The organism is Streptomyces sp. NPDC000345, from assembly GCF_042898825.1.
Lineage (GTDB): Bacteria > Actinomycetota > Actinomycetes > Streptomycetales > Streptomycetaceae > Streptomyces.
This window is the reverse complement of record NZ_JBIAZE010000001.1, coordinates 1-56,157: the sequence shown is the minus strand read 5'-3', so window position 1 is coordinate 56,157 and position 56,157 is coordinate 1. Positions and strand designations below refer to the sequence as shown.

Sequence of the window (56,157 nt, the reverse complement as noted above, 5' to 3'; positions counted from 1 at the left end):
CCTCGGCGACGAGGACACGGATGGCACGGCTCATGAGCGGTGGTCTCCTTCGATGAGGGGCAGCGCGGCGCGTACGGTCCACAGGGCGCCCTCCGGCCCGGCCTCGAACGTGCCGCCCAGCAGCGCCGCCCGCTCCCGCATCCCGACGAGACCGGCCCCGGAACCGGGGGCGCGCGGACCGTCCACGGGACCGTACGGGCTGCTCACCCGGACGTCGAGCACACCGTCGCGCCGGGCGAGGCACACCGTGACCCGGCCGGGGCGGGCGTGCTTGAGGGCGTTGGTCAGCGACTCCTGGACGATGCGGTAGGCGGCGAGTTCCACGGGGGAGGGGACCTCGCCGGGCCGGTTGTCGAGCGTGACGTCCAGGCCGTTGGCGCGGGCGCCGTCGACCAGGGCCGCCACGCCGTCGAGCGTGGGCGCCGCGGCCGGCTCGCGGTCCCCGCTGCCGTCGCGCAGGATCCCGATCAGCCGCCGCATCTCCGCGAGCCCGTCGACGCTGTTCTCCCGGATGACGGTCAGCGCCTGCCGGGAGGTCTCCGGTTCGTCGAGGGACAGCGCGGCCGTGGAGTGGATGGCGATCGCGGAGAGGTGGTTGGCGACCATGTCGTGCAACTCCCGCGCCATGCGCGCACGCTCGGCCGTGACTGCCTGGACGCGGTCCGTCTCGGCCAGCAGCGCGGTCTGTTCGGCCCGCAGCCGGGCGGCCTCGGCGGCGTCGCGGTGGTTGCGCACGATCCAGCCGGTGGAGGCGGGGGCGTAGGCCACGACGCCGACGACCACGCCGATCAGCAGCGCCTCCGGCACCCGCCACACCGCGAACGGCACGACCGTCCCGGCCACCGTGAGCAGCCCGGTGATCCACTGGATGCGGCGGGCCGAGGCGAGCGGGCCGTACAGGACGGCCGCGTACATGACGTCGGTGAACATCAGCACGGTGGACAGGTTGCCCTGGGTCACCAGGTCCGCGGTCACGGCGACGCTGCCGACGATCAGAGCCGTGCGCGGGGCGGTCCGGCGCAGCAGTTCGCAGCCGGCCATCACGGTCAGCGGCAGCAGGAGCGGCCAGGGGCCGTCGAAGAGGGTGAGGGGATCGTCGGCCGGCCGGGTGCCCAGCCCGATGATCGCCAGCAGCAGCCCGCCGAGGAGCCCCCCGACCGCGATCCACACGTCGAAACGGTGCGGGCGGGGCAGTCGTCGTACGGCCATGCCCTCCATCCAACACGCCCCGCGCTCTGCCCGCCTGCTCCCGGGGAACGGTCCCGTACTGCATCTTTCGATGTACTCCGGGTTCGTCGCCGGCGACGACGAAGCCGGCCGCGCGCGGCGGGAGCCTGGAAAGGCGACCGAGAGGAGCGAACCGTGATCGTCGCACTGGTCATCGCCTGCGAGGTGGCCTTCTGGGTGCTGCTGGCCGCCGGACTGGCCTGCCGGTACGTGTTCCGGATGCCGAGGCTGGGACTGGTCCTGCTGTGGTGCGAACCGCTGCTGGAGGCCGTGCTGTTCGCCGTGAGCGCCGTCGACCTCAGGAACGGAGCCGAGCCCGACTGGCGGCACGGCCTCGCCGCCGTCTACATCGGCTTCACCGTGGGCCTCGGCCACTCCACGATCCGGTGGGCCGACGCCCGGGTCGCCCACCGCTTCGCCGGCGGCCCGCCGCCCGCGCGGCCGCCGAAGTACGGAACGGCCCGCGCCGTCCACGAATGGAAGGTCGCGGGCCGCTGGATCCTCGCCGCGCTGGTCGCCGTGGCCCTGCTGCAGGCGGCCGTCTGGTACGTCGGCGGCGACGGCGAGACCGGCTCGCTGAGGGTGTGGCAGCAGCGGATGCTGTTCGTCGTCGGCGTCAACCTGGTCATCGCCGCGAGTTACACCGTCTTCCCGAAGCGGCGTCCGCAGGGCGAAGCGGACCGTGAGCCGGCCGGCCTGCGCTAGGCGCTCAGGCAGATCCCGCCGGGCGGTCCCCGTGGACCGTCTCCACAGGATCCCGTTGACCGCCCGACGACGGTCCCGCACCGGCCGGCCCGTCCGCGGCGGAGCCGGCAACGGCTCGGTCACCGCCCACGGCTCATCGGTCAGCTCGTGACGACGCACCACGAACAGGCCGACGCCCGCCCCACGGTGCAGACGCGGCCTAGCGCTCCCCGCCCGGCACCCACAGCACGTCCCCGACGGCCTTGTTGGCCGTGCGGGCCAGGATGAACAGGAGGTCCGACAGGCGGTTGAGGTAGGTCGCGGCGAGCGGGTTCATCGCCTCGCCGTGGACCTCCAGGGCGGCCCAGGTGGAGCGTTCGGCGCGGCGTACGACCGTGCAGGCCTGGTGGAGCAGGGCCGCGCCCGGGGTGCCGCCGGGGAGGATGAACGAGCGGAGCTTCTCCAGCCGCTCGTTGAAGCGGTCGCAGTCCGCCTCCAGCTTGTCGACGTAGTACTGCTCGACCCGCAGCGGCGGGAACTCCGGGTTCTCCACCACCGGCGTCGACAGGTCCGCGCCCACGTCGAACAGGTCGTTCTGGACCCGGGTGAGGACCTCGACGACGTCCTCGGCGAGGCCGCCCAGCGCGATCGCCGTACCGATGACCGCGTTCGCCTCGTTGGCGTCGGCGTACGCGGCGATCCTGAGATCGGTCTTGGCGACCCGGCTCATGTCGCCGAGGTTGGTGGTGCCCTTGTCACCGGTCTTCGTGTAGATGCGCGTCAGGTTGACCATGCGGCCAATCTAGACCGTTCCCGCCGATCCGCTCCGCTCGATGCGTCACGGCAGGTCAGTACGGGTTCAATCGGCGGGAATGGCCCTGTATCGGACAGGAATTGACGACGTGACCGGCGTCTCACGCCGTGAGACGTGAGACGCGTTACTAACCGGTCACGCAGCGCCTCACGACCGCTAGTCTCCGGCCGAGAGCCATACGGCCGATGCGCCGGATGGTTGACGCCGGTGACATCGGACGCGAGAGCGGGCAGGGCTAACTACAAGCACTGAAACCGCACAGGCCTCAGGGGTCTCACCCCTGCGGGTGAATTCGGTATCGGATCGCTCACAGACGGCAACCTCTGACCGCTTCGCGCAGTCAGAGCATGCAACACCGGACATCACACCGCGGAGCACGAGACGCACGCTTAGGGGAGCGCTATGCACATCAGGGGCGACCACGTCGAGCTGGTCGTCGGGGGCCGCCTCGACGTGCGCAGCGCGGCGGACGCCCGCACGGCCCTGCACACGGCCGTGGACGACGGCGTCGGCGACCTGGTGCTCGACCTGTCCGAACTGGATTCCTGGGACGCCACCGGACTCGGCGTCATCATGGGCGTCCACCGGCGGGCCGGCCGCTGCGGCCGGCGTCTGGTGCTGCGCGGCGTACCGCCGCAGATGCAGCGCCTGCTGGTGGCCACCCGGCTGCACAGGATCCTGGCGATCGAGGGCGGTATCGGAGTGGAGTCCCTGCCCCGGGTGTGACAAACCGGAAGAGGCGGGTCCGTCGTGCACAGGCCGGGTGGCCTGCGGCGGAATCACCCGGCGGCGCAATCCTCACCGGACTGTGACGTCTCGGACGGCCCGGCACCCCGGACTGTCGTAGATACTGGGCCAAGGTTTACGGTTCGTCTGCCCGCCGCCCGCAGCCCTCGAGCGGGCACCGGACCAGAAGCGACAGCGCAGTGTGCAGCAAGGCCGGGAGGGGCTACCGCCACACGACGCTTTTTGGGGGGCTTGGACCCATGGACCCGAACACCCGGGGACCCGAGGAGTACGGCCAGGACGACGGCGCCGCCTCCCGGTCGAACGCATTCGAGACCGGGAGCGGCCAGACGCCGCGCCCCCGCCCGTCCAGGGACCCCCTCACACCCGACTTCGGCCAGCACACCCCGGGCCGCGCCCGCACGGTGCGCGTGGTCGCCGGCGAACACCTGCTCACCGTCAACCCCGTGGACGGCAGCGAGATCGAACTCTGCCCGCCCACCGAGCGGCCCGAGCGCCCCGCGAAGCGCACCCCCGAGCAGCGCGCCGAGTTCGAGCAGACCGCCCGGCCGCCCGCCCCCGCCGGCCCCACCGCGCCCACGCAGCCGCTGCTCGGCCGCCAGGACGAGCGCGAACAACTGGTCCGCCTCCTCGCCCGCGGCCGCTCCGTCCGCCTCGTCGGACCGGCCGGCTCCGGCCGCACCAGCCTCCTCGACCTCGTCGCCGAGGACTGCGAGGACCTCGCCCCCGACGGCGTCGTCCGCCTCTCCGGCTTCGGCCGCACCCCGGCCGCACTGCTCCACGACCTCTTCCACACCGTCTACGACGCCGACCGCCACCGTCCCGACGACGAGGAACTGCGCGCCCTCGTCGGGGAGATCGGCGCGGTCGTCGTCGTGGACGACCTGGACTTCGGCGGCGCGCTCCTCGACGAACTCCTGGACGCCACGCCCGAGTGCGCCTTCCTGTTCGGCGCCACCCCCGACACCCCGCCGCCCTCCGCCGGCTCCGCCGTCGAGGAGGTCGTCCTCAGCGGCCTGGACCGCGCGGGCGGCGTCGACGTCATCGAACGCGCCGTCGGCCGCACCCTCACCGAGGAGGAGGCCAACTGGGCGGGCGACCTCTGGTTCGAGTCCGAGGGCCTGCCGCTGCGCTTCGTCCAGGCCGGCGCCCTGCTGCGGCAGCGCGACCAACTGCGCGCCAACGTCGACGCGGTGGACGCGTTCGGTGTCTTCGAGGACGCCCGCCCGCTCACCGCGTCCGTCGACACCGGGGCCGGCGAGGCCGAGGAGATACCTCTGCCCTCCCTCGGCGAGGCCGCGGCGCCCGCCCCGCTGCTCGCCGCCCGCCTCAGCGCCTCCGCCCGCGCCGCCCTGCGCTTCGCCGTCGCCCTCGGCGGCGAGGTCCCGCACCAGGCCCATCTGCCCGCCCTGGTCGGCGACACCCACGCCGACGCGGCCCTCGGCGAACTGGTCGCCTGCGGACTCGTCTCCCCGGTCGGCACCCGCTACCGGCTCGCCGCCGGCGTCCAGACCCAGCTGGAGGCCGCCGGATACGACGACGACACCGAGACCCGCGCCGGGACCGCCGCCCAGCACTACGCCTGGTGGGCCGCCCACCCGTCCGTCACCCCCGAGCGGGTCTGCGCCGAGGCGGACGCCGTCCTCGCCGCCCTCGCCCTCGTGGTGCCCACGACGAACCCGCCCGCCGAGGACGAGGAGGCCACCGCCGTCCGGCTCGCCCGCGCCGCGGCGCCCGCGTTCGCCGCGGGACTGCACTGGAACGCCTGGGAGAGCGCCCTGCACGAGGGCGCCGAGGCGGCCCGGCTCGCCGGGGAGTCCGCCGACCGTGCCTACTTCCACCACGAACTCGGCGTCCTCGCGCTGTGCGCCGGGGACCTCGACCGGGCCCGCTCCGAGCTGGAGGCCTCGCTCGGCCTGCGCGGCGCCCTCACCGACAAGCGCGGTACCGTCGCCGGCCGCCGCGCCCTCGCCCTCGTCGCCGACCGCTCGGGGGACATCCCCGGCCTGGCCCTGGCGACGGCCGGCGAGGAGATGCCCGACGCCCGCCACGAGGAGCAGGCGTCACCGCCGCGCGGCATCCAGGCGGCACTGCCCACCTACCCGCCCGAGGCCGAGACCGTCGTCCACCGGCCGGTGACCTCGCCGGCCCCGGCGCACCACAACCGGGGCGGCCTCAGGGGCCTGGCCAGGCGCAACCTGGTCGCGGCCGGCGCGGGCGCGCTGCTCGTCGCCGTGCTCGGCACCGTCGTCACGCTCGGCGCGACCTCCGACAACGACGCCCACGACCCCACCGACCGTGGCGGGGTGAATCCCTCCGCCAGCACCGGCCTCGGCGACGGCGGCATCGACCAGGACGCTCCGGGCGCCGGCACCGGCACCGGCGACACCGGATCGGCCACCAGCAGGCCGACGGATCCGGGGCCGGACGGGACGATGGGGACCTCGGACGATCCGACGCCGACCGAGGCGGCCACCACACCGGGGGCGGGCAGCACGCAGGGGTCGGGCAGCGGCGGGTCCTCGCCGTCTCCCACCAGGTCCTCGTCGTCGGGGTCCCCGAGGCCCTCGCACTCCTCGTCGCCGAGTCCGTCGTCGTCGGGTTCCGGCGGCAGTTCGTCCTCGCCCTCGCCGTCCCAGTCCCCGTCGGCGTCCTCCACCCCGAGCACCCCGCCGTCCACCGGCACCACGGCCGGCGGTACGACCTCCAGCGCGCCGGTCTCACCCAGCAGCGCGTCCTCGTCGTCGTCCTCGCTCGCGTCGGACCCGGTGATCTGAGACACCCCCGGGCAGCACGAAGGGCCGGTTTCCTCTCCCGGGAACCCGGCCCTTCGCCGTCGTACGGGGAACGAGACCGCCGTTCAGAACAGCCGCAGCTTGTCGTCCTCGATCCCCCGCAGGGCGTCGTAGTCCAGGACCTGGCAGCCGATGCCGCGGTCGGCGGCGAGGACGCGGGCCTGCGGCTTGATCTCCTGGGCGGCGAAGACGCCGCGGACCGGGGCGAGATGGGGGTCGCGGTTCAGCAGCTCCAGATAGCGGGTGAGTTGCTCGACGCCGTCGATCTCGCCGCGCCGCTTGATCTCGACCGCGACCGTCCGCCCCTCCGCGTCCCGGCACAGGATGTCGACCGGGCCGATGGCCGTCATGTACTCGCGGCGGATGAGGGTGTAGCCCTCGCCGAGGGTCTCGATGCGGTCGGCGAGCAGTTCCTGGAGGTGCGCCTCCACGCCGTCCTTGATCAGGCCGGGGTCGACGCCCAGTTCGTGCGAGGAGTCGTGGAGGATTTCCTCCATGGTGATGATGAGCTTCTCGCCCGCCTTGTTGACGACGGTCCAGACGCCTTCCTCGTCGCCCGTCCCCTCCTTCAGCGTGCAGGGCGGCGACATCCAGTTCAGGGGCTTGTAGGCCCGGTCGTCCGCGTGGATCGAGACGCTGCCGTCCGCCTTGACCAGGATGAGACGGGGGGCTGAGGGGAGATGGGCGGTGAGCCGGCCGGCGTAGTCGACGGAGCACCGGGCGATGACGAGACGCATGGTCGGCAACGCTATCCGACACCTCGCGCCCCACGCGATTCGCCCGCCCGTCTCCCGCCCCCGCCGTCCTCGTGGCCCCTTGGGGCACGCCCCTTTTCATCTGGAAAACGATCATTCGGGCCGCGGCGGACTCTGGCCGATTGTGTGCCCCGTGGGAACCGCCTATGTGCCCATTCTCCTGGTGCCGTCACGGTCAGTTGCCTACCGTATAAACGGGAGGTCGCGATGCGTGTACTCAGCGTTGCCGTGTTTCGGCATGGCGAACTCCCGTGCCCTGTCCGGCAACCCCTGCGCTCTCGGGGGTGCGAGAGGAGAACCCATGTCGCTCGACGTCTCACCGGCCCTACTCGAACAGGCCGAGCGAGGCGAGGTCGACGAAGCTGAATTCGTCGACTGCGTCCGGACCTCCCTGCCCTACGCATGGGAGATGATCAGCTCCCTGGTGGCCCAGCTGAAGGTGGACGGCGGAGACTTCGCCGACAACCAGACGCCCCCGCCGGACGAGCAGGCGCGCGGGCAATTGCTGCGCGCGCTCGCGAGTGACGCCATACGCGGCGCCCTGCAGCGGCACTTCGGTGTACGGCTGGCCTTCCAGAACTGCCACCGGGTGGCGGTGTTCCCGTTGGACCAGGCAGTCGACGAGAAGCTCGCCCGCTTCACCTCGGTGCGCAGCCAGGTGCTGAACCAGTCGCCGGAATTCCGGGACTGCTGAGGCATCAGTGTGAGCCTGTCGCTTGCCGCTCCTCACGTGGGAGGTGCCATCAGTACCGGAGCGGCAAGCTCCCGGCCCGACGGGCCGTTCGGCATGGGTGTCAGCGGAGGTGGGGGAGTACCTCCGCGCCCAGCCGCCGTACGTTCTCCTCCGTGGCCGCCAGGTCGCCCGAGCCCTCCACCAGCAGGGCGAAGCGCGAGATGCCGGTCCGCTCGCTGGTCGCCGCGAGGCGGTCGACGCACAGCCGCGGCGTGCCCACCGGGTGCAGTCCGCAGAGCAGTTCGGTGTACGCCACCGGGTCCCGCATGGAGCGGGCGCGGCCGTCCACCGTCACATGGGCGTCGAGCCCCTCCCGCAGCCAGCCCGGCATCGCCTTCACCAGGGTCTCCACCGCGTCCGTACGCCGGTCCGCGAGCTGGCAGACGCCGGCCGAGACATGGGCCGCGGCCCGGATCTCGTCCCCGGACCGGCCCGCCGCGCGCGCGAGCTGCCGCCACAGGGCGACCATCTCGGCCTTCTCCTCGTCCCCGACGTGCATCCCGAGCAGCATCGGCAGTCCGCGCTCGGCGGCCAGCCGCACGCTCGCCGGCGAGGTGCACGCGACGACGACCTCAGGCCCCTCGGTGTCCGTCAGGGCCTCCGACGGGCGTGGTACGACGGGGACTTCACGGAACCGGAAGCGCTCCCCGTCGGCCCCCACGGACGGTTCGCGCAGCCAGCGCACCAGCAGATCGAGTGATTCGGGGAACCCTTTCTCGTACGCCTCCAGGCCCGACCCGAACACCTCCAGGTCCACCCACGGCCCGCCGCGGCCCACGCCCAGCGAGAACCGGCCGCCGCTCGTCAGATGCAGCAGCGCGGCCTGTTCGCCGAGGGCGACGGGGTGGGCGGTGGGCAGCACGCTCACCGCCGTACCGACCCGGATGCGCCGGGTGCGGCCCAGCAGCAGAGCGGCCAGGGTGACCGCCGACGGGCATGTGCCGTACGGCACGAAGTGGTGCTCGGCCAGCCAGACCGAGTCAAGCCCCGACTCCTCGGCGACCTCGGCGGAGCGGACCGCGCGGTGCAGCGCCTCCCCCTGGCCCTGCCCGGGGAACTGGGCACCCAACACGAAACTACCAACGCGCATGGACTTTCCTGCTTCCTTGGCTCCGACACGGAGCTCCCCCACCCGGCATAACCGTCTGACACGTGCCGAGGACACGGCCTGGCGGGGAGATTTGCCGATTGTCTGCAGAATGGGGCGTCAGGGAGGGGGACTTGTGGGGATCGGTCCGCTACGGGTACCCCTGCCGGTGCCGCGTAGGCTGGACAGGAACACTGCTTCCTGTATAGCCCCGTGAGGTGTCCCGTGTCCCCGCGTCGCAACCGCCCCAAGGGTGAGGGCTCGTCCGGCCGGAGCGCCGAGGACGACCGCGCGAGCCGTTACGGCGGCTGGCAGTCCTCGGTGAGCTGGCTGGGCGAGGAGTGGAGCGTGCGGCATGTGGCAGGGGCGAGCGCGCAGGGCAAGACGTACCGCTGCCCCGGCTGCGACCAGATGATCCCGGGCGGCGTCCCGCACGTCGTCGCCTGGCCCGAGCACTCGGGCGTCGACGAACGCCGGCACTGGCACAAGGCCTGCTGGAACGCGCGGGACCGCCGCACCCCGGGGGTGCAGCGGTCCCGTAACGCGCCTCGCTTCTGAGGAAGCCGTCCCGTCCTACACGTCCCGCTTCTCCAGCAGGGCGAAGGCGGCGGCGAACGCGGCGGCCGTGACGCCGAGCGCGATCCACAGCGGGTCCCAGCCGGACGGGCCGCTGTCACTGAGCGAGGCCGAGTACCAGACGCCCAGCTGGCTGGGGATCGAGTACTCGAACAGCGCCTGGCGGACCTTCTCCAGGGACTCCGAGAACATGAAGATCGCGATGACCAGCGGGGCCAGCAGCAGGCCGATCATGATGGTGATGGCGCCCGCCGAGTGCCGGATGACCGAGCCGACGGCGAGCGAGAGCAGGCCGAGCAGCGCGATGTAGAAGGACACGCCCACGGTCGCCTTCAGCCACTCGCTGCCGGACGGCTCCGGCGCGCCGGTGAACAGGGACGCGTCCACCATGGCGACGAAGCCGGTCGACACCAGGGTCACGACGAACGCGATCGTGAAGAACACGATGCCCTTCGCGGCGAGGACCCGGCCGCGCGAGGGGCACGCGACCATCGTGGTGCGGATCATGCCGGTGCCGTATTCGGAGGCGGTGGTGAGCACGCCGAGCGTGATGATCGGCATGCTGCCCAGGAGCACGCCGAAGAAGCCGAACGACAGCGGGTTCTCGCCGGAGAGGTCGCCCTCCGAGGCGTTCGCGTCGACGATCAGCGCGACCATCATCCCGATGCCGACGACCAGCAGGACGAAGACCCCCAGCGTCCACATGGTGGAGCGCACCGACCGGATCTTGGTCCATTCGGAGGCGATGGCGTGCCCGAGGTGCGTCCGCACGACCGGGATCGGCGAGGTGTAGCCGGACAGACCGCCGGGCCCGGCGGCGTACGAGGGACCGGCCGCTCCCTGCCAGACGGGCGCGGCGGCCTGCGGGGAGGGGTGCTGCGGGGTACTCATCGGGCGTCCTCGGGCTGGGTCGTCGGGGCGGCGTCGGAGGCGGGGGCAGGGGCGGGGGCCGCCTTGGTGAGCGAGGCGGGCGCGGCCGGCGCCTGGTCCTGCGGGGCGGCGGCCACGGGGGCGGCCGTGGGCGGAGCGGGGGCGGGAGCCGGGCTTGCCGCCGGGGCGGGCGGCTGCGCCGGGGCCGCGGGGGCGGCCGGGGCCGGGGCGGCGGGCTGCACGGGCGCGGCGCCCGCCGGGGCGCCGGCGGGCTGCGCGTACGGGTTGGCGCCGTGGGGAGCGGGCGCGGCGTACGGGGCGGGGGCGCCGTAGCTCACCTGGGCCGGCTGCGGCGGGGCGTACCCGTGCTGCGGCGGGGGCGGGGCGTACCAGCCGGGCTGGCCCTGGCCGGGGACCGGCACGGGGGGTGTGGCGCCGGGGGGCAGGGGCTGCTGGAGGCCGGCCTTCTGGTCGGTGGTCGAGCGGTAGTCGACGGCCCCCTGCGTCATCCGCATGTACGCCTCCTCCAGGGAGGCCTGGTGCGGCGACAGCTCCCACAGACGTACGTCGGTGTCGTGCGCGATGTCACTGATCCGCGGCAGCGCCAGTCCCATCACCCGCAGGGCGCCGTCCTGCTCGGGGAGGACGTGGCCGCCCGCCTCCGTCAGCGCCGCGGCGAGCTTCTCGCGGAGCTGCGGCTCGGTGTGCGGGGTGCGCACCCGCGCGAAGTCGGCGGAGTTCGCCGAGATGAAGTCCCGCACGCTCATGTCGGAGAGCAGCTGGCCCCGCCCGATGACGATCAGGTGGTCGGCCGTGAGCGCCATCTCGCTCATCAGGTGGGAGGAGACGAAGACCGTACGGCCCTCCGCGGCCAGTGACTTCATGAGGTTGCGGACCCAGAGGATGCCCTCGGGGTCGAGGCCGTTGACCGGCTCGTCGAACAGCAGCACCTGCGGGTCGCCGAGCAGCGCCGCCGCGATGCCGAGCCGCTGGCCCATGCCCAGGGAGAAGCCCTTGGACCGCCGCTTCGCCACGTCCTGGAGGCCGACCACCCCGAGCACCTCGTCCACCCGGCGGGCCGGGATGCCGGACAGCTGCGCCAGGCACAGCAGGTGGTTGCGGGCGTGCCGGCCGCCGTGCACGGCCTTGGCGTCGAGCAGGGCCCCGACCTGGCGTGGCGCGTTCGGCAGCTTGCGGTACGGGTAGCCGCCGATCGTCACCGTCCCCGACGTGGGATTGTCCAGGCCGAGGATCATCCTCATGGTCGTCGACTTGCCGGAGCCGTTGGGCCCGAGGAAGCCGGTGACGGCACCCGGCCGCACCTGGAAGGAAAGGTTGTACACAGCGGTCTTGTCGCCGTAGCGCTTGGTCAGGCCGACTGCCTCGATCATGCTCCGCACCCATCGACAGGTTCAGGACAGCGGGGCACACGCCCCCGTAAGGGTTAGGAGCTTATCGAGGCGCTGACGGTTCCGCCCAAATCAAAGCAAAGCCCAAAGCTTCACGCGTCGCGCTTCTTCAGCACCACGTACCCGCCGGCGAGCGCCGCGGCCACCCACCCCACCATGATCGCGAGCCCGCCCCAGGGCCCGTACGGAGGGCTGTCGTCGACCGGGGTGACCACCTGCATGATCCGGCTGCCCGCCTGGTCGGGCAGATAGCGGCCGACCTTCTTCGTGGCCGGCACATTGCCCAGGATGTTGGAGATCAGGAAGAAGAACGGCATCAGGATGCCCAGCGAGAGCATCGGGGAGCGCAGCATCGCGGCCACCCCCATCGAGAACACCGCGATGAGCGTCATGTAGAGCCCGCCGCCGATCACCGCCCGCAGCACGCCGGGGTCCCCGAGCTCCGCGCGGTGCGAGCCGAGCACCGCCTGGCCCAGGGCGAAGGTGACGAAGCTCGTCGCCAGCCCCACGACCAGGGCCAGCCCGGCCGCCACCGCGATCTTGCTGAAGAGGAAGCTGCCGCGCCGGGGCACCGCGGACAGCGAGGTGCGGATCATGCCGGTGCTGTACTCGTTGGAGACCACCAGCACGCCGAACACGATCATCGCGAGCTGACCCAGACTCATCCCGGCGAAACTGATGTAGGTCGGGTCGAAGGAGAGCCGGCGACCGGCGCCCATGTTGTCGTACTCGTGCCGGGACAGTGCCGAGATCAGCATGCCGAGGGCGATGGTGACGACCACGGCGAGGGAGAGTGTCCAGACGGTGGACGCCACCGACCGGATCTTGGTCCATTCCGACCGCACGACCTGGATCGCCGCCATGCTCAGCCCCTCCTCGTCCAGTCGTCGCCCCACTGCGGACCAGAGGGTTCGCCGGTGTGCGCGTGGTACTCCACGGTCTCCGCGGTGAGCTGCATGAACGCCTCCTCCAAGGACGCCTGCTGAGGGCTCAGCTCATGCAGCACGACGCCGTGCCGGGCGGCCAGCTCCCCGATCCGCTCGGCCTTGCCGCCGTCCGCCTCCAGCACCCCCTCGCCGCTCTCGACCACCGTCACCCCGGCGTCGTGCAGCACGTCCAGCAGCCGCTCGCGCTGCGGGGTGCGGACGCGGACGTACGCCCTGGAGTTGCGGGCGATGAAGTCCGCCATCGAGGTGTCCGCGAGCAGCCTGCCCTGCCCGATGACGACGAGGTGATCGGCGGTCAGCGCCATCTCGCTCATCAGGTGGGACGACACGAACACCGTCCGGCCCTGCGCGGCCAGCGATTTCATCAGGGTGCGGATCCAGTGGATGCCCTCGGGGTCCAGGCCGTTCACCGGCTCGTCGAACATCAGGATCCGGGGATCGCCGAGCAGCGCGCCCGCGATGCCGAGCCGCTGCCCCATGCCCAGCGAGAACCCCTTGGCCTTCTTCTTCGCCACGGCCGTCAGACCCACCGTGTCCAGCACCTCGTGCACCCGGCTCCTGGGGATGCCGTTGCTCTGCGCCAGACACAGCAGATGGCAAAAGGCACTGCGCCCGCCGTGCACGGCCTTCGCGTCCAGCAGGGCGCCGATGTACGTGAGGGGGTCCTCGAGCCGGTCGTAGTGCCTGCCGTCGATCCGGACGTCCCCGGCGGTCGGCCGGTCCAGGCCCAGGATCATCCGCATGGTGGTGGACTTGCCGGCGCCGTTGGGGCCGAGGAAGCCCGTGACGACACCCGGTCTCACGGTGAAGGTCAGGTTGTTCACCGCGACCTTCTCGCCGTACCGCTTCGTCAGGCCCACCAGCTCGATCATGCGGCCACGCTAGGTCCGGTGCCGGGCGGCTGCCACCGGGGCGGGGCCATGGGGGGACACGGCGAGGGCCCGCACCCCCGAGGAGGATGCGGGCCCCGAACCGCGGGAAACCTACCGGGACTGCTGCGCCGGCACCCCACGGGAGATCGGCTCGTCGTCCGTGGACGGCGTGCCGGCGGCGGCCACCGCGGCGCCGGTCAGCGTGGCGAGCATCTCGCGGACGTTCGTCAGCTGGGCGTTGATGCTGTCGCGGCGGTTGGTGAGGGCCGCCAGCTCGCGCTCGGATTCCGAACGGATCCGGTCCGCCTTGGCGTTCGCGTCGGCCACGATGTCCTCGGCCTGGCGCTGCGCCGTCTCGACGGTCTGGCGGGCGCGGCGCTCGGCGTCCGTGCGCAGCTTCTCCGCCTCCAGGCGCAGCTGCTCCGCGCGGTGCTCGATCTCCGCGAGACGCTTCTCCGCCTTCTGCTGACGGGACGCCAGGTCGCGCTCGGACTGCTCCCGGCGCTTGGCCAGGTTGGTCTCGAAGTCGGCGGCGGCCTGCGCGGCCTTGGCGCGGGTCTCCTCGAAGAGGGCGTCGGCCTCCTCACGCTTCGACTGCGCGTCCTTCTGGGCCTCCTGGCGCAGCTGCGACGCGTCGCTCTTGGCCTTCTCGACGATCCGGACGCCCTCGTCCTCGGCCTTGGCCTTGCGCTCCGCGGCGAACGACTCCGCGTCGTTGCGGACCTGCTGGGCCGCCGACTCGGCGAGCTCGCGGTGCTGCTCGGCCGCGCGACGGGCCTCCTCGCGCAGATCCTTGGCCTCTTCCTCGGCGAGGCGGAGGATCTTCTCGACACGCGCGCCGAGACCGGCGTACGACGGCTCGGCGTCGCTTACCTGGGCCTGGGCGTTCTGCGTCTCGAGGTGGAGCTCCTCGATGCGCTTTTCCAGAGCGGTGATGCGGGCGAGAGCGCTGTCACGGTCGGAGACGAGCTTGGAGATCCGTTCGTCCACCTGAGCGCGGTCGTACCCACGCCGCACAAGCTCGAAGCCGTAGGGGGAAGTGTCGCTCATGGGGTTCCTGTCGAATGAGACCGGTGAGGTGATAGGTGGAATCCTAGGGGCCGGAGCGCTGTGTCATCGAGCGTATGCGTGTTTGATCTGAGGAATGACACCCCTTTTGGGTGGCTGCACGGCGCACCGCTTGCCAAAAACTCAGTCAAAGGGCCCAGACTTTAACGCAATCCACACATTCCGCTAGCTGTCCGAGGCTTTCCCACCCGATCGGGGCGCTCCGATGCTGGCGCCGGCCTTGACGCCGCCGTCCTTGTTCACGGACGGGACCTCGAAGGACTCCAGTGCCTCCAGGACGTCCTGGACCCGGGAGATCTCGGCGTTGATGTCCTCACGCCGGCGCACCAGGACCTCCAGCTCGCGCTTGCCCTCCTCGACCGTGCGCCGCGCCTCGCGGATCGCCTCGCCCTTGAGCTCCTCGGCTTCCTTGATCAGCGCCGACTTCTTCTGCTCGGCCTCCTTCAGCAGGCCCTCCGCCTTCTTCACGGCGGCGATGCGGACCTTTCCGGCCTCGGAGTTCGCCTCCGACACCAGCTCCTTCGCCTTGGCCTGCGCCTTGGCGAGCTGCTCCTCGGCGGCCTTGATGAGCGCGTCGCAGCGGTCGCCGGTCGACTTCATCGTCTCGGCGGCCTCGCGGCGGGCCCGCTCGTGCAGCGCCTCGATCTCGGAGGTGATCCGGTCGCGCAGCTCCTCCGCCCGCTCCCTGATCGCGGTGGCGTCCCGGCGGGCGCCGACGAGCAGCTCGTCCGCGTCCGTACGGGCCTTCTCGACCCGGGCGTTGCCCTCGCGTGTCGCCTCGGAGACCAGCCGCTCGGCCTCGCTGCGGGCCGCGCCGACCATCGTGTCGGCCTGCGACTCGGCGTCCGCGGTGGTCTGCAGCGCCTGCTCCTGCGCCTCCGTGAGCAGCTTGTCGACCTCGGCCGTGGTCTCGGTGATGAGCGTGTCGACCTGCTCGGCCGCCTCGGAGCGCCGCTTGTTGGCCTCCTTGCGGGCCGCGTCCAGCGTCTCGTCCGCCTCGTCGCGGGCCACGCTCAGCATGCGGTCGGCCTCCGCCGCCGCCTGCGCCTTGACCCGCTCCGACTCGGCGCGGATCCGCTCCGCGGCCTGCTGCGCGGAAGCCACCGTCTCGGCGGCCTCGGCACGCAGGCGCTCCGCGTCCCCGGCGGCGTCCTGGATCAGCTTCTCCGCCTTGGCGACGGACTCGGCGCGCACCCGCTCGGCCTCCGCGGCCGTCTCGGTCTGGAGCCGTTCCGCCTCGGCGATGGTCTCCGTCTGGAGGCGTTCGGCCTCGTTGCGCGCCTCGGTGATGAGCGTGTCGGCCTGCGTGGCCGCGTCGGAGCGGATGCGGTTGGCGTCCTCGCGGGCGTCGGCCCGGGTGCGGGCCGCGGCCTGGTCGGCCTCGGCGAGCGCGTCCGACGCCTCCGTACGCACCCGCTGGGCGTACGCGGACGACTCGGTCCGCAGCCGCTCGGCCTCCGCGATCGCCTCGCCGACGGTCCGCTCGGCGAGTTCCTTCGCGGCCTCGGCCGCGTCGTTCGCCTCGCGGCGGACACGGCCGGCGTCCTCGCTGGCCCGCTCGCGTTCGGCGTAGGCGTCGGCGCGGACCCGGTCCGCCTCCTCCTCGGCCTCCCGCCGGGTGCGGTCCGCCGCGTGCTCGGCGGCCGAGCGCAGCCCGGTGATCTCCTCCTGGGCCTGCTCGTGCAGCCCGGCCACGGAGTCCCGGACCTGCTGGGCGTGCTGTTCGGCCGCGGCGACCATCTCGGTGGCGCGCCGGTCGGCCTCCTCGACCAGCCGGAGCGCCTCGGCCTCGGCGTCCTCCACGCGCCTGCGCGCCGACGCCAGCAGTTCCTCGGACTGCTCGCGGGCACGCTCGCGCTCCTGGTCGGCCTCCTGGCGGGCGGAGCCGAGGAGTTCCTCGGCCTCGCGGCGCCGGCGGGCGGCCTCCTCCTGGGCGGCGGCCAGCGTCTCGGACGCCTCGGCGGCCAGGCGCTCGGCGGCGGCCTGCGCCTCCGCGCGCACCCGGTCCGCGGTCTCCTGCGCCTCGGTCTTGAGCCGCTCGGCCTCGGCGGCGGCCTCCGACCGCAGCCGTACGGCGACGGCCTCGCCCTCGGCCCGCGAGGCGGACGCGTCGGCGGCGGCCTCGGTGCGCAGCCGCTCGGCCTCGTCGGCGGCCTGCTGCTGGAGCGTACGGATCCGGTCGGCGGCCTCGGCACGCAGCCGGTCGGTGTCCTCGGCGGCCTCGCGGCGGATCCGCGCGGCCTCCTCCCGGGCGTCCGTGAGGGCCTGCTCGGCGGAGGCGAGCCGCGCCTCCGCCTCCGTGTGCAGCCGGGTCAGCTCGTCGGCGGCCTCCGCCTGCCGGGCCTCGACCGCGCGCTCGGTCTCCTCGCGCAGCTCGCTCGCGGCCCGCTCGGCGTTGGAGGTGATGGTCTCGGCGAGCTCCACCGCCTCCTCGCGGGAGCGCTCGGCCTCCGTGCGGGTGCGCTCCAGCACCTCCTCGGCCTGGCGGCGCAGCGTGGTGGCGCGCTCGATGGCCTCGGTGCGGACCTTCTCGCTGTCCGTCGTCGCCTTCTGGCGCAGCTCGTCCGCGTCGGCCTTGGCCTTGGACAGCAGCTCCTCGGCGGACCGGGCGGCCTCCTCGATCTGCTGGACGGCCTCCCTGCGGGCCTCCGCGCGGATCTTCTCGCCCTCGGCGACCGCGTCGGCGCGCAGCTGCTCGGCCTCGCCGCGCAGCCGGCGGGCCTCCTCCTGCAGCTCGACCGTCTTGGCGCGGTACTCCTTGGTGTCGTCCTTCGCGGAGCCCTTGAGCTGCTCGGCGATGTCGTGCGCCTCGGCGCGCAGCCGGTCCGCCTCGGCCTCCGCCTCCCGGCGGATCCGCTCGGCCTCCTCGGCCGCCGCGCGGGTGGTCTTCTGCGCGTCCTCCTGCGCCTTGTTGAGGACGTCCTCGGCGGTCTTGGCCGCCTTCGACAGCTGGGTCGCGCTCTCCTCGGCGGTGATCGTCCGGGCCTTCTCGGCGGCCTCCGCGACGATCTTCTCGGCCTCGGCACGCGCGTCGGCGACGGCCTGCTCGGCGTCCGCCCGGGTGGCCTCGGCCTCCTTCGTGGCCTCGCTGACCAGCCGGGCGACCTGCTCCTTCGCCGTACGGGTGCGCTGCTCGTTGGCCGACTCGGCACTCGAGAGCGCCTTCTCGGCGGCCGCCTTGGCCTCGGCGAGCAGCTTGTCGGCCTCGGACTGCGCCTTGCGCAGCGCGTCCTCCGCCTCGGCCATCCGCTGCTCGGCGGCGCGGCTGAGCTCGCCGGCCTGGCGGCGGGCCGCGTCCGACTCGTTCACCGTGGAGCTGCGCAGCGCCTCGGCGTGCTCGGTGGCCTCCTGGGCCTGGGTGGAGGCGGCGTTCAGCATCCGCTCGGCGTCCGTGCGGGCGCGCAGCAGCAGCTGCTCGGCCTCCGCGCGGGCCGCCTCGGCGTCGGCCTGGAGCCGCTGGCGGGCCTCCGCGGCCACCCGTTCGGCCTCGGCGCGGGCGGCGGCCAGGGCCTGCTCGGCCTCGGCCCGCGACTCCTCGAGGAGCCGGCGGGCCTGGGCCTCGGTGCGGGCGCGCAGCTGCTCCGCCCAGGCCACGTTCTCGTTGACGTGCGACTCGACCGTCTGCCGGCGTTCCGCCAGCTCCTGGTCCAGCTGCTGGCGTCGGGTGACCGCCTCCTGGTGCAGCTCGGCCTGGAGCCGGGCGGCCTGCTCGGCGTGCTCCTGGAGGATGCGCTGCGTCTGCGCCCGCACCTGGCTGAGCTCGCGCTCGGCGTCCTGGCGCAACTGGTCGGCCTGCATCTGCGCATTGCGCAGCAGCTGTTCGGCCTGGTACCCGATGTCGCCGCCGTCGAAGGCGGGCCGGGACATGATGGTGCGGCGCGCCTCGTGCAACTTGGCGCGCAGCACCTCGACCTGGTAGCCGAGGTCCTCGGCGTGCTGAATCGCCTTTTCCCGCTCGGTCTTCAGCCGCTTCATCTCGGCTTCGAACCGAGTGAGGTGGTCGACGTCAGCCGCCGGCTCCCGCTCCTGGCTCTCGTAGCCCCGCACTGCGCGGTCCCATCCGTCCCTGGTCGCAAGCTTCCCGAACGAGCTCCGTCCATCCGCCGAACGGGGCCCCCGGGGAATGGTGTCAGATCAACGACGGAGCATGGGCTGCTGCCCCGACGCTCGTCCCCCGAAACCCGGACCCCGGCAACGTCCTGCCGTCCAAGGCAGCAGGACCGGTCGCCCTCGCTGAGCGACGACCGCCCCCAACCCTACCGGCCCATATGTACGAGGGTCAGTGCTCAGGTGACTCAACAGGCGCCGAAGTGACCAGTTCTGTCAGTACCCCGTGGCAATCCTTGGGGTGCAGGAAGGTGATCCGTGACCCCATGGAGCCGCGTCGCGGCTCTTCGTACAGAACGCGTACGCCCTTGGAGCGGATGTCCTCGGCGTCCCCGTCCACATCCGCCGTACCGAAAGCGATGTGGTGGACGCCCTCCCCGTTCTTGTCGAGCCACTTGGCGACGGTCGAGTCCGGCCGGGTCGGCTCGAGAAGCTGCAGGTAGGAGGCACCGCCGTCGGAGGTTTCGTTGATCTTGAGCATGGCCTCGCGGACGCCCTGCTCCTCGTTGACCTCGGAGTGGAACACCTCGAAGCCGTACGTGGAGCGGTAGAACTCGACAGTGGCGTCGAGGTCGTGACAGGCGATCCCGATGTGGTCGATTCGCGTCAGCATGTTGTTAGTGGAGCGCGGCCGTGATGGTTACGCAACGTGCGCGCGATCACACTGACGGCCCGATGACGGCACGGAGTGCCACTCAGTACATTCGAAGTAAACCCTCGTTCACTCCTCGGCCCGTGCAGGCCGGTAAGGGGAATCGCAGCTCATGACTGGATCGACTGGAACCAACAGCACGACCTCGGTGATCGTCGCGGGCGCGCGTACGCCCATGGGACGGCTGCTGGGCTCGCTGAAGTCCTTCTCGGGAGCCGACCTCGGCGGCTTCGCGATCAAGGCGGCGCTGGACCGTGCGGGGATCGGCGGCGACCAGGTGCAGTACGTGATCATGGGCCAGGTGCTCCAGGCCGGCGCGGGCCAGATCCCGGCCCGCCAGGCCGCCGTCAAGGCCGGCATCCCGATGAGCGTCCCGGCGCTCACCATCAACAAGGTGTGTCTGTCCGGCCTCGACGCGATCGCGCTGGCCGACCAGCTGATCCGCGCGGGTGAGTTCGACGTGGTCGTCGCGGGCGGCCAGGAGTCCATGACCAACGCCCCCCACCTGCTGCCGAAGTCCCGTGAGGGCTTCAAGTACGGCGCGATCGAGATGCTCGACGCGATGGCGCACGACGGCCTCACCGACTCCTTCGAGGGCATCGCCATGGGCGAGTCCACGGAGAAGCACAACACACGCCTGGGCATCGCGCGCCCCGAGCAGGACGAGATCGCGGCCCTGTCCCACCAGCGGGCCGCGGCCGCGCAGAAGAACGGCGTCTTCGAGGCCGAGATCACCCCGGTCGAGATCCCGCAGCGCAAGGGCGAGCCGGTCGTCTTCAGCAAGGACGAGGGCATCCGCGGCGACACCACCGCCGAGTCCCTCGGCAAGCTCCGTCCCGCCTTCGCCAAGGACGGCACGATCACCGCGGGCACGTCCTCGCAGATCTCCGACGGCGCCGCCGCGGTCGTCGTCATGAGCAAGGCCAAGGCCGAGGAACTGGGCCTGGAGTGGATCGCCGAGATCGGCGCCCACGGCAATGTGGCGGGGCCGGACAACTCGCTCCAGTCGCAGCCCTCCAACGCCATCGCGCACGCCCTGAAGAAGGAGGGCCTGGGCGTCGAGGACCTCGACCTCATCGAGATCAACGAGGCCTTCGCCGCCGTCGCGGTCCAGTCAATGAAGGACCTCGGGGTGTCCACGGAAAAGGTGAACGTCAACGGTGGCGCGATCGCCCTCGGTCACCCGATCGGCATGTCCGGCGCCCGGCTCGTCCTGCACCTGGCGCTGGAGCTCAAGCGGCGCGGCGGCGGTGTCGGCGCGGCCGCGCTGTGCGGCGGCGGCGGCCAGGGCGACGCGCTGATCGTGCGGGTGCCCAAGGCCTGACACCGTCGTACGTCGTCACCGGCGCACCTCGCGGTGACCGGAACCGAACGGATCTGATCGGAGCTGTGATGCAGGACGTCTCCTCGCTGGTCACCCAGGCCAGGGAAGGCCGGCCACGGGCCGTGGCCCGGCTGATCTCCCTGGTGGAGGGGGCGTCCCCGCAGCTGCGGGAGGTCATGGCGGCCCTGGCTCCGCTCACGGGCAACGCGTACGTCGTCGGCCTCACCGGCTCCCCGGGCGTCGGCAAGTCGACCTCCACGTCCGCGCTGGTGACGGCGTACCGCAAGCAGGGCAGGCGGGTCGGTGTGCTCGCCGTCGACCCCTCGTCCCCGTTCTCCGGCGGCGCCCTGCTCGGCGACCGGGTGCGGATGTCCGAGCACGCCTCCGACCCCGGCGTCTACATTCGCTCGATGGCCACCCGCGGTCACCTCGGCGGACTCGCGTGGGCCGCCCCGCAGGCGATCCGTGTGCTCGACGCGGCGGGCTGCGACGTGATCCTGGTCGAGACCGTCGGCGTCGGCCAGTCGGAGGTCGAGATCGCCGCGCAGGCGGACACCAGCGTGGTGCTGCTCGCGCCGGGCATGGGCGACGGCATCCAGGCCGCCAAGGCCGGAATCCTGGAGATCGGCGATGTGTACGTCGTCAACAAGGCCGACCGGGACGGCGCCGACGCCACCGCCCGCGAGCTGAACCACATGCTGGGCCTCGGCGAGTCCCGCGCCCCCGGGGACTGGCGCCCGCCGATCGTCAAGACGGTCGCGGCCCGCGCCGAAGGCGTCGAGGAGGTCCTGGAGGCGCTGGAGAAGCACCGCGCGTGGATGGAGGAACGCGGCGTCCTCGCCGAGCGCCGCCGCTCCCGCGCCGCCCGCGAGGTCGAGACGATCGCCGTCACGGCCCTGCGTGAACGCATCGGCGACCTGCACGGCGACCGCCGTCTCGACGCGCTGGCCGAGCGGATCGTCGCCGGGGAGCTGGACCCCTACCGCGCGGCGGACGAGCTCGTCGCGGGGCTCACCGAGGGCTGACCACCCACCCAGAGCCGACCGGTACCGGCTCGACGACCGTCGGCGGTCTCCGGGCCGCACCCGTACGGTCATGTTCAACTCGTAGGCGGCCGTCCTGCGTCTTCCGTACGCCCGCCGCGGGCTCAACAGGTGGCGTGCACCGTGATGGCCCTGTCCGGCGGCACCGCCGTCTCCTGCCGCCGACCGGTTCGGGCCGCGCCCCGCGCTCGTGCCGACGACCGCCGCCCACCTCGGCCTGCGTGAGCGTGGGCACCGGGGGCGTGGACGTGGCCGGATCGCGGGGGCGGACGGGGCGAGTGCCGGCCAACCTGCGTGACGACGCCCGGCGGCATGCCGGACCGGTGTTCATGGGGACCGTTGCGGCGGGGCGAGGGGCACGGGCGGTCGTCGCCCACGGCCGGGGCGGGGTGCCGGAGGCGGGGCCTGAGCGGGTCCTCGAGCGGTTCGTACGGCGCGACGCGGCCCGCCGTCCGCGGCCTGGGTGAGGGCGGGGCGGGCCCCGGGCCGGGCCCGGTGATCGTCGCACGGCGGGTGCTCGCGGTCTCGGAGACGCCCGCAGGCGGAGCCCTTCAGGGCCCCGCCTGCCGGTGCTGCTCAGGAGATGCTTACGGGCGTCCTCGCTGGCCGCGCAGGTGCTCCGCGATGGGCTTCAGCGACTTGTCGAGGTCTCTGAGGGCCTCGGGGGAGAGGAGGTCGATGAAGTGCCGCCGCACGGACGCCACATGGTGCGGCGCGACCTTCATCATCGTCTCCATGCCGTGCTCGGTCAGGACGGCGTACAGACCGCGGCGGTCGGACTCGCAGTTCTCGCGGCGTACCAGGTTCGCGTTCTCCATGCGGGTGATCTGGTGCGAGAGACGGCTCTTGGACTGGAGGGTGGCGGATGCGAGGTCGCTCATGCGCATCCGGACGTCCTCCGACTCGGAGAGGTTCACCAGGATCTCGTAGTCGTTCATGGTCAGGCCGAACGGCTGCAGATCCTTCTCGAGCTGGTACGTCAACAGCCTGTTGACCTCCAGGTGGGTGCGCCAGGCGCACTGCTCCGCATCGGTCAGCCAGCGCGTGGCCGTTTCGGTCTCCATAAGTGAAGTCTACCTAAAATGTTGAAAGGCGAACTAGTGAGGGTGGTGTGACGGTGCGCACGCGTTCGATGTCACACTCCGCAGACTACCGCTCACAGCCCGAAGCGACGCTGGAGGTCCCCCAGCTGTCCGGGAAGGCGCGGTACCCCGCTCTGTCCGCCGTGCCCGCCCGGAGCGCCGGGAATCCCGCCCCCGCCGGGCACCCCCGGCTCGTGCGGAACCGCCCCCGTGGCCTGCTCGGCCATGAGGGTCTCGGTCGACTGCAGCAGCACCGTGCCGGCGCCGACGAACTCGAACTGGTGCTCCTCCCCGGAGGCCCCGCCAAGGCCCGTCAGTGCACGTAGACCGCCCATGACACCCGTCATGTACCCGTGGTCGTAGTGATGGCACGGGGACGGGCAGTCGGCCCAGCCGACGAGGGCCTGAGGGTCCACGCGGATCGGAGGTTCCATGAACACCACCGGGCCGTTAGATGCGGCGACGAACTTTCCGGTTCCGATCAGCGTGAGAAATCCCGGCACGATCGACTGCTTGAGCGACAGGCTTGGCTGAAAAGCGAGCAGATTGCCCGAGCGAATGGTCAGATTGCCGTCGTCGAGGTCGTACGAATTCACGTCGAAGGCCCGGTCGGCGAGGAGCATCTTGCCCGAACCCTCCGCCACGACCCAGTCGCTCGCGTGCAGAGGCGAATGGAACGAGGTGCGGACCAGACGGTCCAGCCGGCCGTGCCCGATGCCGTTGAAGTCGATCGAGCCGTAGTAGGCGATCATCTTCCCCTTCTGCAGGAACCACTGGCTCCCCTTGAGCTCCACGCAGAAGGTGTAGTTGTTGACGTTGTCGTCGACCGGCAGGGTCATGGGGTCGTAGACCGTCGGGCCGGCGCCCGGAGCCCCGTACATGCTCACAGCTTCTCCTCCGACGCCTGGACGAACACCGCACCGCTGCCGCTGAGCTCGAGCTGGAAGGCCTCCCCGGAGCCGCGCCCCACCATGTCCCGCCAGCCGAGCGCGGTGGACAGCTTGTTGCGGACGTCGCCGTGGTGGGCGACGTAGGCCTGCGGGTCGACGTGGACCGGGCGCTGCGGGGTGATCGGGATCTCGAAGACACCGCCGTGGGCCATCACGGCGACGGCGCCGTGCCCCTTCAGGGTGGTGGTGAACAGGCCCTGGCCGCTGATCTGGCCCCGGACCATGCCCATGACCCCGCCCTGGGAGCCCAGGAACATCGTGCCCTGCTGGAGGGTGCCCTCGAAGGCGAGGAGGCGGTCCGCCTCGACGCACAGGGTGTCGCCGGTGAGCTGGATGACCTGGATGTGGTGGCCGCCGTGTCCGAAGAGGACGGTGCCGCTGCCCTCGACCGTCATCAGGGGGGTGTCCTCGTTGGCCAGCCGCCGTCCGATCATGGACATCACGCCGCCCTGCCCACCCTGCATGTTGGGCGTGAAGGAGACGTCGCCGCGGTAGGCGAGCATGGCGCCGCGCTGGCTGAAGAGCCGTTGCCCGGGGACGACGGTCGCCTCGACCATCTTGGAGTTGATCTCGCGGAAGGTCATGTCAGACGTCCCCCGCGATCGTGTTGCGCTCGCTCGGCTGGACGTACACCAGGCCGTCCCCCTCGAACCGGATCTGGAAGGCCTCGCCGCCACCCTCGCCCAGGAGCGTGCGGAACGTCACTCCGGACTGGAAGGACTGGCGGACGTCGCCCTGGTGCGCGATGTACGCGCCGGGGTCGACGGTCAGCGGGTACTGCGGGCTGACCCGCAGCACGACGGCCGGCCCGTCCGAGGTGATCGCCGCCTGGCCGTGGCCCTCGACGGTCGTCGTGAACAGTCCGTTGCCCTGGGAGGCGCCGCGCAGGCCGGTGAAACTGGTGCCCGTCCTCAGCCCCGCGTCCGTCGCGAGCAGATTGCTCGACTCCACGTACAGCTTGTCCCCCTGGAGACTGACCAGGTTGATCTCGGAGGCCCGGTCGGCGAACCAGCACGTCCCCTGTCCTCTCACCTCCATCACGGTCATCTGTTCGCCGGTGAGCCGCCGGGTCACCATCCCCCGGATCCCCTCCCCGCCGCCACTGAGCTTCTTGAAGGCCATCTGCCCGTCGTACGCGACCATCGAGCCGTTCTTCGCCTTCACGGCGTCCCCGGTCATGTCGACGGCGAGCACCTTGCTGCCTTGCAGTCGGAACATCGCCACGCTGCGAAAGGTAGCGGCCGGACGGGTGCGCCGAACAGCACCTGTGGGTGGAGAACGACCCTGAGCGCACCCCTAGGTGGAGCGTTTGCCACAATGGGCCAGCGCTTGTGCGCGCGTTCACAAGCCGCGCGGATCAACGCGTCGACCATCGCCGAACCCGCCGTTTCTCCCGAAGGTGACCCGTGGACCTGAAGACAGCCTCCGCCCTCCGCCGCCTGCGCCTGGTCTCCGCCCCCGAGGCCATCTCCTTCCTGCTGCTGCTCGTCTGCTCGGTGCTGAAGCGGACGACGGACTTCGACGCGGTTCCCGTGATGGGCTGGGTCCACGCCGCGCTGTTCCTCCTGTACGTGCTCTTCTGGGCGGACGCCTGGAACCGCGCGAAGTGGCCGCTCGGCACCGCCGCGCTCTACTTCGTCCTCTCCGTCCTGCCGACCGGCGGCTTCTTCGCCGAGCGCAGGCTGCGCCGTGAGGCCGAGGACGCGGTGATCGCCTCCCGCGCCCGCAAGGAAGGGGTCGTGAACGCGTGATCGTCGCCTTCTCCGTCACCCCGCTCGGCGTCGGTGAGGACGTCGGGGAGTACGTGGCCGAGGCCGTCCGCGTGGTCCGCGAGTCCGGCCTGCCGAACCGCACCGACGCGATGTTCACCTCGATCGAGGGCGAATGGGACGAGGTCATGGCCGTCGTCCGGCGCGCCGTGGCCGTCGTGGAGGCACGCGCCCCCCGCGTCTCCCTGGTCCTCAAGGCGGACATCCGCCCCGGCGTGACCGATGCCCTGACGAAGAAAGTGGAGACGGTGGAACGGCACCTGGCGGGCTGACCGGAGCGGCCCGCGGCCGTCGGCTCCGGCGCGGGGACGTCAGCGGCGGGCGCAGGCACGGCGCAGGTGCCGGCGGATCGCCCGCCGGGCCGCCGGGTCCAGTTCCCCGAGGGCGGCGAACAGGGCGCCCAGGTGTTCCAGGGCGTTCAGCGCGGCCGACGCGCCGGGTGCGTCGGCCCCTTCGTACAGCTCGATGCCGACGAAGGCCGCCGCCATGGCCCGGGCGAGGCCCGGCGGGTCGGTGAACTCACCGAAGGGGGTGCCCGGCAGGACGCGGTCGAGGACCTTCTCGATCTCGGTGACCCACAGATCGAGGGCCGCGGCCCCGGCCGGTCCGAGCGCCGCGTGGGTCCGGGCACCGGCCAGCAGCTGGCCGAGCGGCGCGACACGGCCGCCGGCGCGCTCCCGGTGGTGGATCTCGCGGCCCAGGGCGAGGAGTTCGGCCAGGGAGGTGACCGCGGCGAAGCGGGGGCGGTGGCGCGCCACGGTGCGCTCGGCGCCGTACCGGCAGGCCGCCGCGAGCAGGAGGTCCACCGAGCCGAAGTGGTAGAAGACCAGGGCCTGGTTGACGCCCGCGGCCGCCGCCACCGTACGGGCCGACGTCCTGGCGATGCCCTGTTCGGCGAGCGTGCGCAGGGTGCCTTCCAGCAGCCTGGTCCTCGTGTCCTGCGCCGGCTTCGGGTCGGGGGTCACGCGCGCGCCTCCTTCGGGGCGAAGGAGTCCACCGTACGGATCGGCGGTCGGGGATCGGCAGCGCGCGAGCGGCGCAACGGAAGCGCCGTGGCGTCCCCGGTGCGCGCGGGAAACGCTCCCCCTGTGCGCGCGGAAGATGGGCGATCCGGGTGAAACCCGAGCCCCACCGCTGGTGCTCGGACGGGTCCTGTGCCCGGGCCCGGACGTCGTCGAGGGCGGCCCGGACCGCGTGTCTCCGAGGACGGTCTCTGGCGAATCCGCAGGTCGGAGCGGTGTTTGAGCGGTCGCTCAAGCAACCCGAGGGGGACGGGACGCCCGTTTGAGCAGTCGCTCCATCAGGCGACCGGGTGAAGGGTTTCGTCCGGCCGGGCCCTGGCTAATCTCTCCCGGTGTCGATCAAGTCCTGTGTGATGAACCGTTGTTCGACTGCCGCGCTGCTGGTGGCCTCGCTCGCCCTCCTGACGTCCGGGGCCGGCGCACCCGTACGGGCGGAGCGTGCCGCCCCCGCCTGCGTGCTCGCCCCGGGCGAGCTGACCGTCGACGACCTGCCCGCCGGCTCCTCCGCAACCCGCTGCGGGGCCGTGGGCCGCCTGGTCACCCACGGCGGGGCCGGCCTCACGGTCCCCGAACCCGGCACGAAGGTCAGCGTCGACGCCCTCACCACGGACGGCTCCACCCACGGCTTCAGCCTGGAGGTCGCCACCGACGGCACGGTGTCCTACGCCTACGACGACGACACGCACACGGCGGCGGGGGACGACTCCCGCCCGGCGGGCAACCGCTCCGACGCCCCCGCGCCCTGTGCCGACACCGCCTACGCCGTCGCCGACCGCAAGGAGTACGGCATCTACCAGTGGTTCATCGGCGACGGCCCCCAGCCGGGCGACCTGCCCCGGCGCGAGGTCCGCCGGGCCTTCGAGGAGGGCATCCTCGCCATCATCCGCGGCCGCAACGACTGCGGCCTGGACGACACCATCAAGGCGAGGGCGAGGTTCCTGGCCGGCACCGGCCACGAGGCCGGCATCGACCACCGGGCCCACTGCACCGCGCGGGACGGCCTGAACGTCTGGGACGCCGGCGACCTCAGCGCCGACAGCGTCGCCACGACCTGCTCGTGGAGCCGCACGGTGCGCCACGGCCCGGACCGGCTGCTCGAGGCCGACGTCCGCTTCAACATCCACGACTACAGGTTCACCAACAGCCCCTCGGGGGCCTGCGACGGCGCCTACGACATCCGCAGCGTGGCCACCCACGAGGCCGGTCACGTCTTCGGCCTGGGACACGCCGGACCCGGCCACGAGAACCTCACCATGTACCCGAGCTCGTTCGCCTGCTCCACCACCGCCCGCACCCTCGGCAGGGGCGACGTGCTGGGCCTGCGCAGCCTCTACTGAGCCCCCGCGGCCGCCGGGCCGGCCGCTCCGCCACCGGCCGACCGAAGGCCGAGACAGAGCTGACCGGGATATGACCGACGGGTAGGGTCTGATGCCGTGCCGAAGCCGCTCAGTCTCCCCTTCGATCCCATCGCCCGCGCCGACGAGCTCTGGAAGCAGCGGTGGGGCAATGCGCCGTCCATGGCCGCGATCACCTCGATCATGCGTGCGCACCAGATCCTGCTCGCCGAGGTCGACGCCGTGGTCAAGCCGTACGGGCTGACGTTCGCCCGCTACGAGGCACTCGTGCTGCTCACCTTCTCCAAGGAGGGCGAGCTGACCATGTCGAAGATCGGCGAGCGGCTCCAGGTGCACCCCACGTCGGTGACGAACACCGTCGACCGCCTCGTGAAGTCCGGACTGGTCGCCAGGCGCCCCAACCCCAACGACGGCCGGGGCACGCTCGCCGTCATCACCGACAAGGGCCGCGAGGTCGTCGAGGCGGCCACCCGCGACCTGATGGCGATGGACTTCGGTCTCGGCGTGTACGACGCGGAGGAGTGCGCCGAGATCTTCGCGATGCTGCGGCCGCTGCGGGTGGCGGCGCACGACTTCGACGAGGACTGACCCGGTCCAAGATCTGCCGGAACGGGCGGTTACGCTCGACGGCATGAAGAAGAGCGTGCTGACCCGCTACCGCGTCATGGCCTACGTCACCGGTGTGCTGCTGGTCCTGCTGACCCTGGGCGTCATCGCCAAGTACGTGCTCGACCTGGACGGCGCGGACGGCTTCACGGGCGCGGTCGGCATCGCGCACGGCTGGCTGTACGTCGTCTACCTCGTCTTCGCCTTCGACCTGGGCTCCAAGGCGAAGTGGCCGGTCGCCAAGCAGCTGTGGGTCCTGCTGGCCGGGACCATTCCGACGGCCGCCTTCTTCGTCGAGCGCAGGATCACGCACGAGCTCGAGGGCCGGGTCGCCGACGGCGCGCCGGACGTGGTCAAGGCATAGCGCCCGCGCCCGGTCCGCCTTCCGCCACCAGCGGTCCCCGGCGCGGATCCTGGCGGTGCGCGGGGCGGAGCGGGGCGGTGCGCGGGTGGCGGGCGACCCTGGACGCCGCCCGCGACGGCTCGGACCTGGGCGAGCCCGTGCCGGACGCCGTACGGGCCGGGGCGACGCCGGGCGAGCGCCGAGCGGGCCGTACGGAGCTCCACGGGCCTGGTGACAGCGGCCGTCTGCTCACACCGCGCCGGCCAGCCCCAGCAGAAGCACGCGCGTGAAGCTGCGCACCCATTCCTCGTCCGCCGGTTCCGCGCTCACCAGCGTGCGGTGCACCACCGCGCCCGCCACGATGTCGAAGATGAGGTCGGCCGTGCGGGCGGCCTCCTCGGAGCCGGTCTCCGGGGGGAGTTCGCCGCGGACCTGGGCGCGCGTGCGGCCCTCCAGGACGAGGTGTTTCTGCGGTTCGACGATGGAGGCGCGGATCCGTTCGCGCAGGGCGTCGTCCCGGGTGGACTCCGCGACCACCGCCATCAGCCCGCTCCGCGCCTCGGGGAGCTCCAGGATCGCCGCGAACTGCAGCACCACGCCCTCGATGTCGGCGGCCAGGCTGCCCCGGTCGGGGAGTTCCAGTTCGGCGAAGAGCTCGGCCACCGCGTCGACGACGAGTTCGTTCTTGCCGGCCCAGCGGCGGTAGAGGGTCGTCTTCGCGACCCCGGCGCGCGTCGCGACGTCTCCCAGGGTGAGTTTCGACCAGCCCAGTTCGACCAGCGCCTCGCGCGTCGCGGCCAGGATCGCGGCGTCCGCGGCGGCGCTGCGCGGGCGGCCGGTACGGGCGGCCCCGGTGCGGCAAACGGGCGTGCGGCTCTGCATTCCCCGACCATAACCGCCGGTTTGCGCCATGCCGGAGAGTCCGTCGCCGTGAGGGAGATCACCAGGGGGTGGTGTTGCGGAGGCACTCGGTGCCATTACGCTACGACTCGTAGCGAAAGCGTGCGACGCCCCTCGACACCGCTCGTGACGGACGTACCGCGGGTTGTGGACGATGGTGTGGGGTGGGGACCCCGGCGCCTGGGCAGGAACGCTTTCGGAACGCTTTTCGTGTACGCGCGCGGACGGGGGAGGATAGACGCATGCAGCCACGGAACATGTCCATGAGCGGAGTCGTCGACCTCGCCGCGGTGAAGGCGGCCCAGGAGGCCAAGGCGAAGGCGGAGCAGGCGCGCGCCGAAGCGGCCCGGCAGGGCGGCGCGGGCGCCGTCTCCCCGGCCGATCTCGTCATCGACGTAGACGAGGCGGGTTTCGAGCGCGATGTCCTGCAGCGTTCCGCCGAGGTACCGGTCGTCATCGACTTCTGGGCCGAGTGGTGCCAGCCCTGCAAGCAGCTGAGCCCGGTCCTGGAGCGGCTCGCCGTCGAGTACAACGGCCGCTTCCTGCTCGCCAAGATCGACGTCGACGCCAACCAGATGCTGATGCAGCAGTTCGGGGTGCAGGGCATCCCGGCCGTGTTCGCCGTCGTCGCGGGGCAGGCGCTGCCGCTCTTCCAGGGCGCCGCCGGCGAGGCCCAGATCCGGCAGACGCTGGACCAGCTGGTGCAGGTCGCCGAGCAGCGGTTCGGGCTCACCGGCCTGACCGTCGACCCCGACGCCGAGCCCGGGGTCGCGGAGCCGGCCGCCGCGGTGCCGGCCGGTCCGTACGACGGGCTTCTCGAAGCCGCCGTACAGGCGCTGGACGCGGGCGACTTCGGCGGCGCGGTGCAGGCGTACAGGAACGTGCTCGCCGATGACCCGGCGAACACGGAGGCGAAACTCGGGCTGGCGCAGGCCGAGTTGCTGCAGCGGGTTGCCGGCATGGACCCGCAGCAGGTGCGCAAGGACGCGGCCGGGAACCCGGGTGACGTCCAGGCGCAGATCGCCGCCGCCGACCTGGATCTGGTGGGGGGTCATGTCGAGGACGCGTTCGGGCGGCTCATCGAGACCGTGCGCCGCACGGCCGGGGACGACCGGGACGCCGTACGGCTGCGGCTGCTCGAACTGTTCGAGGTGGTCGGGCCCGACGACCCGCGGGTGGCGGCGGCCCGACGGGCGCTGGCGCGCGCCCTGTTCTGAGCGGGTGGCCGGTCCGGGCGCGGCCCGGGGCTGACCAGTCGCTAAACGTCGGGGGCTGTGGTTCCCGAGTGAAAGTTCTGCCGAGAAGGTTCCCCAGCGGCCGCGCTTTACCAAATCTTGGTAATCGCGGCCGCTGTTACTGGAAGTAAGCCGAGGCCGTTGGTCTGTCGGGTTCTGTCCATCGATCAACTGTTTTGTTCTGGGCCTCGATGCCACCCTGCGTCGCCGCCCGAGACCTCTGGGTCGTTGTTCGGTTATCCGGCCGTTACTAGCGAGTAACGAACCCCCTTGTGCGGGCGGCGAGAATGGACCACGATCGGCCACGCTCGGTCCATTCCCGTACCCCGACAGCCGGTTGGGTCAACGGGTTTTCCTGGGTCCCCACCGAGCAGGGCCGGCGGCACATGGCGCCGGCTCTTGGACAGGGGGGTCTTCACCGCTCGGTGAAGCCTGTCCAGCAAGGTTGTGCGTGATGCGTGTCAGGCGCGACCAGTGGTTGTCGCTCGGGGGTGATCGCCGGTGATCGGTGCGCGGTACGCGCCTCCGAAACGGGCGCTCCCCTTCCCGAGGACGTAGCACTTCTCCCATCCCTGCCCGGTGGAGCCGCCGCATACGTGGGGCCAGTCGGGGCCAGGAGATGTACGTCCGAGAAGGAGGAAATATGGAGTCCCAGGTGCGTGGCGGGACCAGATGGAAGCGGTTCGCTGTGGTCATGGTGCCCAGCGTCGCCGCCGCAGCGTGTGTCGGTGTCGGTCTGGCGCAGGGTGCCCTCGCGGCGTCCTTCAGCGTCTCCGGCCAGCAGTTCAAGGTTTCGGCCGGGCATCTGCACGGTGAGGGATTCGCCCAGTACGGCGGCATCGACACCGGTTACACGACGGTCGAGGGCAAAGAGAAGACGATCCACCCGGTCGCCATCTCGTCCTTCGACAGCGCGACCATCACCAAGATGTGTCAGTCGGTCAAGACGACGATCCCCGTCCTCAACAAGACGTTCTACCTGCGTCTCGACGCGGGTACGGACGCGAAGAAGCCGGTAGAGGCGACCAACCTCTACATCGACGTCGCGCAGCTCGACGCCGACGCCGAGTTCGAGAACATCGACATCGGCGTCGCGCTCAAGGACAAGACCCGCGGTCCCGCCGTGAGGTCCGGCGACAGCGTCCTGCCGGGCGGCTTCGCCCAGCAGGCCAAGTCGGCCGACCTCTACGGCGTCAAGCAGACGGCGTGGGCGACCACGGCCGGCACGTTCAAGCTGAGCGGCCTGTCGATGAAGCTCGGTGCCGACCCCGAGATGGAGTGCTACTGACGGCTCCCGTCACCGGGGTGACCTGGGACGGCTGAGCTGACCCAGGGGGCTGTGCCAGGGGCGGGGAAGCCTGTGCTTCTCCGCCCCCCGAGCTCCGCCCGACCGTGCGTCGGGCACCTTCACAGACTTATACCTTCCGGCTTCTTCACGCCTACGGCCGAGCCGGTACGTACTTCCACCGGACCCAGGGAGCTGTTTTCCATGAGTGCCGAGACTCCGGGCCAGAGCGCCGGGACCTTCACCCGGCTGCGTCTGCGATTCCGTGGCTGGCGGGGCAGCCGACCGTTCTGGGCGGGCCTGTTCACCTTGCTCGGCGGGCTGCCGATCGCCTACTTCCCTTACGCGACGCTCAAGTTGGGCACCATGTCGGTCACCATGTCGACCACCGCGGGTGCCGGGTCGCTGATCATCGGCGTGCTGCTGATGACGCTGGGGCTCACCATGTGGTTCCAGCCGGCCACGCGTGTCTTCGCGGGTGTCGCGGCCATCCTCCTCGCGCTGGTGTCGCTGGTGATCTCCAACATCGGCGGCTTCATCATGGGCTTCCTGCTGGCGCTGATCGGCGGCGCCCTCGCCGCCGCCTGGGCGCCGGGCGACCCCGCGGCCCAGGGCGGCGGGAAGCGGGGCGCCCAGGGCGCTCCCACGGAGGACGGCGCCCCGGAACCCGCCGCCGAGGCACCCGCCGACGTCCCGGGCCTGCCGGCGCCCCGCCACGCGCAGGCCGAGGACGGCGTGGAGCACACCGCCGAGGCCGACGAGGCGAACGGGGTGCACCGTGTCGGCTGACGGGGTCCGCGCCGGCAGCTCGGCCTCCCCGGACCGGCCGGGAACGGGACCGCGCCACGCGGCCCCGAAGAAGCCGCTGTTCACCCGGCTGCCGGCCGGCAAGGCGATAGCGATGGCCGCGATGCCCACGGCCGTCCTCATGGGCATGGGGTTCACCCCGACGCTCGCCGTCGCCGACGACGCGCCGACGTCCAACAGCAAGCTGGCCGACGAGTACAAGGACTGCGTTGCGGCCCTGGACGGCGCCGACGCGTCCGCCTCCGCGTCGGCCTCGCCGTCGCCGTCGGCCTCCGCGAGCACGAGCGGCTCCACGAGCGGCTCCTCGGACGACGGGGCCGGCTCCCAGGACTCCCAGAACTCGTCGGGCGGCTCCTCCTCGTCGGATTCAGGTTCCGACGACACGGCGGAGCCCTCCCCTTCGGCGTCCTCCGAGGCCGCCTCCTCGGCGGAGAAGCAGACGTCGTCGTCCTCCGATGACACCGCGACGCCGAGCCCCTCGGCCTCCGAGACGAGCAAGAACGTCCTGGAGACCATCGGCGACGCCATCACGGACCTCTTCGACGGCGACGGCTCCGGCGACACGACCGCCACGGCCTCGCCCTCCGCGTCCGCGTCCGCCTCGCCCACCACCGGCACCGAGGGCTCGGGCTCCTCGGACTCGGGTTCCTCGGACTCCTCCTCCGGCAACGACGACTCCGCCGGCGGCACGGTCAAGGACACCACCGACGCCGTCACCGACACGGTGAAGGACGCCGCCGGGGACGCCACCGAGGCGGCCGGGGACGCGGCGGACGACGCCGCCGCTGCAGCCGACGGGGCCACCGCCTCGCCCAGCCCCTCCGCGAGCTCCACCACCGACGCGGAGGACTGCCTCGCCGCCACGGAAGACGAGGGCGGCGTCGACAACAAGATCCTGGTGGCGGACGACCCGTGGTACCTGCAGGCCAGTGGGCTGTGGCTCAAGGGCGCGGACTACCAGGGCATCGTCGAGGTGAAGACCGCGAGCGGCACCAAGAAGAAGGTGCTGAAGTACGTCATCTCCGGCGGCACCGAGATCGACGACCTGCACCAGACGGTGAAGGACAAGAAGTCCGGCAAGACGTACCACGTCCAGGCGGGCAAGGGCACGAAGTCCACGATCACCGACGGCGACACGGTCATGTACACCGAGAGCATCTCGGGCAACCTGTTCGGCCTGATCCCGATCACGTTCAGCCCGGACAACCCGCCGCCGCTGAACATCCCGCTGATCTACTTCAGCAACGTGAAGGTCACCCAGGCCGGCCAGTTCGGCGGAACCCTGCACGTGCCCGGCATGCAGGTGTACACGACGGACAGCTGAGAGACACACTCCCGGTCGACCGGGCCCCGGCCCCGGGACACACACGAAAGGGCGCCCCCTGTCGCAGGGGGCGCCCTCAGTGGCGTTCGGGGCCCTTCACGGGGCGGCCGTTCAGTCGGCGGAGCCGCCGACGTGGTGGACGCGGAGCATGTTGGTGGTGCCGGGGACGCCGGGGGGCGAGCCGGCGGTGATGATGACGATCTCGCCCGGGTTGAAGCGGTTGATCTTGGCGAGTTCCTGGTCGACCATGTCCACCATGTCGTCCGTGCTGTCCACGAGCGGCACGACGTGCGACTCCACACCCCAGCTGAGCGTCAGCTGGTTGCGGGTGTCCTCGTCGGTGGTGAAGGCGATGATCGGCTGCTGCGCGCGGTAGCGGGACAGCCGGCGGGCGGTGTCACCGGACTGCGTGAAGGCCACCAGGCCGCGGCCGCCGAGGAAGTCGGCGATCTCGCACGCGGCACGCGCCACCGAACCGCCCTGGGTGCGCGGCTTCTTGCCCGGCACGAGCGGCTGCAGGCCCTTGCCCAGCAGCTCCTGCTCGGCGGCGGTGACGATCTTCGACATCGTCTTCACGGTCTCGATCGGGTACGCGCCCACGCTCGACTCGGCGGACAGCATGACCGCGTCCGCGCCGTCCAGGATCGCGTTGGCCACGTCGGAGGCCTCGGCGCGGGTCGGACGGGAGTTGGTGATCATCGACTCCATCATCTGGGTCGCCACGATCACCGGCTTGGCGTTGCGCCGGCACAGCTCGATCAGACGCTTCTGCACCATGGGGACCCGCTCCAGCGGGTACTCGACGGCGAGGTCGCCACGGGCGACCATCACACCGTCGAACGCCATCACGACGTCCTCCATGTTCTCCACCGCCTGCGGCTTCTCCACCTTGGCGATGACGGGGACCCGGCGGCCCTCCTCGTCCATGACCCGGTGGACGTCGGCGACGTCCTTGGCGTCCCGGACGAAGGACAGCGCGACCAGGTCGGCACCCATGCGCAGCGCGAACCGCAGGTCCTCGACGTCCTTCTCGCTCAGCGCGGGCACGTTGACGGCCGCGCCGGGCAGGTTGATGCCCTTGTGGTCGGAGATGACGCCGCCCTCGATGACGATCGTCTTCACCCGCGGGCCCTCGACGTCCACGACCTTCAGCTCGACGTTGCCGTCGTTGATCAGGATCTGGTCGCCGCGGTCGACGTCACCGGGCAGCCCCTTGTACGTCGTCCCGCAGATCGTCTTGTCGCCGGGGACGTCCTCGGCGGTGATGGTGAACTCGTCACCGCGCACCAGCTCCACCGGGCCCTCGGCGAAGGTCTCGAGCCGGATCTTCGGGCCCTGCAGGTCGGCGAGGACACCGACGGCCCGGCCGGTCTCCTTGGCGGCGGCACGGACGCGGTCGTACCGCCCCTGGTGCTCGGCGTGGGTGCCGTGGCTGAAGTTGAAGCGGGCCACGTTCATGCCGGCTTCGATCAGGGACACGAGCATCTCGTGGGAATCGACCGCGGGGCCGAGAGTACAGACGATTTTCGAACGGCGCATGAGGCGATCCTATCGGTTTGTTTCGCTACGGAATATTCCGTCTGGCGGAAGATACAAATGGGCGGGTTCGCGCTCAGTTGCTTTCCTGCCCGGTCACCTCCCGGCGGAGCCGCACATCAATACCGCCCGACCAATGCGTAGGTCTGTGTCGCGATCTCGAGTTCCTCGTCCGTCGGCACCACGGCGACCGCCACCCGGGCGTCCCCGGGCGAGATCAGCCGGGGCTCGTCGCCGCGTACGGCGTTCAGCCCGCCGTCCACCGCCAGGCCCAGGGTCTCCAGGCCCGCGACGGCCGCCGCGCGCACCTCGGCCGCGTTCTCGCCGACTCCCGCGGTGAACACGACCGCGTCCACCCGGCCGAGTACGGCGTAATAGGCGCCGATGTACTTCTTCAGACGGTGAATGTAGATGTCGAAGGCGAGCTTCGCCTGTGCGTCACCCTCGTCGATCCGGCGCCGGATCTCCCGCATGTCGTTGTCACCGCACAGTCCGACGAGCCCGCTCTTCTTGTTGAGAAGAGTGTCGATTTCGTCGATGGACATTCCCCCAACGCGCGCCAAATGGAAGATGACGGCCGGATCGGTGTCTCCGGACCGCGTACCCATCACGAGCCCCTCCAAGGGGGTCAGCCCCATCGAGGTGTCCACGCACCGGCCGCCACGCACGGCGGAGGCGGAGGCCCCGTTGCCGAGGTGCATCACGATGACGTTCACCTCTTCGGGTGCCCTGCCGAGCAGCTTTGCCGTCGCGCGGGAGACGTACGCGTGCGAGGTCCCGTGGAACCCGTACCGCCGGACCCGGTGCGCGTCCGCGGTCTCGACGTCGATCGCGTAGCGGGCGGCGGACTCCGGCATCGTCGTGTGGAAGGCGGTGTCGAACACGGCGACCTGGGGCAGGTCGGGCCGCAGCGCCCGCGCGGTGCGGATCCCGGTGAGGTTGGCCGGGTTGTGCAGCGGCGCGACCGGGATCAGCCGCTCGATCTCGGCGAGGACGGTGTCGTCGATGACGGTCGGCGCGGTGAAGTGCTTTCCGCCGTGCACGACACGGTGTCCGACGGCGGCGAGTTCGGGGGAGTCCAGCCCGAGCCCGTCCTGGGCGAGTTCGGCGGCCACGGCCTTCAGCGCGGCGTCGTGGTCGGCGATCGACCCGGTCCACTCCCGGGCCGGGCCGCCCGTGGCCAGCGGCGTGTGCTTCAGCCGCGAGGACTGCTCACCGATGCGCTCGACGAGCCCCGAGGCCAGCCGGCTGCTGTCGCGCATGTCGAGCAGCTGGTACTTCACCGACGAGGAGCCGGAGTTGAGGACGAGGACGCGGGTGGCGGTCACTGGGCGGTTGCCTTCTCGATCGGGGTCTGGGCCTGGATGGCGGTGATGGCGACGGTGTTCACGATGTCCTGGACGAGGGCGCCCCGGGACAGGTCGTTGACCGGCTTGCGCAGGCCCTGCAGCACCGGCCCGACGGCGATCGCGCCCGCGGAACGCTGCACGGCCTTGTAGGTGTTGTTGCCGGTGTTGAGGTCCGGGAAGATCAACACGCTGGCCTGCCCCGCGACTTCGGAGCCCGGCAGCTTGGTGGCGGCGACGGTCGGCTCGACGGCGGCGTCGTACTGGATGGGCCCCTCGATCTTGAGATCGGGACGGCTCCGCCGTACCAGCTCGGTAGCCTCCCGCACCTTGTCGACGTCGGCGCCCGAGCCGGACGTACCGGTCGAGTACGACAGCATCGCGATCCGCGGCTCCACGCCGAACCGGGCGGCGGTGGCGGCCGACTGGACGGCGATGTCGGCGAGCTGCTCGGCGTTCGGGTCGGGGTTCACCGCGCAGTCGCCGTAGACGAGGACCTTGTCGGCGAGGCACATGAAGAACACGGACGACACGATCGAGGCGTCCGGCTTGGTCTTGATGATCTCGAAGGCCGGCCGGATGGTGGCGGCCGTGGAGTGCACGGACCCGGAGACCATGCCGTCGGCGAGCCCCTCCTCGACCATGAGCGTGCCGAAGTAGTTCACGTCGGAGACGACGTCGTACGCCAGCTCGACGGTGACGCCCTTGTGGGCGCGGAAGCGGGCGTACTTCTCGGCGAAGGCGTCGCGCAGCTCGCTGGTCGCCGGGTCGATCAGCCGGCAGTCGCCCAGGTCGATGCCGAGATCGGCGGCCTTCTTGCGGATCTGGTCGACCGGGCCGAGGAGGATGAGGTCGCACACCCCCCGGCGGAGCAGGACCTCGGCGGCGTGCAGCACCCGCTCCTCGGTCCCCTCGGGGAGGACGACCCGGCGCTTGTCGGCGCGGGCCTGTTCCAGCAGCTTGTGCTCGAACATCATCGGCGTGAGGCGGTCGCTGCTCGGCGCGGAGACCCGGCGGAGCAGCTCGGCGGTGTCGACATGCCGCTCGAACAGACCGAGCGCCGTCTCGGCCTTGCGCGGGGTCGCCGCGTTGAGCTTGCCCTCCAGGGCGAACAGCTGCTCGGCCGTGGGGAAGCTGAGTCCCGGCACCGAGATGACCGGCGTGCCCGGGGCGAGCCGGGCGGCCAGGGTGAGGATCTCGTCGCTGGGGACCTCGTTCAGGGTGAGCACCACGCCGGCGATCGGCGGGGTGCCCGCGCTGTGCGCGGCGAGCGAGCCGATGACCAGGTCGGCCCGGTCGCCCGGGGTGACGACCAGACAGCCGGGGGTCAGCGCGTTGAGGAAGTTCGGCATCATCGCGCCGCCGAAGACGAAGCCGAGCGCGTCCCGGGCGAGCCCCGAGTCGTCGCCGAGCAGCACCTTGGCGCCGAGGGCGTGGCTGACCTGCGAGACGGTGGGGGCGGACAGGGCGGGCTCGTCGGGAAGGACGTAGCAGGGGACGGGCAGGCGCGTGGCGAGCCGCTCGGCGATCTCCTCCCGGTCCTCGCGGGCCACGCGGTTGATGATCATGGCGAGGACGTCACAGCCGAGGCCCTCGTAGGCGCGGTAGGCGTTGCGGGTCTCGGCGCGCACGGATGCCGCGGTCTGCTTGCGGCCGCCGACGACGGGGATCACGGAGGCGCCGAACTCGTTGGCGAGGCGGGCGTTGAGTGCCAGCTCGTCCGGGAACTGCGTGTCCGCGTAGTCGGTCCCGAGGACGAGGACGACGTCGTAGTCCCGGGCCACCCGGTGGAACCGCTCGACGAGGGTGGAGACCAGTTCGTCCGCGCCCTGCTCGGCCTGGAGGGCGGACGCCTCGTGGTAGTCCATGCCGTAGACGGTCGCCGGGTCCTGTGCCAGCCGGTAGCGGGCCCGCAGCAGCTCGAACAGCCGGTCGGGGCCGTCGTGGACGAGCGGGCGGAAGACGCCCACCCGGTCGACCTGTCGGGTCAGAAGCTCCATGACGCCCAGCTCGACGACCTGGCGGCCGTCGCCGCGGTCGATACCGGTCACGTACACGCTGCGGGTCACGCGAGCACTCCGTTTCGTGTGGGTCGTTCGTTCGAGGGCACTGCCGGATCACTGCTGAGGTCATTCTGGGGTCATAAAAATCGCCCACCTAGGTGAGCAGAACCCCCTTGACAATACCCCTGCGCGCGGATAAGGCGCCCGTCAAGAGACAGTGCCCTGGGCGTCGTGAAACAATCGGACCTGGCTCACCGGCATCCACAGCGAGCAGGAGACACAGCACGATGCGCATCGGAGTTCTCACCGCAGGCGGCGACTGCCCCGGCCTGAACGCAGTGATCCGGTCGGTGGTGCACCGCGCGGTCGACAACTACGGGGACGAGGTCATCGGCTTCGTCGACGGCTACGCGGGCCTCCTGGACGGCCGTTACCGTTCCCTCGACCTCAACGCGGTGAGCGGAATCCTCGCCCGCGGCGGCACGATCCTCGGCTCGTCGCGACTGGAGCGGGACCGGCTGCGCGAGGCCTGCGAGAGCGCCTCGGACATGATCCACGACTTCGGCATCGACGCCCTGATCCCGATCGGCGGCGAGGGCACCCTGACGGCGGCGCGGATGCTGTCGGACGCCGGGCTGCCCGTGGTCGGCGTCCCGAAGACGATCGACAACGACATCTCCTCGACGGACCGCACGTTCGGCTTCGACACGGCGGTGGGCGTCGCGACCGAGGCCATGGACCGCCTGAAGACCACCGCCGAGTCGCACCAGCGGGTCATGGTCGTCGAGGTCATGGGCCGGCACGCGGGCTGGATCGCGCTGGAGAGCGGGATGGCGGCGGGCGCGCACGGCATCTGCCTCCCCGAGCGGCCCTTCGACCCCGCCGACCTGGTGAAGATGGTCGAGGAGCGCTTCGCGCGCGGCAAGAAGTTCGCGGTGATCTGCGTGGCGGAGGGCGCCCACCCCGCCGACGGCACGATGGACTACGGCAAGGGCGCGATCGACAAGTTCGGCCACGAGCGCTTCCAGGGCATCGGCACGGCCCTCGCGTACGAGCTGGAGAAGCGGCTCGGCAAGGAGGCCCGGCCGGTCATCCTCGGGCATGTGCAGCGCGGTGGCGTGCCGACCGCGTACGACCGTGTCCTCGCCACCCGGTTCGGCTGGCACGCGGTGGAGGCGGCGCACCGGGGCGAGTTCGGGATGATGACCGCGCTGCGGGGCACCGAGGTCCTGATGGTGCCGCTGGCGGACGCGGTGACCGAACTGAAGACGGTGCCCAAGGACCGCATGGACGAGGCGGAGTCGGTCTTCTAGACCGGTCTTCCCGCGGCGCCTGGCGCGTGGCCCGTGGACCGACGTCTGGTGGCCGTGCCTCGCCGTCCGGCCCGCACCCAGTCCGGTCTCCCGTGCGTTCGCCGGGAGGCCGTCCGGGGCGGGCGGTGCGGTTCGTGGAGCCGTCACCGCCCCTTCCCCGCGGCCCCCTTCACCCACCGGTAGACCAACTCCGGCCTGCCCACCTGCCCGTACAGCGGCTTGCGCTCGGCGCGCCCCGCCTCCACCAGATGCTCCAGATACCGCCGGGCGGTGATCCGGGAGATCCCCACCGCCTCGGCCACCCCCGCGGCGGTCAGCCCCTCCGCCGCCTCCCGCACGGCCTCCGTCACCCGTTCCAGGGTCGGCGCGCTCAGCCCCTTGGGCAGCGCCGCGGGCCCCGGGGCGCGCAGCGCCGCCAGCGCCCGGTCGACCTCGTCCTGGCCGCTTGCCTCACCGGCCGCCCCCCGGAACTCCGCGTACCGCACCAGCCGGTCCCGCAGCGTCGCGAAGGTGAACGGTTTCAGCACGTACTGCACGACCCCCAGCGACACCCCCTCCCGGACCACCGTCAGATCGCGGGCCGACGTCACCGCGATGACGTCCGCGTGATAGCCCGCCGCCCGCAGGGACCGGGCCAGTTGCAGCCCGTGCGCGTCCGGCAGGTGCAGGTCCAGCAGCAGCAGGTCCACCGGCGTACGGTCCAGCAGCCGCCGTGCCTCCGCACCCGTGTGCGCCTTCCCGACCGCGACGAAACCCGGCACCCGGCCGACGTACATGACATGCGCGTCCGCGGCCACCGGATCGTCCTCGACGACCAGCACTCTGATGGGCGTACCGCCCGGCTCTTGCGACACTTGCGTCATCCCTCGCCTCCTGGGGCCGCCGTCACCCGCCGCAACGGCAGCCGCACCACGAACTCCGCCCCGCCCCCTTCGGCCTCCGCCACCGACAGCGTCCCCTCGTGCCGGTGCACGGCCTGCCGGACCAGGGCCAGACCAAGACCACGCCCTCCGGGGCCCGACGGCTTCGTCGAGAAGCCGCGCTCGAAGACCAGGGAGGCGTGGGCAGGATCCACCCCCGCGCCCGTGTCCGCCACCCTCAGGAGCAACTCGTCCCCCTGCGTGCACGCGGTCACCGTGACCCGCGCCCGTACGCCGCCCTGCGCCGCGTCCACCGCGTTGTCGATGAGGTTGCCGAGGATGGTGACCAGGTCCCGGGCCGGCAACGACCGCGGGAGCAGGCCGTCGTCCAGGCCGCTGTCCTGCGAGACGACCAGTTCCACACCCCGCTCGTTCGCCTGGGCCGTCTTGCCCAGCAGCAGGGCCGCCAGCACCGGCTCGCTCACCGCCGCCACCACCTGGTCGGTCAGCGCCTGGGCCAGCTCCAGCTCCGCCGTGGCGAAGTCGACCGCCTCGTCCGCGCGGCCCAGCTCGATCAGCGAGACCACGGTGTGCAGGCGGTTGGCCGCCTCGTGCGCCTGCGACCGCAGCGCCTGGGTGAAACCCCGCTCAGAGTCCAACTCGCCCATCAGTGACTGGAGTTCGGTCACGTCCCGGAGGGTCACCACGGTGCCGCGGCGCTCGCCGCCGGACACCGGCGAGGTGTTCACCACCAGCACCCGGTCCGCCGTCAGGTGCACCTCGTCCACCCGGGGCTCGGAGGCCAGCAGCGCACCCGTCAGCGGGGCCGGGAGGCCCAGCTCCGCCACCGACGTCCCCACCACCTCCCCGGACACCCCCAGCAGCTCCCGCCCGCCGTCGTTGATCAGTGCCACCCGGTACTGCCCGTCGAGCATCAGCAGTCCCTCGCGCACCGCGTGCAGTGCCGCCTGGTGGTAGTCGTGCATCCGGCTCAGCTCGGTCGCGTTCATGCCGTGGGTGTGGCGGCGCAGCCGCGCGTTGACGACGTAGGTGCCCACGGCGCCCAGGACGAGTGCGCCGGCCGCCACCCCCAGCAGGGCCGTGACCTGGTCCTGCACCCGCTTGCTGATCGCCTCGACCTTGATGCCGGCGCTGACCAGGCCGATGATCCGGTCGTTCTCGTCCTCGATGGGGGTGACCGCGCGGACCGACGGTCCGAGGGTGCCGGTGTACGTCTCGGTGAAGGACTCGCCCTTCAGGGCGCGGGCTATGTGACCGCGGAACCTCTGGCCTATCTCCGACTCCACGGGGTGGGTCCAGCGGATGCCGTCGGGGTTCATGATCGTGACGAAGTCGACCTCGGTGTCCCGCATGACGCGCAGGGCGTAGGGCTGGAGCTCGGCCGTGGGGTTCGCGGTGCCGATCGCCTCCCGGACGGACGGGGAGTCGGCCACCGAGCGGGCCACCGCGGTGGCCTGGCGGCTCGCCGCCTCCTCGGCCTGGCTGCGGTCGCTGACGTAGGTGAACAGCGCGTATCCGGCGACGACGACCGCGATCAGCACGGCCTGCATGGCGAACAGCTGGCCGGCCAGGCTGCGGGGTCTCGGCACACGGACGGGGAGGCGCATGTCGTCAGTGTGCCTCCCGGGTTAAGCGCGAACTAAATGAACACAAGGGTGACCGCCCTCACAGCCCGGGAGATAGTCACCGCATTCCCCATATCTCCCCGGACGTGAGCCGCACGCCGGTGATGCCGACGAAGACGTCAAGGAGGGCAGCCGTGGCCACCAGCAGCACCCCGAATACGGCACCTGCCGCACCCGCTGGGAAGCGGGACCGCACCCACTATCTCTACATCGCCGTCATCGCCGCGGTGGCGCTCGGCATCGCCGTCGGTCTGATCTGGCCCGACCTCGGCGTCGAGCTCAAGCCCCTGGGCACCGGCTTCGTCAACCTGATCAAGATGATGATCTCGCCGATCATCTTCTGCACGATCGTGCTCGGGATCGGCTCGGTGCGAAAGGCCGCCAAGGTCGGCGCCGTGGGCGGTATCGCGCTCGGCTACTTCCTGGTGATGTCCCTGGTCGCGCTGAGCATCGGCCTCGTCGTCGGCAACATCCTGCACCCCGGTGACGGACTGCACCTGACCGAAGCGATCAAGGCCACCGGCCACGACCAGGTCTCCGACGAGGCGCTGCCGCCGGTCGAGTTCGTCCTGTCGATCATCCCGACGACCTTCCTCTCCGCCTTCACCGAGGGCCAGGTCCTGCAGACCCTCCTGGTCGCCCTGCTCGCCGGCTTCGCCCTGCAGGCCATGGGCAGCGTCGGCCAGCCGGTGCTGCGCGGCATCGAGCACATCCAGCGGCTCGTCTTCCGCATCCTCGCCATGGTGATGTGGGCCGCCCCGATCGGTGCCTTCGGCGCCATCGCCGCGGTGGTCGGCTCGGCCGGCGTGGACGCGCTCAAGAGCCTCGCGGTGCTGATGCTCGGCTTCTACGTGACCTGCTTCCTGTTCGTCTTCATCGTGCTCGCCGCGCTGCTGCGCATCGTGGCCGGGCTGAACATCCTCACGCTCTTCAAGTACCTGGCCCGTGAGTTCCTGCTGATCCTGTCCACCTCCTCCTCCGAGTCCGCGCTGCCGCGCCTCATCGCGAAGATGGAGCACCTGGGCGTCAGCAAGCCCGTCGTCGGCATCACCGTCCCGACCGGCTACTCCTTCAACCTCGACGGCACCATGATCTACATGACCATGGCGTCCCTCTACATCGCCGACGCCCTCGGCACGCCGATGTCGATCGGCGAGCAGATCCCGCTGCTGCTCTTCCTGCTGCTGGCCTCCAAGGGCGCGGCGGGCGTCAGCGGCGCCGGTCTGGCCACGCTGGCCGGCGGTCTGCAGTCCCACAAGCCCGCCCTGGTGGACGGCGTCGGCCTGATCGTCGGCATCGACCGCTTCATGAGCGAGGCCCGCGCCCTGACGAACTTCGCGGGCAACGCGGTCGCCACCGTCCTGGTGGGCACCTGGACCAAGGAGATCGACAGGGCCCGCGTCCGGCAGGTGCTGGCGGGCGAGCTGCCCTTCGACGAGAAGACGCTGCTCGACGAGGGCGAGCCCGTCACCGGCGGCGACGTGCCCGAGCCGCGCGAGGAGGGCGAGAAGGAACTCGCCAAGGCCTGACCCGTCCGGCACCGAGAGACCCCGGGTGCCCGGCCCCGCCTGAACCGGGGCCGGACACCCGGCCAGGGATCCGGGCGGCTGAGTGCTCCCCGTAGCTCAGCCGCCCGGTCCTTTTCTGTTCTTCCGACGGCGGCCTCCTCGCGGCGGGACCGGCCGCAGGGGGCGTGGAGCGGCGGCCGGGACCCCGCCGGTCGGGGGCGGAGGCGCTCATGTGCGCCGTGCCCGCTCCTCCCGGGCCGCCGCCGCCAGACGCCGCAGCTCGTCGCCGTCCAGGACGAGGTCGGCCGCTCCGGCCGAGTCCCGCACCGTCTCCGGCCGGCTGGCGCCCGGGATGGGGATCACGGTGGGGGAGAGGGCCAGCAGCCAGGCGAGACAGACCTGCTGCGGGCTGACGCCCCGCTCCCGGGCGACCTCGTGGAACGCGCCGAGGCGCCGCTCGTCCGCCTCCCCCGGCCGGGCAGGCCCGTCCAGGGGGCTGCGGGCAAGACCCCCGAGCGGGCTCCACGGCAGGAACGCCAGCCCCAGCTCGGCCGCCAGCCGCACCTCGGGCTCGCTGTCACCGACGGCCGGGGAGTAGCGGTTCTGCACGCAGACCAGCCGGTCGCCGAGGACGGCCCGGGCCCGGCGGATCTGGCCGGCGTCCGTGTTGGAGACACCGGCCAGCCGGATCTTCCCCTCGTCCAGCAGGTCCCGCAGCGCGCCCACCGAGTCCTCGAAGGGGACCGCCGGGTCCGGCTTGTGCAGCTGGTAGAGGCCGATCGCCTCGACGCCGAGCCGCCGCAGGGAGGCCTCCGCCGCCGCCTTCAGGTGCCGGGGGTCGCCGTTCACCGTCCAGTCGGTCCCGGCAGGTCTGCCCCGCCCGCCCTTCGTCGCCACCAGCACACCGTCGGTGTCACCGCCGTAGGACGCGAGCGCGCGGGCCAGCAGACGTTCGTTGTGACCGGGGTCCTCGCCCGGCAGGTGGTAGGAGTCGGCGGTGTCCAGCAGGGTCACGCCCGCGTCCAGCGCCGCGTGGACCGTGGCCAGGGCGCGGGTCTCGTCGGGGCGGCCCTCGACGGACAACGGCATCGCACCGAGCCCGATCGCGCTCACCCGCAGATCGCCGAGGGGGCGGTACCGCATGTCAGACCCCCCTTCCCACCGTCGCCGGGACGGCCGTCCCGAGGGTCTCCGCCACCGCCCGAGGGAGCCATCGCCGTGCGTTGCCGAAGGTGAACCCGAGCCGCACGGCGAGGGAGTTGTCCATGCCGTAGAAGCGGCGGAAGGAGAACGGCGACACTTCGCCGACCTCGACCTGCCGGTAGAGGATCCCGCCCTCCCCCAGCTGCGCGGCCACCGCTTCGCACAGCTCTTCCGTGGTCAGCGGGGCGTGGGAGGCCGCGTTGACCGGGCCGGTGAACTCCTCGCCCGCCGCCCAGAACAGGAAGTCGGCGATCTCCTCGACATGGATGTACGTCGCCGGGTGGTTCACCGCCGGCACGGTGACCGGCTCGCCGGCGCGGATGCGGGAGGCGTAGTGCTCCAGGCGGCCGGTGAAGTCGTCGTCCCCGCCCAGGACATGGGCGACGCGGACGGCGGTGTACGGGAAGGGCGGCCCGGCGGCGAACACCGCCTCCGCCTGACGCTTGCCCTCGCCGTAGTGGGTGTCGAGGAACTCCGGGTCGTCCCAGGGGAGTTCCAGGTCCACCACCACGGTCCGCGGATCGACGTCCGTCTCCCGCACCGGCGCGATCGAGTCCTCGAACTCGTACACCTCGACCGTCGACGTCATCACGTACCGGCGGGTGCGGCCGGTGAACACCCGGCGGGCGACGGCCGCCTGGCGCGGGGTGTAGCAGACCTGGTCGACGACGACGTCGAAGGCGCGGGAGCCGAGGGCGCTCCTCAGGGACGTCTCGTCGTCGCGGTCGGCGACGAGGTGGAGTGCGCCCGGCGGCGGGGCCGACGAGCCGCGGTTCAGTACCGTCACCCGGTCCCCGGCGGCCAGCAGACGCCCGACGAGCCGTTTGCCGGCATAGCGGTTGCCGCCGATGACCAGGACTTCTCGCGGCGTTGCCCCTCGTTCCTGTTCCATGGCCATAATTCTCCTGGCCGGCCGGCACGTTCTGAAGGGGGAACCATGGGAGTTCAGGCAGGCATACCGAAAGAACCTCGGCATCTGCGAGCCGCCACCGGCGAAACGTCGGTGAGCCTCGACGCGCTGGACCGGCAGATCCTTCAGCTCCTGCAGACCGACGGCCGGATCAAACTCAGCGAGCTGGGGCGCAGGGTCCGGCTCAGCCCGGCGGCCGTCACCGAACGGGTGCGCCGGCTGGAGGCGGCGGGCGTCGTCACCGGGTACAGCGCCCAGGTCTCCCCGTCCCGCCTCGGCTACGGCATCCAGGCCTTCGTCCGGGTCAACCCGCACGGCGGCTACAGCCTGAAGCACCCGAGGGCCCTGGAGCTGATGGAGCGCCCCGAGATCACCGAGGTGCACCACGTGGTCGGTGAGGACTGCTGGATCCTCAAGACCGCCGTCAGGGACACCGTCCACCTGGAGGAGGTGCTGGAGGAGATCTCCGCCCTGGGGCGCACGACGACCTCCATCGTGCTCACCTCACCCGTGGAGCGGAAACCGCTCTTGCCTTGACGTCGGCGTCAAGCCGTACGTTCGTACGCATGCGAATCGGCGAGCTGGCCGCACGGGCCGGGACCACCACGCGGACGCTGCGGTACTACGAGTCGCGGGGGCTGCTGCCCGCGCGGCGCGGTGAGAACGGGTACCGGACGTACGACGAGGACGATCTGAAGCTGCTGCGCCAGATCAGGACGCTGCAGGACTTCGGGTTCGACCTGGAGGAGACGCGGCCGTTCCTGGAGTGTCTGCGGGCCGGTCACCCCGAGGGCGACTCGTGCCCGGCGTCGCTCGCGGTCTACCGGCGCAAGCTGGACGAGCTGGACGCGCTCATCGGGGAGCTGCGGGCGGTGCGGGAGCAGGTCGCCGGGCAACTGGTGCGGGCCGAGCTGGCCGCCGGGGCGCTGGTTCCGGGGAGCCCGGAACCCGGATGCGAGCTGGGAGGGCAGGAACGGTGATCAAGGCGGACGGGGTGACCGAGGTGACGGACGCGGACTTCGGGGCGGAGGTGCTCGGGGCGGAGCTGCCGGTGCTCGTGGAGTTCACCGCCGACTGGTGCCCGCCGTGCCGGCAGATGGGGCCGGTGCTGAGCGCGCTCGCCGCGCAGGAGGGCGGGCGGCTGAAGGTGGTGCAGCTGGACGTGGACACCAATCCGGAGACGACCAACGCCTACAAGGTGCTGTCGATGCCGACGTTCATGGTGTTCCGGGCCGGTGAGCCGGTGAAGGCGATGGTGGGGGCCCGGCCCAGGCGCCGGCTCCTGGAGGAGCTGTCCGACGTGCTGTGATCCCTGCCGAACAGAAGAAATCCCCCGGGCAATTGCGCCCGGGGGATTTCTTTGCGTATATTCGATGATTCGCGACTTCAGGAGAATGGGGTCGCAAATAAGTTCAGTGAGCAGAGTATATCCGGGCGGGAGTGGAATTGTCAAACACCGACTTTCCAGACAGTGAATTGCGGCGTGAACAGGAATTCATCGACGACCTGTACGCCCGGGTCGACCGTCTGCGCGGCGACACCGAGACCTCCGTCACGGACGCGCTCGCCCAGGGCCACACACCCAGGCAGGCCCGCCTGGAGCGGGACATCCTCGTCGCCGAACGCTCAGGCCTGCTGGCCGCGCTGAACGCCGTGGACGGCTCCCTCTGCTTCGGCCGGATCGACCTCACCACCGGCGTCAGCCACCACATCGGCCGGATCGGGCTGCGCACCGACGACGCCGAGCGCACCCCGGTCCTCATCGACTGGCGGGCCGACGTGGCCCGGCCCTTCTACCTGGCCACCGGCCACACCCCGCTGGGCCTGCGCCGCCGCCGGCACCTGACCACCGAGGGCCGCAGGGTCACCGCCCTGCACGACGAGATCCTCGACCTCGGCGACAAGGAGAGGACCGGCCACGAGGACCCGACCGGCGACGCCGTCCTGCTCGCCGCGCTCACCTCCGCGCGCACCGGCCGCATGAACGACATCGTGCAGACCATCCAGGCCGAGCAGGACGAGATCATCCGCGCGCCCCACCGGGGCGTGCTGGTCGTGGAGGGCGGGCCCGGCACCGGCAAGACCGCCGTCGCCCTGCACCGCGCCGCCTACCTCCTCTACGAACACCGCGAGCTCCTCGCCAAGCGCGCCGTCCTCATCGTCGGCCCCAACCCCGCCTTCCTCGGCTACATCGGCGAGGTGCTGCCCTCGCTCGGCGAGACCGGCGTGCTCCTCGCGACGGTCGGCGAGCTCTACCCCGGCGTGCGGGCGACGGCCAGGGACACCCCCGAGGCGGCCGCCGTCAAGGGCCGCGCCGGCATGGCCGACGCCCTCGCCGCCGTCGTACGCGACCGGCAGGCGCTGCCCGACCCGGTGATCGCCGTCGAGCACGACCGCGAGATCCTCATGCTCGACGACGGTCTCGTCGGCGTCGCCCGCGAGCGCACCCGGGCCGCGAAACTGCCGCACAACGCGGCCCGCGAGCACTTCGAGGGCCACATCCTCAACACCCTCACCGAGCTGTACGCCGAGCGCGTCGGCACCGATCCCTACGACGGCTCCAGCCTCCTCGACCCGAGCGACATCACCCAGATCCGTGACGAACTCGCCGAGAACCCGGAGGTCTGGTCCGCCGTCGACCGGCTGTGGCCGAGGATCACCCCGCAGCGGCTGGTCGCCGACTTCCTCGCCGGCCCCGAGGGGTACGTCGGCGACGCGGACGCGGACGCCATCCGCCGCCCGGTCACCCGGGCGTGGACCGTGGCGGACGTCCCGCTGCTCGACGAGGCCGCCGAACTCCTCGGCGAGGACGACCGGGTGGCGCGGGTCCGGGCGGAGCGGGAACGGGAGACCCGGATCGCCTACGCCCAGGGCGTGCTGGACGTCTCCTACGCCTCGCGCACCTACGAGTTCGAGGACAAGGAGGACGGCGACCGGGATGCCAGCGAGGTGCTGTCCGCGCACGACATCATCGACGCCGAGCGGTTCGCCGAGCGGCACGAGGAGGACGACCACCGCAGCGCCGCCGAGCGCGCGGCCGCCGACCGGACCTGGGCGTTCGGCCACATCATCGTCGACGAGGCGCAGGAGCTGTCCCCGATGGCGTGGCGGCTGCTGATGCGGCGCAGCCCGACCCGCTCGATGACCCTGGTCGGCGACCCGGCCCAGACGGCGGAGGCGGCCGGCGTCGGATCGTGGGCGGAGATCCTCCAGCCGTACGTGGAGGACCGCTGGGAGCACACCCGCCTCGGCGTCAACTACCGCACCCCGGCCGAGATCATGGAGGTCGCGGCGGCGGTCGTCCGCGCGGAGGACCCCGGCTTCGAGCCGCCGGCCTCGGTCCGTTCCACCGGGGTACGGCCCTGGGCCCGCGCCGCCGACGACCTGCCGTCGGCCGTCGCCGAGGCCGTGGCGGAGCTCACCCCCGCCGAGGGCCGGCTGGCGGTGATCGCCCCGCGCGAGCTGCACCGCGGGATCGCCGCCCGGCTGGACGGCGTGACGGCGGGCGCGGAGCCGGACCTGACCCGCACCGTCGTCCTGCTGGACCCGCGCCAGGCCAAGGGGCTGGAGTTCGACTCCGTGCTCGTGGTGGAACCCGCCGGGTACGGCACCAGCGACCTGTACGTCGCCCTCACCCGGGCCACCCAGCGGCTCGGTGTGGTCCATACCAAGGAGCTGCCGAAGGCGCTGGTGACAGCGCTGGCGTAACGCGGGATCACCAAGACGTAACAGTTCGTGCCGTGATCACTGCGCGTGCACGGCCGGTGCGGTAAGCGTTGCCGTATGGAAGCGCAGCCCCACGCCCTCGCACCGGCCGACAGCCCCGCCCTCGGCTCGCTGTCCGTCCAGCCGCTGCTCACCGCGGAGTTCGACGCCGACCCCGGCGCGGTGTACCGGAGGCTGCGCGCCGCGTACGGTCCGGTGGCGCCCGTCGGCCTCATGGGCGTACCGGTGTGGCTCGTCCTGGACTACCGGGAGGTGCTGGAGGTCCTGAAGAACGAGAGCCAGTGGCGGCGGGACGTACGGCACTGGCGGGCCCGGGCCCAGGGCGGGCTGCCGCCCGACTGGCCGCTGCTCGCGGGCTACGAGGTCCGCCAGACGATGTTCATGGACGACGAGGAGCACCGGGCCGCCCGCCGCACCCACCACACCGCCCTGCGCCCCTTCCAGGACGCCAGGAGCCCCGAGGGGTGGGAACTGCGCTCGGCCGTCGCCCGCTACGCCGACGAACTGGTCGCCCTGCTCGCCGCCGAGTCGGGCCGCACCGGCTTCGCCGACCTCGGCGCGCAGTACACCCGGCCCCTGCTGCTGATGGTCACCACCAAGCTGTTCGGCTGCCCGGTCGAACTCGGCGACGAACTGGTCATGGACCTGTGGCGGATGCTGGACGGCGGCCCCGACGCGGGCCCCGCCACGGGCCGGGCGCTGGCCGCCTTCACCCGCCTGGCCGCCCACCGGCGGGCCCGCCCCGGCGACGACCTCACCTCGTACCTGCTGCTGGCCGACCCCGACCTCACCGACGACCAGCTCGGCCGGGAGCTGTTCATGAACGCCGTCTACCTCAACGACATCACCGGCAACATGGTCCTCAACACCCTGCTCGAGGTGCTGCGCGGCAACGCCACGGTCCGCCGCAGCCTCTCGGCGGGGCAGCTCGGAGAGACGGTCAACCGGGCCGCCCTCGCCAACCCTCCCGTCGCCAACATGTGCTTCCGGTTCGCCGCGCGGGACGTGCGACTGGGCCGCTTCTGGATCCGCGCGGGCGACATCGTCTCCCCCTCCTGCGCCGCCGCCCACCAGGACCTTCTGGCCATCGGCTCCTCCCACATGGTCGGCTCCGCCGTCTCCACCCGGGCCCACCTCGGCTGGGGCGCCGGCCCCCACCAGTGCCCGAGCGCGGCCCGGGAACTCGGCTCCCTGATCGTCTCCACCGCCGTCGGCCGTGTCTTCGACCACTTCGACCAGGCCGAACTCACCCTTCCCCCCGACCAGTTGCCCTGGCGCTCCGGCCCGGTGGTGCGCGGCCTGCGGGTCCTGCCGGTGCGCTACGAACTGAGCCACGACGCTCCGGCCCTCCGCCGTCCCGACCACGGCCGGCTCCCGGCCGTCCCCCCGGGGGAGGGACAGGCCAGAGGCCTCCTGGCGGCACTGCGGCGGCTGATGTCCGGCGGGAAGAAGGACGGTTAGGCGGGCCGCAGCCACACCGTCGCGAGCGGGGGCAGGGTCAGCCGGATGCTCGCCGGGCGGCCGTGCCACCCCTGCGGTTCCGGTTTGACCGGGTCGGGGGCGCCGACGCCGCTGCCGCCGTAGCGCTCGGCATCGGTGTTGAGGACCTCGTGCCAGGCCGGTATGTCGTCGGGGACGCCGAGGCGGTAGTCGTGGCGGACGACGGGGGAGAGGTGGGAGACGGCCAGGAGCGGGGTGCCCTCGGCGTCGTAGCGGAGGAAGGCGAAGACGTTGTCGTCGGTGGCGTCCCCGACCACCCACCGGAAGCCGGCCGGGTCGGTGTCCCGCTGCCAGAGCGCGGGGCAGGAGCGGTAGTGGGCGTTGAGGTCGCGCACCAGGTCGCGGACGCCCCGGTGGTCGGCCTCGGCGCCGTACGCCGGGTCCAGCAGCCACCAGTCGGGCCCGTGCGCCTCCGACCACTCGGCGCCCTGCGCGAACTCCTGCCCCATGAAGAGCAGCTGCTTGCCCGGGTGGGCCCACATGAACCCGAGATACGCCCGCAGGTTGGCGCGCTGCTGCCACCAGTCGCCGGGCATCTTCGACACCAGTGAGCGCTTGCCGTGCACCACCTCGTCGTGGGAGATCGGCAGGACGTAGTTCTCGCTGTACGCGTACACCATCGAGAAGGTCATCTCGTGGTGGTGGTACTTGCGGTGCACCGGCTCGTGGCTCATGTACTCCAGCGAGTCGTGCATCCAGCCCATGTTCCACTTCAGCCCGAAACCGAGCCCGCCGAAGCCGCTCGGGCCGCGGTGGTGGGTGGCCCGGGTGACCCCGTCCCAGGCGGTCGACTCCTCCGCGACCGTCACGACGCCCGGGTTGCGCCGGTACACGGTCGCGTTCATCTCCTGCAGGAACGCCACCGCGTCCAGGTTCTCCCGTCCGCCGTGCTCGTTGGGGGTCCACTGGCCCGGCTCGCGCGAGTAGTCGAGATAGAGCATCGAGGCGACCGCGTCCACCCGCAGCCCGTCGATGTGGAACTCCTCGCACCAGTAGGTGGCGTTGGCGACCAGGAAGTTGCGCACCTCGCGCCGCCCGAAGTCGAACTCCAGCGTCCCCCAGTCGGGGTGCGCGGCCCGCAACGGGTCCGCGTGCTCGTACAGCGGCCGTCCGTCGAACTCGGCCAGCGCCCACTCGTCCCGCGGGAAGTGCGCCGGCACCCAGTCCATGAGGACACCGATGCCCGCCCGGTGCAGCGCGTCGACCAGGAACTTGAAGTCGTCCGGGGTGCCGAGCCGGGCCGTGGGCGCGTAGAAGCCGGTGACCTGGTAGCCCCAGGACCCCCCGAAGGGGTGCTCGGCGACCGGCATCAGCTCGACGTGCGTGAAGCCGAGGTCCCTGACGTACGCGGGCAGCTGCTCGGCGAGCTGACGGTACGTCAGCCCCGGTCGCCAGGACGGCAGATGGACCTCGTAGACCGAGAACGGGGCCTCGTGCGCGGGTGTCCCGGCCCGCCGGGCCAGCCACTCCTCGTCGCCCCACTCGTACCGCGAGGCGTGCACGACCGACGAGGTCGCCGGGGGGACCTCCGTGCGCCGGGCCAGCGGGTCGGCGCGCAGGGTGTGCGAGCCGTCGGCGCGGGCGATGTCGAACTTGTACAGCTCGCCCTCGCCGACACCGGGCACGAACAGCTCCCACACCCCGGAGGAGCCGAGCGACCGCATCGGACACCCGGTGCCGTCCCAGAAGTTGAAGGAACCGGCCACCCGCACTCCGCGCGCGTTCGGCGCCCACACCGAGAACCGGGTGCCGGACACGCCCTGGTGGGTCGTCGGGTGCGCGCCGAGTACCGTCCACAGCTCCTCGTGCCGGCCCTCGCCGATCAGGTGCAGGTCCAGTTCGCCCAGGGTGGGCAGGAACCCGTAGGCGTCCTCCGTCTCCAGGGTCGTGTCCTCGTACGCCACCAGGAGCCGGTAGGCCGGGACCTCCGTCAGGGGCAGCAGCCCGGAGAAGAAACCGTCCCCGTCGTCGTGCAGGCCCGCCCGCAGCTCGCCCGCGACGACCGTGACCGACCGCGCGTACGGGCGCAGGGCGCGGAAGACGACACCGCCGGGCACCGGGTGCGCGCCGAGCACGGAGTGCGGGTCGTGATGGGTGCCGTGCAGAAGCCGCTCGCGGTCGGCGGCGTCGGGGGCGGGGGAGAAGGGCACGTCCGGCGGGGCGGCGGAAGGCTTCCCGGCCGTCGCCTTCCCGGTGGTCGCCGTCGCCTCCGCCTTTCTGGCCGCAGCCTTCTTGACCACGGCCTTCTCGGCCGCCGCCGTCTTTTTCACCGCAGCCTTCTTCACCGCAGCCTTCTTCTTGGCCGCCGCCTCCTCGGCTGCCGCTTTCCTGTCGGTGGCCTTCTTCTTCGGGGGAGTCACGTGCGGGGCCTCCTCAAGGCAGGTCGGGTGCGGCGAGGCGGTGTATCGCGGACAACGGGACGGGCAGCCAGTCGGGGCGGTGCCGGGCCTCGTAGACGACCTCGTAGACCGCCTTGTCCGTCTCGAAGGCCCGCAGCAGGACGGGATCGGTGCGCGGATCGCGGCCCGCCACCTCGGCGTAGCCCGAGCAGTACGCCGCCCGGCAGGCGTGTGCCCAGCCGGGGTCCGGCGTGTCGGCCGAGTGGGCCGCGTAGTCGAAGGACCTCAGCATCCCCGCCACGTCCCGCACCGCGGGCTGCGGCATCCTGCGCTCGGCCGGCGGCCGGGCCGGCTCGCCCTCGAAGTCGATCAGCGACCACTCCCCGGACGGCGCCCGCAGGCACTGTCCGAGATGCAGGTCGCCGTGGATGCGCTGCGCGGTCCAGGTGTGCCCCTCGCCCGCCAGATCGGCGAGCGCGGTGAAGGCGGTCCGCAGCGCCGGCGCGTACGGCCGCAGCGCCGGAACCGCCTGCGCCGCCGCGTCGAGGCGTACGACCATGCCGTCGACCATCGGCTGTATCTGCGCCGGTCCCAGCGTCGCCGTGGGCAGCGCCCGGGCCAGTGCCCCGTGCACCTCGGCAACGGCCCGCCCCAGCGCCCGCGCCTCGGCGCTGAAGTCCTCCCCCTTGGCCAGCTCCCTCAGCGCCAGCTCCCAGCCGTCGGTCGCGCCCTGGACATAGGGCTGGAGCACACCGAGGACATACGCGTCCTCGTCGCCCTCCTCCACGTACGTCTCCATCCAGGCCGTCGGGGCGGGCACCCGGGGGCAGCCCTCGCGGGCCAGCGCCAGCGGGAGCTCCAGGTCGGGATTGACTCCGGGCGCGACCCGGCGGAACAGCTTGAGGATGAACGTATCTCCATAGACGACGGAGGAGTTCGACTGCTCGGCGGTCATCAGGCGCGGGACCAGTCCCGGCCGGATCTCCTGGGCCGGGTCCCGTTCGCAGCGCAGGGCGCCGATCCGGGCCCGGCTGCGCAGCGCCTCCAGGAGCAGCTCGGCGGGCCGGGTGTCGTACAGGGCGTCGTACACGGTCCGTCCGGTCAGCGGTCCGTCCGTCACATGGCCGATCAGCGCGGGCGCCAGCCGGGGCGGCAGCGCCTCGCGCACACCGATCAGCAGCTGGTAGCAGTCGCCGGGGGTTTCCGGCTGGTGCGCGCGCAGCAGGAGGTGGTAGAGGCCGATCCGGGCGCCGGCCGGCAGCAGCTCGGTGGCCGCGACCAGCGAGAACCCGGTGACCGGCCGCCCCTTGCCGGCGAACCACCGCTGCCGGGGCAGCCACTCCCGCAGCAGCGGGTCCAGTGACGCGAGGAGGCCTGGGCTGGTCGTGCCGGAGCTGCCGGAACGTGTGACAGTCTTCGCCATGGCGTCACATTCCTTTCCCCGGGGGGTCGGGGTGCTACTGATGCGTGCCCCGGGCGGGGCGGGGGAAACCGCCCCGCCACCGGAGTTCTAGGCGGCTTCCCTGCGGAGCCGGAACCAGTAGAAGCCGTGCCCGGCCAGGGTGAGCAGATAGGGCAGCTCACCGACGGCCGGAAAGCGCACCCCGCCGAACAGCTCGACCGGGTAGCGCCCGTTGAACCGGCTCAGATCCAGTTCCGTGGGCTGGGCGAAACGCGAGAAGTTGTGCACGCACAGCACCAGGTCGTCCTCGTACTCGCGCAGGAACGCGAGGACGGCCGGGTTGGAGGACGGCAGTTCGGTGTACGTCCCCAGCCCGAAGGCCGGGTTCTGCTTGCGGATCTCGATCATCCGGCGGGTCCAGTGCAGCAGCGACGAGGGCGACGACATCGACGCCTCGACGTTGGTGACCTGATAGCC

The 56,157-nt window shown here is 71.9% G+C and carries 51 protein-coding genes and 1 pseudogene (1 of these 52 only partly in view); 23 read left to right on the top strand and 29 right to left on the bottom strand.

Translation table 11 applies throughout. From position 1 onward, the window contains the following. Both ACFY30_RS00260 and ACFY30_RS00255 read right to left on the bottom strand, forming a co-directional pair. Positions 1-34: the start of a response regulator gene (locus ACFY30_RS00260; RefSeq protein ID WP_390842960.1), read on the bottom strand. 617 nt of this gene lie to the left of the window's left edge; 34 of the gene's 651 nt are visible here — the first part of the coding sequence; the start codon lies at positions 32-34; the stop codon falls past the left edge of the window. After that, positions 31-1,209, bottom strand: coding sequence for a sensor histidine kinase (locus ACFY30_RS00255; RefSeq protein WP_390842959.1), 1,179 nt, complete (start codon positions 1,207-1,209; stop codon positions 31-33). Before ACFY30_RS00255 ends, ACFY30_RS00260 begins: the two co-directional genes overlap by 4 nt. A 153-nt stretch (positions 1,210-1,362) precedes the next feature. Between ACFY30_RS00255 and ACFY30_RS00250 the strand changes: the two genes are divergently transcribed. Beyond that, a complete protein-coding gene (locus tag ACFY30_RS00250) occupies positions 1,363-1,932 on the top strand; it encodes a hypothetical protein (protein ID WP_390842958.1) in 570 nt (189 codons plus the stop codon). On the opposite strand, the pseudogene ACFY30_RS00245 reads toward ACFY30_RS00250, so the two are convergent. Both ACFY30_RS00245 and ACFY30_RS00240 read right to left on the bottom strand, forming a co-directional pair. Then, positions 1,933-2,124 (bottom strand): annotated as a pseudogene (locus ACFY30_RS00245) (transposase); the annotation flags it as partial. A gap of 7 nt (positions 2,125-2,131) precedes the next feature. Further along, entirely contained in the window at positions 2,132-2,704 is a 573-nt protein-coding gene (locus tag ACFY30_RS00240) for a cob(I)yrinic acid a,c-diamide adenosyltransferase (protein ID WP_390842957.1), read from the bottom strand. A gap of 423 nt (positions 2,705-3,127) precedes the next feature. Between ACFY30_RS00240 and ACFY30_RS00235 the strand changes: the two genes are divergently transcribed. After that, positions 3,128-3,451 carry an STAS domain-containing protein gene (locus ACFY30_RS00235; RefSeq protein WP_020131168.1) on the top strand — a complete coding sequence of 108 codons (324 nt, stop codon included), beginning with the start codon at positions 3,128-3,130 and terminating at the stop codon, positions 3,449-3,451. A gap of 260 nt (positions 3,452-3,711) precedes the next feature. Continuing rightward, a complete protein-coding gene (locus tag ACFY30_RS00230; RefSeq protein ID WP_390842956.1) occupies positions 3,712-6,249 on the top strand; it encodes an ATP-binding protein in 2,538 nt (845 codons plus the stop codon). A gap of 83 nt (positions 6,250-6,332) precedes the next feature. Here the strand turns inward: ACFY30_RS00230 and nucS are convergent, their stop codons facing one another. Beyond that, positions 6,333-7,004: an endonuclease NucS gene (nucS, locus tag ACFY30_RS00225; protein WP_390842955.1), complete on the bottom strand. Its 672-nt coding sequence runs from the start codon at positions 7,002-7,004 to the stop codon at positions 6,333-6,335. Positions 7,005-7,323: 319 nt separating this feature from the next. On the opposite strand from nucS, the gene ACFY30_RS00220 reads away from it, so the two are divergent. After that, complete coding sequence (locus tag ACFY30_RS00220; RefSeq protein WP_390842954.1) at positions 7,324-7,716, top strand: SCO5389 family protein; 393 nt, start codon at positions 7,324-7,326, stop codon at positions 7,714-7,716. 100 nt (positions 7,717-7,816) lie between these two features. Here ACFY30_RS00220 and ACFY30_RS00215 read toward each other — a convergent pair whose 3' ends face one another. Then, on the bottom strand, positions 7,817-8,845 hold the full coding sequence (locus ACFY30_RS00215) for an LLM class flavin-dependent oxidoreductase (protein ID WP_390842953.1): 1,029 nt from the start codon (positions 8,843-8,845) through the stop codon (positions 7,817-7,819). Between the two features lie 222 nt (positions 8,846-9,067). Here ACFY30_RS00215 and ACFY30_RS00210 point away from each other — a divergent pair, with 222 nt between their 5' ends. Next, complete coding sequence (locus tag ACFY30_RS00210) at positions 9,068-9,400, top strand: ATP/GTP-binding protein (protein WP_390660986.1); 333 nt, start codon at positions 9,068-9,070, stop codon at positions 9,398-9,400. A gap of 15 nt (positions 9,401-9,415) precedes the next feature. Here ACFY30_RS00210 and ACFY30_RS00205 read toward each other — a convergent pair whose 3' ends face one another. From ACFY30_RS00205 to mce, 7 genes are all read right to left on the bottom strand, one after another. After that, positions 9,416-10,309 carry an ABC transporter permease gene (locus ACFY30_RS00205; RefSeq protein WP_390842952.1) on the bottom strand — a complete coding sequence of 298 codons (894 nt, stop codon included), beginning with the start codon at positions 10,307-10,309 and terminating at the stop codon, positions 9,416-9,418. Further along, positions 10,306-11,679: an ABC transporter ATP-binding protein gene (locus ACFY30_RS00200; RefSeq protein ID WP_390842951.1), complete on the bottom strand. Its 1,374-nt coding sequence runs from the start codon at positions 11,677-11,679 to the stop codon at positions 10,306-10,308. Before ACFY30_RS00200 ends, ACFY30_RS00205 begins: the two co-directional genes overlap by 4 nt. Before the next feature lie 110 nt (positions 11,680-11,789). Further along, positions 11,790-12,560, bottom strand: coding sequence for an ABC transporter permease (locus ACFY30_RS00195; RefSeq protein ID WP_390842950.1), 771 nt, complete (start codon positions 12,558-12,560; stop codon positions 11,790-11,792). Between the two features lie 2 nt (positions 12,561-12,562). Then, complete coding sequence (locus ACFY30_RS00190) at positions 12,563-13,516, bottom strand: ABC transporter ATP-binding protein (protein ID WP_390842949.1); 954 nt, start codon at positions 13,514-13,516, stop codon at positions 12,563-12,565. Between the two features lie 111 nt (positions 13,517-13,627). After that, positions 13,628-14,566, bottom strand: a complete 939-nt coding sequence (locus ACFY30_RS00185; RefSeq protein WP_390660981.1) for a cellulose-binding protein — start codon at positions 14,564-14,566, stop codon at positions 13,628-13,630. A 183-nt stretch (positions 14,567-14,749) separates the two neighbouring features. Beyond that, positions 14,750-18,631, bottom strand: coding sequence for a polarized growth protein Scy (gene scy, locus ACFY30_RS00180; RefSeq protein ID WP_390842948.1), 3,882 nt, complete (start codon positions 18,629-18,631; stop codon positions 14,750-14,752). A 232-nt stretch (positions 18,632-18,863) separates the two neighbouring features. Further along, positions 18,864-19,304 (bottom strand): methylmalonyl-CoA epimerase, encoded by a 441-nt coding sequence (gene mce, locus ACFY30_RS00175; RefSeq protein WP_390660979.1) that lies wholly within the window; start codon positions 19,302-19,304, stop codon positions 18,864-18,866. A gap of 151 nt (positions 19,305-19,455) precedes the next feature. Between mce and ACFY30_RS00170 the strand changes: the two genes are divergently transcribed. Both ACFY30_RS00170 and meaB read left to right on the top strand, forming a co-directional pair. Then, the gene (locus ACFY30_RS00170) at positions 19,456-20,667 is read left to right on the top strand and encodes an acetyl-CoA C-acetyltransferase (RefSeq protein ID WP_390842947.1); all 1,212 of its coding nucleotides are present in this window, start codon (positions 19,456-19,458) and stop codon (positions 20,665-20,667) included. A gap of 68 nt (positions 20,668-20,735) precedes the next feature. Next, complete coding sequence (gene meaB / locus ACFY30_RS00165; RefSeq protein WP_390660977.1) at positions 20,736-21,692, top strand: methylmalonyl Co-A mutase-associated GTPase MeaB; 957 nt, start codon at positions 20,736-20,738, stop codon at positions 21,690-21,692. A 605-nt stretch (positions 21,693-22,297) separates the two neighbouring features. Here meaB and ACFY30_RS00160 read toward each other — a convergent pair. The 4 genes from ACFY30_RS00160 to ACFY30_RS00145 all read right to left on the bottom strand — a co-directional run bounded on the left by ACFY30_RS00160 (position 22,298) and on the right by ACFY30_RS00145 (position 24,960). Continuing rightward, positions 22,298-22,774, bottom strand: coding sequence for a MarR family winged helix-turn-helix transcriptional regulator (locus ACFY30_RS00160; RefSeq protein ID WP_390660976.1), 477 nt, complete (start codon positions 22,772-22,774; stop codon positions 22,298-22,300). Positions 22,775-22,866: 92 nt separating this feature from the next. Next, complete coding sequence (locus ACFY30_RS00155; RefSeq protein WP_390843662.1) at positions 22,867-23,673, bottom strand: AIM24 family protein; 807 nt, start codon at positions 23,671-23,673, stop codon at positions 22,867-22,869. Between the two features lie 2 nt (positions 23,674-23,675). Next, positions 23,676-24,326, bottom strand: a complete 651-nt coding sequence (locus ACFY30_RS00150; RefSeq protein ID WP_390842946.1) for an AIM24 family protein — start codon at positions 24,324-24,326, stop codon at positions 23,676-23,678. Position 24,327: 1 nt separating this feature from the next. Further along, positions 24,328-24,960, bottom strand: coding sequence for an AIM24 family protein (locus ACFY30_RS00145; RefSeq protein WP_390661216.1), 633 nt, complete (start codon positions 24,958-24,960; stop codon positions 24,328-24,330). A 188-nt stretch (positions 24,961-25,148) separates the two neighbouring features. Between ACFY30_RS00145 and ACFY30_RS00140 the strand changes: the two genes are divergently transcribed. Further along, complete coding sequence (locus ACFY30_RS00140; RefSeq protein WP_390660974.1) at positions 25,149-25,493, top strand: DUF3817 domain-containing protein; 345 nt, start codon at positions 25,149-25,151, stop codon at positions 25,491-25,493. After that, complete coding sequence (locus ACFY30_RS00135; protein WP_390842945.1) at positions 25,490-25,783, top strand: MTH1187 family thiamine-binding protein; 294 nt, start codon at positions 25,490-25,492, stop codon at positions 25,781-25,783. Before ACFY30_RS00140 ends, ACFY30_RS00135 begins: the two co-directional genes overlap by 4 nt. 39 nt (positions 25,784-25,822) lie before the next feature. On the opposite strand, the gene ACFY30_RS00130 is transcribed toward ACFY30_RS00135, so the two are convergent. Further along, positions 25,823-26,476: a TetR/AcrR family transcriptional regulator gene (locus ACFY30_RS00130; protein WP_390842944.1), complete on the bottom strand. Its 654-nt coding sequence runs from the start codon at positions 26,474-26,476 to the stop codon at positions 25,823-25,825. Between the two features lie 389 nt (positions 26,477-26,865). On the opposite strand from ACFY30_RS00130, the gene ACFY30_RS00125 reads away from it, so the two are divergent. The 3 genes from ACFY30_RS00125 (at position 26,866) to ACFY30_RS00115 (ending at position 28,858) form a co-directional block, all read left to right on the top strand. Further along, positions 26,866-27,870: a matrixin family metalloprotease gene (locus tag ACFY30_RS00125; RefSeq protein WP_390842943.1), complete on the top strand. Its 1,005-nt coding sequence runs from the start codon at positions 26,866-26,868 to the stop codon at positions 27,868-27,870. Between the two features lie 96 nt (positions 27,871-27,966). Further along, positions 27,967-28,476, top strand: a complete 510-nt coding sequence (locus ACFY30_RS00120) for a MarR family winged helix-turn-helix transcriptional regulator (RefSeq protein WP_390660970.1) — start codon at positions 27,967-27,969, stop codon at positions 28,474-28,476. Positions 28,477-28,519: 43 nt separating this feature from the next. Next, positions 28,520-28,858: a DUF3817 domain-containing protein gene (locus ACFY30_RS00115; protein WP_390842942.1), complete on the top strand. Its 339-nt coding sequence runs from the start codon at positions 28,520-28,522 to the stop codon at positions 28,856-28,858. 228 nt (positions 28,859-29,086) lie between these two features. On the opposite strand, the gene ACFY30_RS00110 is transcribed toward ACFY30_RS00115, so the two are convergent. Next, complete coding sequence (locus tag ACFY30_RS00110) at positions 29,087-29,719, bottom strand: TetR/AcrR family transcriptional regulator (protein ID WP_390660968.1); 633 nt, start codon at positions 29,717-29,719, stop codon at positions 29,087-29,089. Between the two features lie 260 nt (positions 29,720-29,979). Between ACFY30_RS00110 and ACFY30_RS00105 the strand changes: the two genes are divergently transcribed. From ACFY30_RS00105 to ACFY30_RS00090, 4 genes are all read left to right on the top strand, one after another. Next, the gene (locus tag ACFY30_RS00105; protein ID WP_390842941.1) at positions 29,980-30,954 is read left to right on the top strand and encodes a tetratricopeptide repeat protein; all 975 of its coding nucleotides are present in this window, start codon (positions 29,980-29,982) and stop codon (positions 30,952-30,954) included. Positions 30,955-31,615: 661 nt separating this feature from the next. Next, a complete protein-coding gene (locus ACFY30_RS00100; RefSeq protein WP_390660966.1) occupies positions 31,616-32,260 on the top strand; it encodes a DUF6230 family protein in 645 nt (214 codons plus the stop codon). A gap of 201 nt (positions 32,261-32,461) precedes the next feature. Further along, positions 32,462-33,046, top strand: a complete 585-nt coding sequence (locus tag ACFY30_RS00095; protein ID WP_390660965.1) for a DUF6114 domain-containing protein — start codon at positions 32,462-32,464, stop codon at positions 33,044-33,046. Next, positions 33,036-34,388 carry a hypothetical protein gene (locus ACFY30_RS00090; protein WP_390842940.1) on the top strand — a complete coding sequence of 451 codons (1,353 nt, stop codon included), beginning with the start codon at positions 33,036-33,038 and terminating at the stop codon, positions 34,386-34,388. The genes ACFY30_RS00095 and ACFY30_RS00090 overlap by 11 nt, the downstream gene beginning before the upstream one ends. A 111-nt stretch (positions 34,389-34,499) precedes the next feature. On the opposite strand, the gene pyk is transcribed toward ACFY30_RS00090, so the two are convergent. The 3 genes from pyk to pta form a co-directional block, all read right to left on the bottom strand. Then, the gene (gene pyk, locus ACFY30_RS00085) at positions 34,500-35,927 is read right to left on the bottom strand and encodes a pyruvate kinase (RefSeq protein ID WP_390842939.1); all 1,428 of its coding nucleotides are present in this window, start codon (positions 35,925-35,927) and stop codon (positions 34,500-34,502) included. A 116-nt stretch (positions 35,928-36,043) separates the two neighbouring features. Further along, the gene (locus tag ACFY30_RS00080) at positions 36,044-37,252 is read right to left on the bottom strand and encodes an acetate kinase (protein WP_390842938.1); all 1,209 of its coding nucleotides are present in this window, start codon (positions 37,250-37,252) and stop codon (positions 36,044-36,046) included. After that, positions 37,249-39,339 carry a phosphate acetyltransferase gene (gene pta, locus ACFY30_RS00075; protein ID WP_390842937.1) on the bottom strand — a complete coding sequence of 697 codons (2,091 nt, stop codon included), beginning with the start codon at positions 39,337-39,339 and terminating at the stop codon, positions 37,249-37,251. Before pta ends, ACFY30_RS00080 begins: the two co-directional genes overlap by 4 nt. A gap of 221 nt (positions 39,340-39,560) precedes the next feature. On the opposite strand from pta, the gene ACFY30_RS00070 reads away from it, so the two are divergent. Then, positions 39,561-40,586 carry an ATP-dependent 6-phosphofructokinase gene (locus ACFY30_RS00070; protein WP_390842936.1) on the top strand — a complete coding sequence of 342 codons (1,026 nt, stop codon included), beginning with the start codon at positions 39,561-39,563 and terminating at the stop codon, positions 40,584-40,586. A gap of 143 nt (positions 40,587-40,729) precedes the next feature. Here ACFY30_RS00070 and ACFY30_RS00065 read toward each other — a convergent pair whose 3' ends face one another. Then, complete coding sequence (locus ACFY30_RS00065; protein WP_390842935.1) at positions 40,730-41,449, bottom strand: response regulator; 720 nt, start codon at positions 41,447-41,449, stop codon at positions 40,730-40,732. Further along, complete coding sequence (locus tag ACFY30_RS00060; RefSeq protein ID WP_390842934.1) at positions 41,446-43,074, bottom strand: ATP-binding protein; 1,629 nt, start codon at positions 43,072-43,074, stop codon at positions 41,446-41,448. The genes ACFY30_RS00065 and ACFY30_RS00060 overlap by 4 nt, the downstream gene beginning before the upstream one ends. A 122-nt stretch (positions 43,075-43,196) precedes the next feature. Between ACFY30_RS00060 and ACFY30_RS00055 the strand changes: the two genes are divergently transcribed. Further along, a complete protein-coding gene (locus ACFY30_RS00055) occupies positions 43,197-44,621 on the top strand; it encodes a cation:dicarboxylate symporter family transporter (protein ID WP_390843661.1) in 1,425 nt (474 codons plus the stop codon). Between the two features lie 207 nt (positions 44,622-44,828). Here ACFY30_RS00055 and ACFY30_RS00050 read toward each other — a convergent pair whose 3' ends face one another. After that, positions 44,829-45,743 carry an aldo/keto reductase gene (locus ACFY30_RS00050; RefSeq protein WP_390842933.1) on the bottom strand — a complete coding sequence of 305 codons (915 nt, stop codon included), beginning with the start codon at positions 45,741-45,743 and terminating at the stop codon, positions 44,829-44,831. A 1-nt stretch (position 45,744) separates the two neighbouring features. After that, entirely contained in the window at positions 45,745-46,695 is a 951-nt protein-coding gene (locus ACFY30_RS00045) for an NAD-dependent epimerase/dehydratase family protein (RefSeq protein ID WP_390842931.1), read from the bottom strand. Positions 46,696-46,740: 45 nt separating this feature from the next. Here ACFY30_RS00045 and ACFY30_RS00040 point away from each other — a divergent pair, with 45 nt between their 5' ends. From ACFY30_RS00040 to ACFY30_RS00020, 5 genes are all read left to right on the top strand, one after another. Next, the gene (locus ACFY30_RS00040; protein ID WP_390842930.1) at positions 46,741-47,250 is read left to right on the top strand and encodes an Lrp/AsnC family transcriptional regulator; all 510 of its coding nucleotides are present in this window, start codon (positions 46,741-46,743) and stop codon (positions 47,248-47,250) included. A 29-nt stretch (positions 47,251-47,279) separates the two neighbouring features. After that, entirely contained in the window at positions 47,280-47,693 is a 414-nt protein-coding gene (locus ACFY30_RS00035; RefSeq protein WP_390842929.1) for a MerR family transcriptional regulator, read from the top strand. Continuing rightward, complete coding sequence (locus ACFY30_RS00030; RefSeq protein WP_390842928.1) at positions 47,690-48,022, top strand: thioredoxin family protein; 333 nt, start codon at positions 47,690-47,692, stop codon at positions 48,020-48,022. The genes ACFY30_RS00035 and ACFY30_RS00030 overlap by 4 nt, the downstream gene beginning before the upstream one ends. Before the next feature lie 167 nt (positions 48,023-48,189). After that, positions 48,190-50,421, top strand: a complete 2,232-nt coding sequence (locus ACFY30_RS00025) for a HelD family protein (RefSeq protein WP_390842927.1) — start codon at positions 48,190-48,192, stop codon at positions 50,419-50,421. A 75-nt stretch (positions 50,422-50,496) separates the two neighbouring features. Next, on the top strand, positions 50,497-51,900 hold the full coding sequence (locus tag ACFY30_RS00020; protein ID WP_390842926.1) for a cytochrome: 1,404 nt from the start codon (positions 50,497-50,499) through the stop codon (positions 51,898-51,900). Here ACFY30_RS00020 and glgB read toward each other — a convergent pair. The 3 genes from glgB to ACFY30_RS00005 form a co-directional block, all read right to left on the bottom strand. Next, positions 51,897-54,299 carry a 1,4-alpha-glucan branching enzyme gene (gene glgB / locus ACFY30_RS00015; RefSeq protein WP_390842925.1) on the bottom strand — a complete coding sequence of 801 codons (2,403 nt, stop codon included), beginning with the start codon at positions 54,297-54,299 and terminating at the stop codon, positions 51,897-51,899. The genes ACFY30_RS00020 and glgB overlap by 4 nt on opposite strands. A gap of 13 nt (positions 54,300-54,312) precedes the next feature. Then, positions 54,313-55,701, bottom strand: a complete 1,389-nt coding sequence (locus ACFY30_RS00010; protein ID WP_390842924.1) for a maltokinase — start codon at positions 55,699-55,701, stop codon at positions 54,313-54,315. Positions 55,702-55,788: 87 nt separating this feature from the next. Then, on the bottom strand, positions 55,789-56,157 hold a 369-nt coding region (locus ACFY30_RS00005), incomplete at its 5' end, for an alpha-glucosidase C-terminal domain-containing protein (RefSeq protein WP_390842923.1).

What these genes read in the sequence shown, in the direction of transcription:
- ACFY30_RS00040 (WP_390842930.1), top strand. Translation starts at nt 46,741, where the DNA reads ATGGGAGTTCAGGCAGGCATACCGAAAGAACCTCGGCATCTGCGAGCC.
- ACFY30_RS00200 (WP_390842951.1), bottom strand. Translation starts at nt 11,679, where the DNA reads ATGATCGAGGCAGTCGGCCTGACCAAGCGCTACGGCGACAAGACCGCT.
- ACFY30_RS00230 (WP_390842956.1), top strand. Translation starts at nt 3,712, where the DNA reads ATGGACCCGAACACCCGGGGACCCGAGGAGTACGGCCAGGACGACGGC.
- ACFY30_RS00105 (WP_390842941.1), top strand. Translation starts at nt 29,980, where the DNA reads ATGCAGCCACGGAACATGTCCATGAGCGGAGTCGTCGACCTCGCCGCG.
- ACFY30_RS00035 (WP_390842929.1), top strand. Translation starts at nt 47,280, where the DNA reads ATGCGAATCGGCGAGCTGGCCGCACGGGCCGGGACCACCACGCGGACG.
- ACFY30_RS00100 (WP_390660966.1), top strand. Translation starts at nt 31,616, where the DNA reads ATGGAGTCCCAGGTGCGTGGCGGGACCAGATGGAAGCGGTTCGCTGTG.
- ACFY30_RS00255 (WP_390842959.1), bottom strand. Translation starts at nt 1,209, where the DNA reads ATGGCCGTACGACGACTGCCCCGCCCGCACCGTTTCGACGTGTGGATC.
- ACFY30_RS00060 (WP_390842934.1), bottom strand. Translation starts at nt 43,074, where the DNA reads ATGCGCCTCCCCGTCCGTGTGCCGAGACCCCGCAGCCTGGCCGGCCAG.
- ACFY30_RS00160 (WP_390660976.1), bottom strand. Translation starts at nt 22,774, where the DNA reads ATGGAGACCGAAACGGCCACGCGCTGGCTGACCGATGCGGAGCAGTGC.
- pyk (WP_390842939.1), bottom strand. Translation starts at nt 35,927, where the DNA reads ATGCGCCGTTCGAAAATCGTCTGTACTCTCGGCCCCGCGGTCGATTCC.
- ACFY30_RS00190 (WP_390842949.1), bottom strand. Translation starts at nt 13,516, where the DNA reads ATGATCGAGCTGGTGGGCCTGACGAAGCGGTACGGCGAGAAGGTCGCG.
- ACFY30_RS00240 (WP_390842957.1), bottom strand. Translation starts at nt 2,704, where the DNA reads ATGGTCAACCTGACGCGCATCTACACGAAGACCGGTGACAAGGGCACC.
- ACFY30_RS00205 (WP_390842952.1), bottom strand. Translation starts at nt 10,309, where the DNA reads ATGAGTACCCCGCAGCACCCCTCCCCGCAGGCCGCCGCGCCCGTCTGG.
- meaB (WP_390660977.1), top strand. Translation starts at nt 20,736, where the DNA reads ATGCAGGACGTCTCCTCGCTGGTCACCCAGGCCAGGGAAGGCCGGCCA.
- ACFY30_RS00215 (WP_390842953.1), bottom strand. Translation starts at nt 8,845, where the DNA reads ATGCGCGTTGGTAGTTTCGTGTTGGGTGCCCAGTTCCCCGGGCAGGGC.
- nucS (WP_390842955.1), bottom strand. Translation starts at nt 7,004, where the DNA reads ATGCGTCTCGTCATCGCCCGGTGCTCCGTCGACTACGCCGGCCGGCTC.
- mce (WP_390660979.1), bottom strand. Translation starts at nt 19,304, where the DNA reads ATGCTGACGCGAATCGACCACATCGGGATCGCCTGTCACGACCTCGAC.
- ACFY30_RS00155 (WP_390843662.1), bottom strand. Translation starts at nt 23,673, where the DNA reads ATGTACGGGGCTCCGGGCGCCGGCCCGACGGTCTACGACCCCATGACC.
- ACFY30_RS00020 (WP_390842926.1), top strand. Translation starts at nt 50,497, where the DNA reads ATGGAAGCGCAGCCCCACGCCCTCGCACCGGCCGACAGCCCCGCCCTC.
- ACFY30_RS00095 (WP_390660965.1), top strand. Translation starts at nt 32,462, where the DNA reads ATGAGTGCCGAGACTCCGGGCCAGAGCGCCGGGACCTTCACCCGGCTG.
- ACFY30_RS00010 (WP_390842924.1), bottom strand. Translation starts at nt 55,701, where the DNA reads ATGGCGAAGACTGTCACACGTTCCGGCAGCTCCGGCACGACCAGCCCA.
- ACFY30_RS00065 (WP_390842935.1), bottom strand. Translation starts at nt 41,449, where the DNA reads ATGACGCAAGTGTCGCAAGAGCCGGGCGGTACGCCCATCAGAGTGCTG.
- ACFY30_RS00045 (WP_390842931.1), bottom strand. Translation starts at nt 46,695, where the DNA reads ATGGAACAGGAACGAGGGGCAACGCCGCGAGAAGTCCTGGTCATCGGC.
- ACFY30_RS00195 (WP_390842950.1), bottom strand. Translation starts at nt 12,560, where the DNA reads ATGGCGGCGATCCAGGTCGTGCGGTCGGAATGGACCAAGATCCGGTCG.
- ACFY30_RS00050 (WP_390842933.1), bottom strand. Translation starts at nt 45,743, where the DNA reads ATGCGGTACCGCCCCCTCGGCGATCTGCGGGTGAGCGCGATCGGGCTC.
- ACFY30_RS00220 (WP_390842954.1), top strand. Translation starts at nt 7,324, where the DNA reads ATGTCGCTCGACGTCTCACCGGCCCTACTCGAACAGGCCGAGCGAGGC.
- ACFY30_RS00235 (WP_020131168.1), top strand. Translation starts at nt 3,128, where the DNA reads ATGCACATCAGGGGCGACCACGTCGAGCTGGTCGTCGGGGGCCGCCTC.
- ACFY30_RS00150 (WP_390842946.1), bottom strand. Translation starts at nt 24,326, where the DNA reads ATGACCTTCCGCGAGATCAACTCCAAGATGGTCGAGGCGACCGTCGTC.
- ACFY30_RS00070 (WP_390842936.1), top strand. Translation starts at nt 39,561, where the DNA reads ATGCGCATCGGAGTTCTCACCGCAGGCGGCGACTGCCCCGGCCTGAAC.
- ACFY30_RS00115 (WP_390842942.1), top strand. Translation starts at nt 28,520, where the DNA reads ATGAAGAAGAGCGTGCTGACCCGCTACCGCGTCATGGCCTACGTCACC.
- ACFY30_RS00145 (WP_390661216.1), bottom strand. Translation starts at nt 24,960, where the DNA reads ATGTTCCGACTGCAAGGCAGCAAGGTGCTCGCCGTCGACATGACCGGG.
- ACFY30_RS00110 (WP_390660968.1), bottom strand. Translation starts at nt 29,719, where the DNA reads ATGCAGAGCCGCACGCCCGTTTGCCGCACCGGGGCCGCCCGTACCGGC.
- ACFY30_RS00170 (WP_390842947.1), top strand. Translation starts at nt 19,456, where the DNA reads ATGACTGGATCGACTGGAACCAACAGCACGACCTCGGTGATCGTCGCG.
- ACFY30_RS00185 (WP_390660981.1), bottom strand. Translation starts at nt 14,566, where the DNA reads ATGAGCGACACTTCCCCCTACGGCTTCGAGCTTGTGCGGCGTGGGTAC.
- ACFY30_RS00055 (WP_390843661.1), top strand. Translation starts at nt 43,197, where the DNA reads ATGCCGACGAAGACGTCAAGGAGGGCAGCCGTGGCCACCAGCAGCACC.